Consider the following 57,671-nt stretch of genomic DNA (forward strand, 5'->3'; position numbering starts at 1 on the left):
TCGATTTGGACGACAGGCTATATTGTGAATAGCTATGTCGAAACGCTATTGAAGCAGTATAACCTGCCGCTGGAGGTGCAGCCGATGGCACTGTCGGGCGTGTGGGGCAAGCTTTGGGGCGCCGGACCGGCTGCTCCTGCCGGTCAAAAGCAGCCGGCGGACAGCGAGGCAATCGATGGCGGGAACGGAGGCAGCAAAGGCAAAGGCGATTCCCCTGTAGCCATTGATGCGTTCGGCAGGGAGGAGACAGAGCCCCCTCCGTTAACCGATATTGGCATCGGCGGAGGCAGTAAAGCAGAAGGCAGTACCGCAGGCGAAGGCGGCGCAGGGGGAATCAGCTCCGGTCAAACCGAAGGGAAAGTAGAAGCGGGCGAGGAACCGGTCGACGGAACCGAGACAGCCGTCACAACTGAGGATTTGAATCAGGTGAAGAATCAAATGAGCGATGCGGACAAGGATGAATTGTTCGGATTATTAATGAGCAAGCTGCCCCAGGATGCGTGGCAGACGATCTCCGGTTATATGGAGAATGGCCTTACGGAGCAAGAGCTGACGGCTGTTCAGCAGATTATGGCCCAGCATCTGGATACAGAACAATACGAACGAATGATGAATATTCTGAAAAAATATTAATCATTTACTCTAGCGAGAATCCTTGCCCGTGATAATAGGCTTATGTTAAAGTATTAGGCGAATGATCCGACAGGATTTTCGCCTTTTTTTTACTCTCAAATCTAGGAAGAAAGTGGCAGTACCACTCTCGAAAAGGAGACGATCATGAGCGAGTTTAGGCCTAAAGATCGAATCCGAAAGTCATGGAACGCAACCGTTCAATTCTTTCGGCAAGCTCGACCGCAACAAAAGCAAGGCATGATTCAGCAGCAATCGTCAAGCGAGACCGCGCCATGGTGGCGTACGAAGACGGCAATGATTACGGCAGGGATTGTCGTTATCGCCGCAGCGGCCGGCATCGGCGGAACTCAATATGTACAAGCCAACACCGTTGATTACTATAATGTATATAGAAATGGAACAGTCGTCGGATCGGTAAGCGATCCATCTGAAGTAGAGCAATTGATAGCGAAGCAAACCGAAGCGGTCGAGAACAGCAATCCGGAGCTGCGGATGGTTCTGGACGCAGGCACGATCACATATACCAGTGAAAGTGCTTTCAAGGCAGTGCCTGAGACAGAAGTAACGCTGGACAAGCTGGCAGGGATGTTTGGTTCCCATGCAGTAGGCGTGGAGTTGAAGATTGACGGCAAGACAGTCGGGATTGTGAAGGATCAGGCGACAGCCGATGCCATTCTGACCCGTGTGCAAAGCAAGTATGCGCCGCAGCTCGCAGCTGCGAAGAAGAAGTCTGGCGAGGTCACGACGCTTTCTTACAGCGGCGCGGCAGCGAAAGCAAGCGGTGAAGGCTCCGCTAAAAGTGGCGTTGAGCTCAAGGCCGTGCAGTTTGTAGAAGAAGTGAAGACAACAGACGTTTCTATTGATCCGAGCAAGATCGCGAATGCAGACGATCTGTATAAGCAGCTCATTCAAGGCAGTATTCAACCGACAAAGTATACGGTTCAGCAGGGTGACTGCATCGGCTGTATTGCGGAGAAGTTCGATATTTCCCCGCAAGTCATCTATGACAACAACCGGTGGATTGAGGAAGACAAGATTAAAGCCGGCGACGTGCTGGATTTGACCGTGCTGCAGCCGGAGATTACTGTTAAGACGATTGAGAATGTAGTGGAGACGGTCAAGATCGAGCCGCAGGTGGAAATTCAGAAGAATGCCAGTATGCGGGCGGGAGAAACGAAGACGATTCGCGAGGGTACAAGCGGACAGAAGCGCCTTACATACCGCGTTGTGAAGCAGAACGGTTATCTGGTCAGCGAGGAGCTGGTGGATAGCGAGGTGCTGGTAAAGGCTATTCCTTCTATTATCGTGAAGGGCACGAAGGTGATCCTTGGCGAAGGATCGGGCAAATTCGCTGTTCCGGTCAGCAATTGGTCGCTATCGAGCAAGTACGGCCAGCGTTGGGGCCGTTCGCACAAAGGCATTGATATAACCGGCAACAAAACGATTAAGGCAGCGGATAACGGCGTTGTTACGTTTGTTGGCACGAAGAACGGTTATGGCAATACGGTTATTATCGATCACAAAAACGGCTATGAAACGCTTTACGGGCATTTAAGCTCCTTCGATGTGAAGGTAGGCGACATTGTGGAGAAGGGCGATAAAATCGCCATTATGGGCAGCACTGGCCGTTCGACCGGCGTGCATCTGCACTTTGAGATTCACAAAAACGGAAGCGCACAAAACCCGTTGACGTACTTATAAATTGGATTATCCGGAATACCGCTTGGGCTGGCGCCTGAAGCGGTATTCTTTTTTATGCCAAATGCTGCAATGAAGGAACTTTAATTGTGAACGCGGGGCGTCCATATGGTAAGATAGAAGCATATTATGAGGACAAGCGACAGGCGGTGTGACGATGCACGGAAAAATTTTAGTGGTCGACGACGAACAGCCGATTGCAGATATATTGAAATTCAACTTGGAGAAGGAAGGCTATGAGGTTATTTGCGCATTCGACGGCGGCGAGGCGGTTCGTCTCGCGACGTTGGAGACGCCCGACCTGATGCTTCTCGACTTGATGCTGCCGGTAAAGGATGGCATGGATGTGTGCCGCGAGGTGCGCTCGAAGCAGCTGCAAATGCCGATTATTATGCTGACAGCCAAGGATACCGAGATCGACAAGGTGCTCGGTCTGGAGCTTGGCGCGGATGATTATGTGACGAAGCCGTTCAGTACGCGAGAGCTGCTTGCACGGGTGAAAGCGCATTTACGCCGTCAGCAGAAAGCGGCGGAATCGGCTGCGGCAACCGCAGAAGCGGGACAGTCAAGCGACGGTGCTGCTGCCCAGGCAGAACCGGAGAAGCAGGGCCTCAAGCTGTTCAACCTTTTTATCGATACAGATATGTATGTTGTCTACAAGGACGGAGAGCCGCTCGATCTGACCCATCGGGAATATGAGCTTGTCTACTATATGGCGCGCAACAGCGGCAAGGTGATGACGCGCGAGCATTTGCTGCAAGCGGTATGGGGCTTCGAGTATTTTGGCGATGTCCGTACAGTAGATGTGACGATCCGCCGGTTGAGAGAGAAGATCGAGGATGATCCGAGCCGTCCGGAGTATATTATGACGCGGCGCGGCCTCGGCTATATGATGCGCAATCCGAAGTCGGGAGGGTTCGGCTGATCATGAATGGCAAGCGGTTTTTTCGCACCATTCAGGTCAAGCTCGTCATCATCTATTTGCTGCTGATTCTGGTTGCGATGCAATTGATCGGCGTCTATTTCATCAGCACGATGAAGACGTCGCTGACGGATAATTTCACGAACAACTTGAAGGAGCAGGCCGATATTCTCTCCAAGCTGGCAGCCCGCAATTTGGCGATGAAGCCGAGCAGCGACAGTGAAGCCAGCAGCGAGAGTGCAGAGGACCTTAGTCTTGTCGTGCGCAATCTGTTCAGTATCAGCGGCACAGAGGTGCAGGTGCTGGACGGCAACGGACGGGTTGTTGCGACTTCGCTGCAGGTGGCGGAATCCTATATCGGCAAGAAAAATACGTCGCTTGCGGTTAGCCGGGCGCTGCAGGGCATTTCGGACAACGAAGAAGAGGTCATCGACGAGAATGGCGTGCGGAAAAAAATTATCGCGCTGCCCGTCACTTACAACGACAATGAGCGTGTTGTAGGGGCCGTCTATATGGTTGCGTCCATGGACAGCTTGTATGATACGGTAAACCGGGTCAATCAGATCTTTTTCTCCGGCCTGCTTATCGCCTTGGGGTTAACCGGTTTACTGGGCATCCTGCTCGCGCATACGATTACGAGCCCTATTCAAGGATTGACGCGGCAAGCGTCTGCGGTAGCCGAAGGAAAGTTTGACCTGCAGGTGCCGGTGCTGGGTGATGATGAGATCGGCCGGCTTAGCATGGCCTTTAACGATATGACGAAACGGCTGAAAGAAGCGCTCTCTGTCAACGAAGAAGAGAATGAGAAGCTGGGCTCGATTCTGTCGAACATGAGTGATGGTGTGATCGCGGCTGATGAGCACGGGCAAGTGATCATCTGGAACCGGCGGTCGCTTGAGATGCTTGAGGTGCAGAGCTGCGAGGGCTGCAGCCTGTATGAATTGCTAGGCTTAACGGAGCCTATGCTTCGCGAGCTGCAGCAAGGCAAGCAGCAGACTGTTATTTTGTCGCGTGAACAGGAGACCGATGAGCCGGAGGGTGTTCTTCGCGCTACGTTCACGCCGATTCACAGGCGGGACAAGGGGATTACGGGTACGATTGCGGTTCTGCAGGATATTACCGAGCAAGAGAAGCTGGAGCAGTCGAGACGGCAATTTGTTGCCAATGTCTCGCATGAGCTGCGGACGCCGCTGACGACGATTAAGAGCTACGCAGAGGCGCTCGATGATGGCGCGCTGTCGGAGCGTGAGCTGTCGGAGCGGTTTGTAGGCGTTATTCGCAACGAGACGGAGCGGATGATCCGCCTCGTAACCGATCTGCTGCATTTGTCGCGGCTTGATTCCAATCAGGCGCCGCTCCGCAGAAGGCAGACGAATGTCCATGAAATGCTGGACGAGGTAGCGGACCGTTTCTCCTTCCAGCTGCGGCAGAAGTCGATTCGGGCTTCTATCCGGGTGGACAGGAGCTTGAAAACCGCTTGGCTGGACCGCGATCAGATTGACCAAGTCTTGGATAATCTGATGTCCAACGCGATTAAGTATACGCTTGATGGCGGCACCATCGAGCTGGGGGCGCAAAAGCCCGATCCGGCATCGATCGCAATTAGCGTCAAGGATACGGGTATCGGAATTCCGAAAAAGGATTTGTCGCGCATATTCGACCGTTTCTACCGGGTGGATAAAGCCAGATCACGCAATATGGGCGGTACAGGCCTTGGTCTGTCCATTGCCCGGGAAATTGTAAAAGCGCATGGCGGCACGATCTCGCTGAGCTCGGAGCTGAATGAAGGAACGACCGTGACTTTCACGCTTCCGGCGCTGCAGCAAGAGGATGGTGAATCCGCATGATTGAGAGAGCGAAGACGACGCTGCTGGTGCTGCTTGTGGGGCTTAGCCTGCTGCAATCCTATCTGCTGGCGTACAGCATGCCGGGTTTAGGCGCGACAGTAAAGACCGAGCAGGACTACATTAATGCGGAGCCGCTTGGCGAAGAAGCTTCTGTGGAGGATGTTGTGTTTCCAGAGGAGCTGGTTATTCACTTCGGCGGGGACAAGCACACCGTGCTTTACCCAGGCTCAACGTTCTATGACATGATTCTGAAGGAACGGATTCAGGGACGTGAATTTAAAGGGTTCCAGCGTAATCCGGTCAACGTCCTCAATTGGGATGATGTCCGGAGAAATGATATCGGCGTGGAGCTTCGCTTCCATAACGGCATTCCCGTCGATTTGCTGAAAAAGCTGTTGAAGGTGCAGGGCGATCTGCTGTTTCTTAACGAGACAATCGACCGGATCTGGATTTTCAAGACGAAGGATACCGAGGATGTACGAACCTTCTTCTTCACCGCTGACGGCGAGAAGGTGTATGAATCGGCGCAAGCCGATTTGACGGTACGAGACGTACAGGACTATGTCGGCTTTGGTGAGTATCAGACGAAGTATATGGTGACAGCCGATGGCATCTACTTGCCGGATAAGCCGATGCAATCCGTTGAGATGGTGTTTCCTTACGAGGTTTATTCGCCGGATTTGATGCAGCGCAACCTGTTCTTCGATCCCGGCACGACGAAGGCGCTGGAGGACCGGAACGGCTCGCAGATTTTCACCGACGGCAAACGGGGACTCCAAGTGGAGCAGAACGGGAAGTGGATTACGTATACCAACCCGGCAGCATCGCAAAGCAAGGATAATCTGCTTGGTGACAATGTGTATGCATCCGTCGAGTTCGTCAATGAGCATGGCGGGTGGGATGGTGTACACCGCTTCGTGAATGCCAGTCCGGATAAGGACGGCAAAGCAGCCAAAACGATTATGTTCCAACAGTATTTAAACAATTATCCGGTTATTGAAACGCGGAATTTCCAATACGGGACGATCCGGCTGACCTTGCAGCAAGGCACAGTGACGGATTATACCCGTTCCTTGATTACACTGGCGGACAAGGCAAAGTCCAGGCAGGCAAGATGGCTGCCGGGCGGCGAAGACTTGCTCAAAGCGTTCGAGCATTATGAACGCCGTTCGGAAGCAGTCCGGGTCTTCCCGGCACTGCAAGCACAGCCGATGGAGGATAACGAGCTGCGGTTCGTTCCTGTATGGGGCGTACTGCTGAAGGATGGCACGAATGATGTGCTGTTGCAAGCTTATCCCGTAGGCTACACACCGCCTAAGACGGAAGATGAAACGACGGCCCCGCCGGCTGGGAAAACGGGAACCGACGGTAAAGCAGCAGATGGTAAGGGCGGAAAAGAATCAGCCGATGCTTCGGGTGATGATGTGAAAGGGAATGCCGCAACAGGCAAGGCAGTGGTCGGCGGCGGCAAAACGGCGAGTACGACTGGTGAGGGTACCAGTGACGGGGCTGCTGCGGGAACCGCTGCTGGCTTGAAGGCGAGTACGATGAAAATCAAGCTTGGCAGCAATGCGGGGCTGCCGCGTTAAGCGGCAAGCAAGCGAAGCAATTGAAGCGGATGCGGAGGTGTTGACCGTTGGATTGGGGCAGAGCGAAGAGCGTACTTATTATATCGTTTCTGCTGCTGAATATATTGCTGGGCTATCAGCTCTGGGGCGATATTCGGGAGCAGCTGAACGCAAATAAAAATACGGCGGAGCTGCCGCCGGAGACGGTCACAATCATGAAGCAGAAGCGGATTGAGCTCGATGCGACGCTGCCGCCGGAAACGCCCAAGCTGCGAGACTTGACCTATTCCTTAACGAACGGCGGCCCGGAGGCACAGAAAGAAGTGAAGCTGGCGCAGCCGGTGGACAGCAAAATTATTTTCTCGCCGTCGGAATTGCAAAAGACGCTCGGCCATATTATTCCCGATCTCGATCAGTACCGGTTCGACATTACGATGAGTACGGACAAGGTATGGATGCTTTACCGGGTGGCGGATAACCGGCCAATGTTCGATGTGAAGCTGGAGCTGTTCTACAGCAATCAGAAGATAACGAGCTACAAGCAGGTGCGCGTCGATGTACTGGGTCCTGGCGAGTCCAAGGAGCAGACGGTGCTTCCGGCATCGAAGGCTGTTGCGCCGTTCATCGAGCGTAATCTGCCGGACGGCTCGATTATCCGGGATATTCAGCTTGGTTATCACGGCCAGACATTTGATACAGAGACGCAAGTATCGGCGCCTTATTGGCGGGTGCTGATGGATGATGGCGTTGTCTATTATATTCATGCGATCAGCGGGGAAGTCGCGCAGGACAAAGAGCAGCAGCAGCTAGAGAAGTAGAGTAGTGGGTAGGGATTGGCTTGTCATGGGGCCGATTCTGATGCAGGGCAGGGGAGAAAGGACAAGAAGGCAAAGATGGGACTTTCGTTTACAGTGTTGGGGAGCGGCTCGACAGGCAATGCGACTGTCGTTAGCAGCGGGGATAAGATGGTATTGGTTGATGCAGGACTAAGTATGAAAAAAATGGACGAGCTGATGCGCGGGCAAGGCGTATCCGGCCATCAGATTGATGCGTTGTTCGTGACGCATGAGCATTCCGACCATATTAAGGGACTTGGCGCTTTCGCGCGCAAATATGAGCTCTCGATCTACGCCAATGAGGCGACATGGGGCGGAATGGAACGCCATATCGGGACGATTGCGCCGGAGAAGCGGGTCATCATGGAGACGGGCGAGAGCTTCACCTTCGGCTCGATGAAGGTACAGTCCTATCCGATCTCGCATGACGCGGCAGAGCCCGTCGGCTATACGTTCGAGTGTGATGGCGAGAAGCTGAGTCTGGCGACGGACCTTGGCTATATGAGCGATAAAGTGAAGCGGGAAATTATAGATTCTGACGTACTCGTGTTGGAATCGAATCACGATACCGAAATGCTGCGGATGGGGCGGTATCCTTGGAATATTAAGCGCCGCATTTTAAGCGATGTTGGCCATCTATCGAATGTAGCAGCCGGAGAAGCGCTTTGCGAGCTGATCACGGACCGGACGAAGCGGGTGTACCTGGCCCACCTCAGTCTGGATCATAATATGATGGATCTCGCGATGCTGACGGTGAACTCCATTCTGGAGAATAACGGCATGTTTTATAAAAAAGAAGAGCATCCGCTCCGCCCAACGTATCATGACCGGCCTACGGCATGGGATGAAGTGAGGCGGAAATAAGCGAATCCAGCTCAGCGTCGAGCTGTTCGGCTTTCAGAGCAAGCTCTTCGCGGGTCAGCAATCCTTTGTCTATAAGCAACTCCAGCATGGCGCTGAGGGTAAGAACAGTACGGTAGTGCTCGTCCTTCAGATCGGCAACTTTGGCAGCTAACTGCACTTGCTCCCAAGCGGATGGCGAGGCAGATTTGGAACCGGATTTCGTTATTTTCATAGTGAGAAGATGCTCCTTTCATAGTGAGGAAATAATTGCATAATAAAGTGATGGAATCTATTATTATTTTAGTCATATGTTCCGAAAATATTCCTAGAAAGAAAGATTCATATTCGCTTGCGGGAAACGTTTCAAAGCAGTCTATATTCGGGTAAGAGTAAGAGAAGGATTGTTGCTCTGAAATGCGGCAGACCCGCATAGGTTTAAAGTAGTTAAGGGAAGGTGCGGGGCTTATGTTTTTGTCCGGCAGCCTGACGGTTACGGTTACATACTAGATTGATGGAAACATTATCGGGTTGCCAGCTTGAAGTCTTTTCGTTAAGTTGAGAGTAACTGACCAATAACATAGCATGAGCGAAAGAAGTCGTCATATTGGCTTATTAGAGATATACAAATAATCTTGATGCCTCGTCCGGCGTCGAGAGGAGCGATCAAATGGGATTATTCGATGACGATTTCTATTCCACGAAAGTATCAAGACGCGCGCGTTCTTCCCATCGGAAGGACGACCGGCTTTTTTCCAATAGACGCGGCGGCCGTAACTGGTCGAATGTCCGCATAGCATTTATTTCTTCTTTTACAAGCGCGGTTGCTGCAGTGCTGCTGTTTTCCGTCTTTTTCGGCGGCGGCCATAACGGCGGCGGTGTTGGTAAAAGCGCAACTGCTGCTGCTACGGTAGCGGCCAGCGATTCGCTGGAGCAGCGGACGATCCAAGCATCGGCAAAGGTGAGGCCGGCGGTTGTCAGCATCGTCAATGAGCAGCGTTTCCCTTATGGATTTGGCTCGGTGCCTGAAGATGGCGATAGTGGCGGTGGCGATAGTGCCGCAGATGATTCCAAAGGGAGTAAGGATTCAGGCAGTGCTTCCGAAGGAACGCTTCAGGAGGCGGGCGTAGGCTCTGGCGTTATTTTCAAAAAGCAGGACGGCAAAGCTTATATTATTACGAACTATCACGTCGTCGTCGGTGCGGAGTCGGTGAAGGCGATTCTCGTGAATGGTGAGCGCCGGGAAGCCCGTGTAGTTGGCGAGGACCAGATCACAGATCTCGCTGTGCTGGAGATCAATGCGAAGGGAATCGACGCGGTTGCGGAGATTGGCGATTCATCCAGCCTGCATGCTGGGGAGTTTGTCATCGCGATTGGCAATCCGCTTGGACTTGGCGATTCGCTGTCGATGGGCATCGTGAGCAAGACGCGGCAAATCGTGCCGGTGTCCTTGAATCAGGATGGCGTCTACGACTGGGAACAGGAAGTTATCCAAGTGGATGCTTCCATTAATCAGGGCAATAGCGGCGGACCGCTGATCGATTTGAACGGACGTGTTGTCGGCATTAACAGCATGAAGATCGCAGATATCGGCGTAGAAGGGCTTGGCTTCGCTATACCGATCAACAATGCGATGCCGGTCATCGACAGCCTGATGGCTAAAGGCTATGTGCCTCGTCCGTATTTGGGCGTATATACAATGGATTTGGAGCAATACTTTGCTCAGCAGGGGAAAGCAGGCTCTGAGGGCGGTTCCGGCGATGCCGAAGGCGGATCGGATGCAGTGGCGCCGGCGCTGAAGCTGCCGGATGAGATTTTATCGGGCGTGATTGTGCTGGAAGCAGTAGGCCCCGCCAAGGATGCTGGACTGAAGTTCAACGACGTCATTACGAAGCTGGATAAGCAGAGCATCGGTAGCACGATGGAGCTGCGTAAATATTTGTACGGTAAGAAGAAGATCGGCGATGATATTGAAATTACGTATTATCGCGACGGCAAGCTGAAAACCGCGAAGTTCAAGCTGAGCGAGAAGACGAATGAAGATGATTAAGGGTTGAAGCGGGCAGGCTAGTTGTAGAGAAGTCACAAGGTCAAGCCGGGAAGGAAGAACGTATGAACGCGATAGAGAAAAGAATTGAGGAGCTGTACCGCTATAACCCGGATTTGACGCCGCCGGTGGATCTGGATGCGTTCTGGCAGCAGACTTTCCAAGAGGCGGCGATGCGTCCGCTTCACGGGACGAGAGTGTTGACGGAGACCCCTTTTCCGGCGGTTGATGTCTATTATGTTACTTATGAAGGTTATGACGATACCCCGCTGAAAGGCTGGTATATCGTGCCGAGGTTTATGGATGGCATGGGGCCATTGTCATGTGTTGTGGTTTTCCACGGCTATACGGACGGCAAAGGTTATCCTGAGGCGTATGCCGACTGGGCGCTGCTCGGTATGGCGGTGTTCGCTGTCGATGTCCGCGGCCAAGGCGGCGAGACCGGCAACCGAATGGACAGCGAGTATGGGATGACTAAAGGCTGGCTGACGCAGGGAATTTTGGACAAGGACCAGTTCTACTACAAAGCGATTACGGTGGATGCACTGAAGGCGCTGGAATGGGTAGCAGAGCAGCCTGAGATTGATCCGTCGCGGATCGCCGTATATGGCGACAGCCAAGGCGGAGGTCTCAGCCTGATGATGGCGGCTCTAAGTAATGTGCCGGCCGCCGTCGTGGCGAACATTCCGAACATGTGCCATATGGATTTTGGGATTTTGAACTCGACCAGCTCCTTGCAGGAAGCGGCTGAATTCGTTCACCGTTCCCCCGAGCATTTGAACGCGGTGCTGAATACGCTCAGCTATTTCGACATGGTGCATCTCGCCGAGATGATCGAGGTGCCGGTGATGGTATCGGTTGGCTTGAAGGATACCGTCTGCATGCCGGAGACTATATTTGCGGCGTACAACCGCATCCCGTCGGAGAAGGTGCTTAACATTTACCCGTTCACGGGTCATAGTGTGAGCAGTTATCAGAAGCGGCAAGCGATGGAGTTTTTGAAGAAGCATTTGTGAGGACAGTTGCTTGCGAGCAGCTGTGTGAGCAGTTGCGGGAGCAACTGTGAGAGTAACTGTGAGAGAAACTGCAAAAGCAACTGCAAAAGCAACTACAAGAGCAACTGCAAAAGCAGCAACTGAGAGAGCAAATGTGTGGGGCGCGTCCTGGGGGACGCGCTTTTTTGTTGGTTGTTGGCTGGTGGGCGATGTGATGCAGAAGTGGTATGGATGCGGGATGTAGTAATGACGGGAGACGTGGGCAGGGTTACAAGTAGATAAGAGGGGTGGAGATGGAGCAAAATGTAAAAGTACATTTTGTTCGAGGTGAAATGGGCTGTAATGGGGTTCAAAATGCAAAAGTGCATTTTGAATGGCGGATTTAGCGGGGAATGGGCTATATTTGGCCGTTTCACCTGCACTTTTACATTTAGAGCAGCAAAATCGGCGGTTTTAGGTCGATTAAAATGTATTTTTGCATTTTGAGGCTGGCGAATGGTGGAGTTGGCGGGCAGAAATACCGGGAATGGGGTAGTGGAAGTCTTTTTCCCTTCACAGGCATGTGGAAATTCTGCTATGCTTGGGGTAGATTAATAAACCACGGCTAAGAAAGAGGAATCGACATCTTATGTATTGTGTATGCAAACAACATGTAGAGCTGGCTATTGATAAATTTGTGGACGAGTATGAGGATGCGCCTGATATCGTTGACTTGGAAAAAACCGAATTTGCGGACTGGGACCCTCCGCGCAGTTGTGATCTGTGCGAGCAAGGCGCCGAGTTCCTGGTGGTGTAGCTGGGATGCATATTCAGATTGCGGCGGTCGGGAAGCTGAAGGAGAAGTATCTTGTGCTTGGCATCGCGGAATATGCCAAGCGTCTCGGGCCTTACGTGAAGCTCACGCTCACGGAAGTGCCCGATGAGAAGGCGCCGGAGACGATGAGTCCGGCGGAGGAAGCAATTGTGCGCGAGCGAGAGGGAGAGCGGCTTCTAGCGCAGCTGAAGCCGGACGCCCATGTTGTCGCGCTCGCGCTGGATGGCGAGCTCTGGTCAAGCGAGGACCTCGCGACCCAGCTCGATAAGTTAGCCACGTATGGGCGCAGCCACGTGGCTTTTGTTATTGGCGGGAGCACGGGACTGGCTCCCGCCGTGCTTCAGCGCGCCCAGCAGAAGCTCAGCTTCGGGCGCATGACACTGCCGCACCAGCTAATGCGGCTGGTGCTAGTGGAGCAGGTGTATCGGGCAGTGAAGATTAATCGGGGGGAACCGTATCATAAGTAAGGCGAAATTTTAGTTTGTTTAATGTGAGAGCTGAAAACTCATTAACTTTTAAGGGGTACTTAGCAATTTATTTCCTGACAGATGATTGTTTGAGAATTATAATTATTATGAGATGTCCTGAGTATATCAGAGGCAGTTACAGATGAGAATTATTTTGTATCCGAATTTATGTTGGTTTTCAAGCATTAGATCCTAATATTTCATTTTTCCGGGGTTGAAAAGCTTTCTTATTTGACAACCACCAGATAGGAGAACCGATGAAGTCTGAAGCAGAAACACGAAAAGAACTAATTGATGCAAAACTTTATGCTGCCGGCTGGGATGTTGACGATTATTCTCAAGTTACAAAAGAGTTCGACATTTCCATACCTTTAGGTGAAGGCATAGCAGAGGCGCGAACGCCTTATGAAGGACATCAATTTAGTGATTATGTTCTGTTGGGGAGAGACGGGAAACCGCTGGCAGTTGTTGAAGCTAAGAAGACTTCCAAAGATGCTGCGATCGGTCGGGAACAGGCGAAACAGTATTGTTACAACATTCAAAAACAATACGGCGGCAAACTCCCATTCTGTTTTTATACGAACGGTCTTGAGGTTCATTTCTGGGACTTGGAGAATTACCCACCTAGAAAAGTAGTTGGGTTTCCAAGCCGAGATGATTTAGAGCGATTCCAATATATTCGGGAAAATAGAAAACGACTTGCTGATGAGCTAATAAACACTGAAATTGCCGGAAGGGATTATCAGATTCGTGCGATTCGTGCAGTGATGGAAGGAATAGAGAAGAAACAACGGAGCTTTCTTCTAGTGATGGCCACGGGAACCGGGAAAACAAGAACCTGTATTGCCCTTGTGGATGCTCTAATGCGTGCAGGCCATGCTGAACGGGTGTTATTTCTGGTGGATAGAATAGCTTTAAGGGAGCAGGGACTAACTGCTTTCAAGGAACACTTGCCCAATGAACCCCGTTGGCCTAAGGTTGGTGAGAAGTTAATTGCGAAAGATCGCCGTATTTATATTTCAACCTATCCTACAATGCTTAATATTATAAGGGAAGAAGGCAATACCCTCTCACCACACTTTTTCGATTTGATTGTAATTGATGAAAGTCATCGCTCCATATATAACACATACGGAGAAGTGCTCGATTATTTCAAGGCGATCAATCTTGGATTAACGGCTACTCCAACAGATATCATTGACCATAACACTTTCAAGCTATTCAACTGTGACGATGGTCTTCCAACATTCGCTTACACGTATGAGGAGGCAGTTAATCACATTCCGCCTTACTTGTGCAATTTTCAAGTGATGAAGATACATACTAAGTTTCAGGATGAAGGTATTAGCAAACGGACGATCTCCTTGGAAGACCAAAAGCGATTAATCCTTGAGGGTAAAGAGGTTGAAGAGATCAATTTCGAAGGCACTGAGTTGGAGAAGACGGTTATCAATAAAGGTACCAATGCGCTCATTGTGAGAGAGTTCATGGAGGAATCAATCAAAGATACAAACGGTGTCTTGCCTGGGAAAACGATATTCTTCTGTTCTTCCAAGTCTCATGCCCGGCGGATCGAGCAAATATTTGACTCACTTTACCCGGAATACGCAGGTGAATTGGCTAAGGTGCTTGTCTCGGATGATCCACGTGTTTCTGGGAAGGGCGGACTCCTGGATCAGTTCACCAATAACGATATGCCTCGCATTGCACTTAGTGTTGATATGCTGGATACAGGAATTGATATTAGAGAACTGGTTAACCTTGTTTTCGCTAAGCCAGTTTATTCTTACACCAAGTTCTGGCAGATGATTGGTCGGGGTACTCGGCTATTAGAATCACATAAAATAAAGCCCTGGTGTACTGAAAAAGACCGGTTCCTTATTCTGGATTGCTGGGACAACTTTGAATATTTCAAGCTCAACCCCAAGGGCAAAGAACCTACTGCTCAAATTCCGCTCCCTGTGATTTTTGTTGGTATCAGGCTTGATAAGATTGAAAAGGCACTCGATTTGCACAACGATGACATTGCTGAGAAAGAGATTGATAAGCTTCGACAACAAATTCAGGAACTCCCGATAAACTCAGTGGTTATTCAGGAGTCAGCTACAGACTTACACAAGATAGAGGATGATAATTTCTGGACGAAATTAACGCATGACAAAATTGAATTCTTGCATGCTACCATAAAACCACTATTTCGAACGGTTTCACAAACGGATTTCAAGGCAATGCGATTCCAGAAAGATCTACTTGAAGCATCGTTGGCGATGTTGGCTAATGAACAAAGGAAACTCGAGACATTAAAGGATAACATTGTAGAATTGGTTAGCGAACTTCCGCTATCGGTTAATATTGTGGCCAAGGAAGAGGCTATTATTATGCTCGCTCAAACAAATAACTATTGGGCAAAGGCAACAGACGATACATTCGACGAGCTTGCTGTAAGGTTATCTGCTCTTATGAAATATCGGGATATTGATGTTAAACCTCTTGGACCTGCTCAGTATGACTTTATCGATTCACTGAAAATAAAAGAAATGGTGGAATTCGGTCCCGAACATTCAGCAGTCAGTATCTCTAAGTATCGTGAAATGGTGGAGAAGCTCATTATGGAGCTTACAGAGAGTAACCCCATTCTGCAAAAGATCAAAGAAGGAATAGAGATTTCCGAAGATGAAGCACAGGAGCTTGCCACACTATTGCATGATGAGCATCCGCATATCACCGAAGATTTACTTAAGAATGTGTATAAAAACCGAAAAGCAAAGTTCATGCAGTTCATTAGGCATATTATGGGACTTGAACTATTAGAAAGCTTTCCTGAAACAGTCACCAGGGCATTTGATCAATTCATACATAGCCATACGAATCTAAGCTCCCGGCAACTAGATTTCCTAATCCTGCTGAAGGAATTTATATTGGAGAAAGAGACCGTGCAAAGGCGGGATCTGATCGAATCTCCCTTTACGGTATTACATCCGCAAGGAATCCGAGGCTTATTTACCACTGCGGAAATCAACGAGATTATAGAACTTACAAAAAAGGTGGCAGCATAAATTGTTACAAAACAACTCGGTACTCAAAAGTAAAATTGATCAACTGTGGAATAAATTTTGGAGCGGCGGTATATCCAACCCTCTTACAGCCATTGAACAGATTACCTATCTGCTTTTTATGAAACGACTGGATGATCTTGATCTGAAACGGATATCTGATGCCGAATTTACAGGGGAAGAGTATACCTCTAAATTTGCTGGAGAATTTACGCTCCCTGGCACCGATCAGAAGGTAGATAAACAGACACTTCGCTGGAGCAATTTCAGAAGAATGTCGGCCGAAGATATGCTTAATCATGTGCAGTTGAGGGTGTTCCCTTTCTTGAAAATGTTGAACGGGGAAGAATCACCCTTTACCCATTACATGAAAAGTGCTGTCTTCATTATCCCAAAACCATCCTTATTAGTAGAAGCGATATCCACCATCGAAGAAATATACGCAGAGATTGAGAAAGATGCCGACGAAGGTGGCCAGGCTTTTCAGGACATTCAAGGGGATGTCTATGAAATGCTCCTTTCCGAAATTGCCTCAGCCGGTAAGAATGGACAGTTCAGGACACCACGACATATCATTAAGCTCATCGCCGAATTGGTTGAACCACAACTGGGGCACCGGATTGCTGACCCTGCCTGCGGAACTGGCGGTTTTCTTCTTGGGGCATATCAGTATATGGTGACTCAGCTTGATAAGAATAAGAAGAATATTCAGCCTGACGAAGACGGTTTTATTCGCAACTCAGTGAGTAGTCTACTGACAAATGAAGTGAGTGGGATTCTGAATGACAGCTTATTTGGTTACGATATAGATGTCACCATGGTTCGGTTGGGGTTGATGAACTTAATGATGCACGGTGTGGATACTCCTCATATTGATTACAAAGACACTTTGAGTAAAAGTTTTACCGAGTCCAATCAGTATCAGATTATTATGGCTAATCCGCCATTTACCGGTAGTATTGATAAAGGAGATATCAACGAATCACTCAAATTAGGAACCACCAAAACGGAACTCTTATTTATTGAGAATATTTATAATCTACTTAAAATGGGTGGAACTGCGGGTGTGATTGTGCCGCAAGGTGTTTTATTTGGTGGTGGTAAAGCGTTTATTGAAGCGCGAAAAATACTCGTTGAAGAATGTCAATTGAAAGCAGTTATCACCATGCCCAGCGGAGTGTTTAAACCTTATGCAGGGGTAAGTACCGCAATTTTAATCTTTACAAAGGGCGGCGAAACTGAAGATGTCTGGTTCTACGATATGAAAAGCGATGGCTACAGCCTAGACGATAGACGTACAAAACTTGACGGGTATGGCGACCTACAGGATATTGTAACGCAATATAAAATGCGTGACCGAAACAAAGATAGTGACCGCAAGCAGAAGTATTTTTTTGTGCCAAAAGTAGAAATTGTTGCAGGATTTTATGATCTATCCATTAGTAAGTACAAAGAAGATGTGTTTGAAGAGGTTGTTTATGAAAAACCGGTAGTGATTCTTACTAGGCTCAAGACTATGGAGAGCGAGATTGACAAAGAGTTGAATGAGCTTGAGGGGTTGTTGGGATGAAAAAGGTCAGACTAGCCGATATATGCGATATAGTTATTGGAAGGACCCCTTCGAGAAGTGTAAATGAATACTGGGGGAAGGGTTATAAATGGGCTTCTATTGCAGATATGAAGCAAGAGGTGATAATTTCAACGAAAGAAGAAATTACTGAAGAAGCAATAAGATCTATTCGTTGCAGAAAAATTCCTAAAGGATCACTTCTCTTAAGTTTTAAGTTGAGTGTTGGAAAACTTGCTTTTGCTGGAACTGATCTATATACAAATGAAGCAATTGCAGCATTGATTGTTAAAGATCATTTAATTCTTAACTCAAAATATATGTATTACGCATTGAAAACAATAAAGTTAGTAGGTGGAAATCAAGCGGCTAAAGGAGTAACACTTAATTCTAAATCTCTTGCGGAATTGAGAATCCCCCTTCCTATATTAGAAGATCAAATTCGCATTGCTACTATTCTATCAAGGGCAGAATTATTGATTGCGAAGCGCAAGGAGAGCATTAATGCGTTGGATGAACTATTAAAGAGTACTTTTATGGAGATGTTCGGGGACCCCGTGAGGAATGAGAGAGGATGGGGGATTGTCTCTCTCAAGGATGTATGTAAAAAAGTTATAGACTGTCCTCACAACACGCCACAATACTCCGATGCATTTACAAGTTTGTATTGTATTAGATCATCGGATATCCAAAATGGATACTTAGATCTTAATAACACTTTACAGGTTGATGTTGATACTTTCCACCAACGTAATTTGCGGCATATTCCATCTTATAATGATATTGTCTTTACAAGGGAAGGAGGTAGATTGGGGAATTGTGCCAGAGTGCCAAAAGAGGTGAATATTTGCTTGGGTCAAAGAGTTATGCTCTTTAGCGTTGATCATAACATTGCAACAAGTGAATTTCTCTGGGCCTCACTGAACACAAATTCACTACAACATTGCATCAATAATTTAGCAGGAGGGGGAGCGGCACCGAGAGTAAATATAAAGGATCTTATAAATATTAAACTTTATCTTCCACCCCTTCCACTCCAAAACCAATTCGTCGAAATCGTGAAAAAAGTCGAATCTCTCAAAGTGAAATACTCCCAAAGCCTCATTGAACTAGAAAACCTCTACGGTTCGCTCAGTCAACAGGCATTTAAGGGGATTTTGGATTTGAGCAACGTTCCGGTGGTTTACGAAACGGAAACAGAAGCAGGGGAGTTTAAACTGATTGGGAGTGCTAATGTGGAATTCAAACCCAAGTTGGAGTTTACCAATAAGGACTTAGTTGAGTTAATAGAAGGTAATTCAGGAAAGGTATTCAGTTTTGAAGAACTGTGGAAAGAAATTGAGTCATTAACAGATAAAAGAATTCCCTCAAGAACTGATATTCAAACTCAAATCATAAAGTTGCTAGAATCGGACAAGGCTAATCTTCACCAAGTATTTGATTTTCTAACATCTGAGGAAGCTAAAAATGATAAAAAGAAACAGATAGCATTCAGAGGTAATTATGAAAATTAAACGAATAAAAATATTAACTCCATTCAGAGGCTTACATGCTGGATATGAGGTAGTGTTTAATACAGATCAACCAAAGAGATTATTTGGCTTTAACCCGATTTGTTTTGTTGGCCTGAATGGTTCAGGTAAATCCAACCTTTTGGAATTTATAGTTGAAATTTTCTATTACATGGAAACCTATTATAAAGCACCTAAAGATAAGCTGAAAACATTTAGAACTGGTTTTGGGTTTGAAATTGAATACGAGTTGCCGAGAATATATGTCATGTCTTCTCGTACTTCTTGGGATGAGCTTAACTCTAATTTGAATGAATCTAAGTATAACCCCATTATCAAGATTACAAAACAAGTGAATCAATACCCTCAAATATTAGCTCAGATCAATGATAAATATTTAACTTTAAATAATACTAAAGATGAACGTATTCAGGGAATATTACCTGCACGTATTATTGCATATTCATCTGGAATGAATGAGTTATTGAGTAATTCATTTATAAAGATTGACTTTAATTACTACGACGAATTAAGAGCTAAATCAGGAATCGATTCTTTAAACATGAATCGTATGTTCTTCTTAAACTATGATTCTAACAGGTTTATAGCCGTCAGTAATTTTTTATTTGATGCGGATGATTATGACATGTCATCCTTTACAGAAGGAAACAAAGCAACTGACTTTGGTGGTATAGATTTAAGCATGATAAAAAGAGAATTGCGCATCAATGATCTTCAATCTTTCGTGATAAATCTTAAACTAAAAAAAGGTGTAGAGGATGATAGTTTTTTACATTCAGAGCTAAATATCGCATTAGATAATCTTAAAAAATGCGCTACATTTGTAAATGAGACTAGAAGAGAAACAAAAAGTGATGAGTTACTGGACATTGAGCTGGTATATTGGGTTAATAAATCTACAAAAGAAGCATTCCGTCATTACTTTAAGACAGCTTATGATTTATTTAGAGTATTTTACTTCTTTCAGTTACTTAATAATGAACTGATTAGTCAAGACACTAGAAGAGCTGTTGCATCTGCCAAAGCAGGGTCATACGAAAATCTTTCTGATGAATTACCGAAGCATGAAGCTGGTAATTTAGTATTCAGAATATCAGGCATTATTTTTACAAAACAGAATAATTCATGTATGCATTATCGAAAGTTGTCAGATGGAGAACATCAACTACTTCAAATATTTGGTAGTCTGTTATTAATGGACGCAACAGGTTCTTTGTTTCTCTTAGATGAGCCTGATACACATTTCAATCCTGACTGGCGCTCAAAATTTGTAAATATCGCCAATGAAACTATTGATAAAGAACGTGATCAAGAGATAATACTTACAACACATTCGCCATATATCGTTTCAGACTGTAGAAAAGAGAACGTCTACATATTCCAGAGAAATCCTGATGGAACAGTCAGGCAACCAAAGTCACCGGAAATCAACACTTTTGGTACGTCTATCAATGTTATTTCAGATATTGTATTCGGTAAGGATGATACTATATCGGAACTTTCAAAGAAAAAAATCAATGAGATACGTGAAATGCCTTTAGCGACCTTAGATAATATTCTAGCAGCAAAAGAAGCTTCTAGAGTACTAGGTGAATCTGTTGAAAAAGTCTTATTGTTTAAGGACCTCATTTCAAAAGAAAGTGAGCTTAAGAAAAGTGATTAGGGCATATAAATATATTGAAACAGTACATTCTAAGCTTCATGAATATGTCATCTCATTTTTTCTTAAAATCGAGACGGATACAAAAGGGTTTAGAGATGAATTGTTCGAAGTTGATTTTCTCCCAATTGTAAATCGTCATAGAAAAATACTTAAAAAGAGATTTAAGACGATATATGAATACGTTTCTAAATTGTCTGTAATTGATCGTCAATCATTCTGTCAAAGAATCATCGAAAGCAATCAAATTGAAAAGATTTGTCGTGGAGAATATAGACCGGCAGCTTTTGTTGGTAAGTCAACTGGAATTGAACACACTCTAAAAGGATTATTTCTTGATCTATATATTCAAGTGCTTGATGGCGAGCCTTTTCGAGAAAAAGCTAAAACTCTACTACGACATCATTTTGATCAGTTTTGTAATACCAATGAGGATATTACTCGTTGCCCTATCTGCGGAATTGGGGAGCTAAAAAAAGCCCATGATACAACTCGAGACCAATACGACCACTATCTGCCAAAATCTTTATACCCCTTATCTTCAATAAATTTTTATAATCTAGTTCCTTGTTGTAAGGATTGCAACTCATTCGAGGCTAAAGGTGACAAGGATACAATTGCACTCTCAACTGGGAAGCTTTTTTTTCCATATGACAGTAACCATAAAGGTATTTCATTAAATGTGAATGTTAAAAATGATAATCCTGAGATTGAGGATATATTATGGGAATTGATTTTCAGTAGTCCTGATAATAAGACTAATGAGATTGAGTCATGGAAGACAATTTACTCAATCGAAAGCCGATATCAAGGTTATATAAGGGCTCGAATTAAGAAATTGTATAATTACTATTTTCAATTTATTAGAAGTCCAAAAGTGGCTCATCTAGACATTTCTGACAGAAAAAAATTATGCATATTGTCATTTGAACTAAATGAAAGTCTTGGTCTCGATTTTATTTTTAAACCTACATTAGATGGTTTGCTCTCTGGTTCAAATATTGTACAAGCTGAAGTTGAGGCTTTGGAATATGTATAAGGAGAGATAATTTCGTATTAGAAAAGGAGCATGAGAGGTGCGAAAATATACTCTTAGAGAGTAGTTCCTATATTAAAATGGGCATCCAATAGGGTGCCCTTAAATTTATCTTTGAGACAGTGGGGCATATAAGAAATAGAGCGTAACTATATGCGTCGCGGCTACTAAAATTTCGCCTTAGAGATGATACGGAGAACCGTATCATAAGCAACTGGAAGTCCCTTTTGGAATCAGCTTACGATATTATATCCAGCAAACCAGATGTAATCAAAGATGGGAACTACAGAGAAAGATGGATTCCTTTTGCTGAAGATGGTGGAGGCTCATATTTGGCAATTGAATTAGACCCAGGGAAAAAGGGAGTTTATGGGCAAATCATAACGATAGATCATAATTCTGATTTTTCATATGTTATTGCGGAAAGTTTGGGGCATTTCTTTGAGTTTATCGATTCGAGCCTCAGAAATAGTAGTATTGGTATTAGTGAAGAGGATGATGTAATCATATTATCCCGTGAAAGTGGAAGTTTGTTGGATGATATTTTGGTTTTGACTAAAATGGATACCAAAGAGAACAATCTTATCCCTGTAAGCGGATTTTGGGAAGAGTATTTTAAAGACGATGTTGAAAATGGATTTGTATCTTCAAAAACATTGGCAAAAGAGAGAATGGTATTTATTAGAGCTGATCAAGCTCAAAAATACGGGTCATTATCTTTGGATATTTTAACCCATATGGTTAATCTTTAAGAACTTATTATACATGCGGATGGGATTACCAATTTCGATGTACTTAAACGGTTGCCTTCTTTAGCAGAACTTGTGATAGGATCGAAAGCTTTTAAAGAGTCAGATTTGGAGTACTTAGTTTCTTTAGATGGGTTAAGGCAGCTAACATTAATAGGACTTCCATTAAAAGATATACATAAACTGAAAGATATAAAGAAATTAAAGAGTTTGAGATTATGTAGAATGAACTCCATTGATAGCGGATTAATAGGAACTTTAAAGAATTTGAAGGAACTAAGTTTAGAAGAAATGGAGGTTGGCGACCTGCTTTATATTTCAAACCTTAGTAAGTTAATAAAACTAAAGCTCGAAAAAGTGACAATACCAAATTTATCATTCCTTAAAGGGTTAAAGAATTTAACGTTTTTTGAGACGGATCGCTGTGCAATAGATGAATCACAAATGGAGGTTATAGGAGAATTGAAGAAATTAAAGCAATTCACTTATCCGGTCGGTGATTTAACAATATTCAAAAATTGTATGAGTCTAAAGCAGATTGGTGTAGATGCATCAAGATTTAAAGGGTTGGAGGAAATTTCAGACTGTAATATAGTCGACTTAACTATATTTTATGCAACATCGGAGGAAAATGCAGAATCCGTAGTTGCTGAGTTTCAAAAATTCTTTAAACTTCAGTCATACGGATGGCAGGTAACATGGAAGGATTAATGGAATTCACTCGCCGGTTGCCATAATACAATCAAAAGGAGTTGCTACAGCATGCTCCTTTTGTAAGTTTCGCCGATAGCCCCGTTAAGCTGAACCGTATCATAAATAGGGCGAAATTTAATTAGCAGTACATCTTTAGAAGGATTACAGTCTCTTGGGGTTCGAACTATAATGATTTGAACACAAAGGAGAGTTGAACAATGAAAAGTGGAGGAGTGCTTGTGTTAGTTATCACTTTGCTAAGTTCTACAATTCTCTCAGGAATTGATCTTTAATAGGCTACTTGACGCAGTAGCAGTAACGATAGAATAAACTGTAAACCATTGAGAGAGGAAATGAGAAGAACAATGGATTGGGGACATACGGAGAATAAGAAAGTAGTTTACGGTCGGACGACGTCTTGGATGGTCCGCCTTTTGCTGGCATTAATACTTACGCTTGTGCCGATACTTGCCGCGCTGCCTGCAGCGGCAGCGGCTATCGATGCGCTTGACCAAACATCCGGAGCAGGGGATCCGGGGAGCACGTATCGGGCGAACGGACTTGCTCAAAGCTTTACGGCAGGTAAGTCCGGCTATTTGAATCAAATTGACTTGTATATGGCGGATTACGGGAGCTCGGGAATTGTGTTTACGCTCAGTATCTATGCAGGACAAAGCGTGTCCGGAACGATGCTTGCTTCAGCGACTTTTGGCAGCAGAGGAGAGAGGCAGAGAAATAGTTAACAGAGGATGCTCACGTCAGGGATTCGGCTCTCAGTTCGCCCGAAGTTGATCGAAGAAGCGGTTTCAGGCAGACAACCCTGCGATGGCTAATTGCAGTCGCGACCGGGGGCAAACTACCTTAAGGTTCTCTGGTTCGAGAGCACAAGAACCTTATTAGAAATCAAATGTAAATGACTGGAAAATATGGAACCAATAATTACTGAAGATGATTTTAAAGAATTTGATCGAATAGCGGATGATTTCGATGGAAAGTATAAGAAGTTCAGTGCGGATACTATCGGGCGATTAGAGGTAATCGGGGGAACTGTACCACAAGTGACGGCGAGAAATGTTGCTGTTTTTCTGGAAAGTATTTTTAATAGACCCGTGGGATTCAGTGTGTTTGGATCGGTCGGGAGGACTTTCTGGCGATTGCGAGTGCGATGCTGATCAATGAGCAGATATAAAACTTCTTTTTAAATAGTCGGAAGAGACTGCGAGCTTTACGCAGTCTCTTTTTTTGCATCTCTTAATCTACTCTTAAACTGAAGCTGATACTATTCGCATAGTGCCCCTATTATGTCTGACGGGTACATTATGATTGTGGAGGACGAAAGCATCAGATCTATTTAAATATTTGAAGTATATTAATTGTTATTTTCTATTTTATATAACAAAGGAGAGATAGGATTGCATAATATTTTGGGAATGGTAAAACAGAAAAAGATATTCACGGTCGTCCTCGCTTTGGCAGTATTCATCAACGTTTACTCGGGCGTCACTAAAGCTCAGGGTACGGCCACATTGAAGATTTCAGCAAATTCCATGGATTCAACTTATGGGGAGGATGTAACCTTTAACGTCACTGCACTCGATCCGGTAATCGGTGGAATGACCCCCAGCGGGACAATCACCTTCAGGGATGGTAATCAGGACCTTACGACAGTTGGATTAACTACGGCTGAACCAGTGATTACGACAACGAACTGTGGCTCTGCTTGTCCCGTTATTCAATGGGGGGCATACACCTACCGGGCTTACAGTTTTGGGGATAATCGCATTGCGATGAACATTGTTACTTACGACGCTTCCGGCAATATTGTTAACCAACTGGAAAAGGCAGGAGCGCGTTATTTATCGAACATTACGATGGATGCTGTTGCTCAGACTTTCACCTTCTGGGGTCAAGATGACATGACGATTACAGTGGGATGGGGAGAGCTCCTAAGCGCCTCGTCCAGCGCCAGTTTTAAGACATCCGCTCTGGGGATCGGTATGCACGCCATTACCGCTGCCTTTCCAGGGGACGACGCTCATGCCGCAAGCGAAGCGACCACTACGTTTACCGTACACCCTAGGTATACCGTGGTGTATAACGGCAACAGCAGCAATGGAGGAGAGGTGCCCGCTAACAGCGGCTCATATAAGGGCATTAAGGTGTCGATTTCTGGCAACAACGGAAATCTGGTGAAGACAGGCTACACTTTCGCAGGCTGGAACACGCAGGCGGATGGACATGGAGTGGATTATAAAGCAGACGCTGAAGGCGTGATCACGTCCGATGTGACGCTGTACGCGAAATGGAGGAAGACTTTAGACGTTGGAACAGGTACTGCGAGTGATCCTTACCAGATTGCAACTGGTGAGGAGTTGGATACGGTCAGGAATTATTTGGGTTCGGATCTGTATTTCAAGCTGGCGGCAGATATTGATTTGAGCAGCTATGGCCAAGGATGGTTACCGATTGGGGGTTCTAGCGGCCGATTTCAGGGGCATATGGACGGCAATGGACACAAGATCACAGGCTTGACGATTAATAGACCTAATGATAATTTTTCAGGGTTGTTTGGTTATATAGACTATGATGCAAGTGTTTCCAATATGATTCTGGAAAATGTAAATGTTACAGGCAAACAATATGTAGGCGGCTTGGTAGGCCGTATCGATGGCGGTGAGATAAGCAACAGCTATGTATCAGGAAGTGTAACAGGAACAAGCGCCAGTGTAGGCGGTTTGATTGGCTACAATTACTATGGAACGGTTAATAACAGCTTCGCAAAAGCAAATGTAACAGGAAGCAGTACCAATGTAGGCGGATTGGTTGGAGCCAATTTCGGAGAGATCAGCTACGGCTATGCAGCAGGAAACGTAACAGGAACCGGCACCAATGTAGGTGGCTTGATTGGCACCAACAACGGAGAGATCAGCTACAGCTATGCAGCAGGAAGTGTAACGGGAAGCGGCGCCAAAGTAGGCGGTTTGATTGGCAACAATAGTAGTGGAACGATCAGCTACAGCTTCTACGACTCGGGTACAACAGGTCAATCGGATACAGGCAAAGGCGTTGGCCAATCGACCACGGAGATGAAGACGCAAAGCACTTATGCAGATTCAAACTGGGACTTCACAAGCATTTGGGGGATAAGTCCATCGCGCAATAACGGATATCCCTATTTGCAGGCAATACAAAAGTTTGTGACTTATGACGGGAACGGAAACACAGGCGGGAGTGTGCAGACTGACAGCAAGTCGTATTCGCAAGGCGAGACAGTCAACGTTTATAGCAATACGGCAACTTTACTCAAGACTCACTATACGTTTGCAGGTTGGAATACGCAGGCGAATGGAACCGGAACAGATTATGCTGCAGGCGCTTCATTCAGAATGGGCTTGTCCGATGTGACGTTATATGCAAAATGGATATTGACCCCTACATTCAAAGTGACATATAACGGCAACGGCAGTACAGGAGGAAGCGTACCGACGGACAGTGGCTCGTATGAGCAGGGCGATACGGTGTCGGTATCCGGTTACAACGGAAATCTGGTGAAGACTCACTATACGTTTGCAGGCTGGAATATGCAGGCGGATGGAACCGGAACAGATTATGCTGCAGGCGCTTCGTTCAGCATGGGCTCGTCCGATGTGACGCTATATGCAAAATGGATTTTGAACCCTACATTCACGGTGACATATAGCGGCAACGGCAGTACGGGAGGAAGCGTACCGACCGACAGCGGCTCGTATGAGCAGGGCGTTTCGGTATCGGTATCCGGCAACAACGGGAATCTGGTAAAGACGGAATATACGTTTGCAGGTTGGAATACAGCGGCAGACGGCAGCGGCATTAGCTATGCCAGTGGGGCGAATTTCTTTATAGGCACTCAGAATGTTACCTTGTATGCACAATGGCTATCAGCGAACACATTATTGTCCGGCCTGTCACTGGATCATGGAACAATCCATTTTTCACCATCGCAGACGAATTATGCTGTACAAGTTGAGAATTCGGTTTCTACTCTTAACCTTTTTCTGAGTAAAGGGGATCCTAACCAATCTCTAACGGTTACGGGGGCGAATTACAATACGGTAACGGGAAATGTATATGGCTACAGTGCATCAAGCTTGTTCGTCGGACATAACCCTATTCGGATTACCGTGACGGCGCAAGACGGCTCAAATACGACATACGTGGTCACAATTGTCCGTGAAGGTATCATAGGAGAGCCGATGCAATTAGACCCTTCGGTTCGTACGCTTACGTACCCGGGCGGGCTCGTAATTAAGCTGCCTGACGGACTGGTGATTCCCGAAGGGGCAATATTGACGGTACAAGATTCGAACGCCACGCCCTCCGGGGAGGTTAAACTCGCTAGAGCAGGACAAGTTATCGAATTCCAACTTGAAGGCATGACCATTACTCAACCTGTACAGATTACACTCGGGTATGACATTAGTTTAGATAGGAGTAAGCTCGCTGTTTATTATTACAACGTGTCTACTGGCAAGTGGGAATATAATCCTTCCCAAGTAACGGACAACGGCATCGAGACGACAATCAGCCATTTCTCCACATACGGAGTGCTGGCGGATACGACCGCACCGGACCAGGTAACAATCACATCGGGCGCAAAAACGACAAACTCGATTACACTTCATCTTGCTGCGAACGATGATTCGGGTGTGGCCAAATATATGATTTACCGTGACGGGACGCTCATTGTGGAAACGGCTGAAAGTACGTATGTCGATACCGGACTTTCTGCTTCGAAGCAGTATATTTATACGGCTAAGGCTGTTGATATGTTGGGAAACATTTCCGATGCCAGCGAAAGCATGTCGGTTGCAACGAACGGTAATGGCGGCTCCTACACGCCAACTCCGCCAACAAGTGACCCCAAGGTCACCTCTACAGATGGTCATTTAACGCTTCCCGCAGGCAAAGCGGGAGAGGTTAGCAAAGGTGATGAGATCAAGATCGTCATTCCTGCTAACGCTACAGGCAAAGAGTTAAAATTAACGATCGATAAAGTCTCGGATGTACAGACGTTGATTACAAATAAGGATACTCTGCTTAGCCCGATATTCGAAATTCTAAAAAGCTTCGTGGAGAACTTCGACAAATCTGTCACGCTCTCTTTCAAATTTGATCTAAATAGCTTGAAGGGCAATGAGAAGGCGGTCGTCTTCTATTATGACGAAGTGAAGAAGGAATGGGTGAAGGTCGGCGGTACTGTGAGCGGTAATTACATTACCGTAGAGGTTGATCACTTTACCAAATACGCTGTATTTGCGGTAGCCAATGCTGCCCCTCCGACGAAAGTGAGCTTCAGCGATATTGCCGCACATTGGGCGGAAGCCAGTATTAAGCAAGCGGTAAGCGCGGGCATCGTTAAGGGCTATCCGGACAATACGTTCAAGCCGGGTCGCACTGTGACGCGCGCGGAATTTGCGGTCATGCTGATGAATGCGCTCAAACCGCAAGGAGATGGAGCGGCGCTGACATTTACCGACAAGGAGAAGATTGGCTCCTGGGCGCAGAAATCCATCGCGCAGGCAGTGTACGCGGGTATTATTAGTGGTTATGAGGACGGCTTCTTCCGCCCGAATGCGGAAATCACTCGTGCAGAAATGGCTGCGATGATTGCAAAGGCCTTGGGCCTGACTGGCGGAACAACTGAGACACCTGGCTTTGCAGATGATAAAGACATTCCGGACTGGGCGAAAGGCGCTGTGGCCACTATGAAAAATCTGGGTATTATTGAAGGCAAAGGCGCGAACCAATTCGTTCCTGGAGATAAAATGACAAGAGCAGAGGCGGTAACGGTGCTCATAAAAATGCTGGAACAAAAAAGCAAGTAAAGAATCTAGACCAGGGCTGTTTTGAAGTCAAATTCAAAGCAGCCTTGTTTTATAGAACCGATAACCCGGATTCCCCGCTCCTGAGCTTCAAGCTCTGATGACCATTCAATTGCAAAATCCATTCTCCAACTGTATCAATATGATCATAATGAACCTCCCAGCTATGTGGATTTGAATGCAGAGACAGGTTAAACTGAGGACAACAAGCCTAGGATGTGCCAAAGGAGACAAGATCAATATTGTGAGCCAATCGAATAGATTACACATTATAAGGCTTATCCTTGTGCTGCTTACCGCTGGCCTCATTCTTCAAGTTAACCCGGTGCAGGCAAGCTCGCATGAGGATCAAAATCAGGCATCTAGGATCACTTGGGAAGCCTACTATTTCGGAAATATGACGAAGGGACAGTTGCCTTCCGAATGGCATCCATTCTCCCAGATGGATTCGGATCGGAATGGCGCTCATCCAGGCAACGAACTTTGGCTAAAAGCTAATCTTTCAAAAAAAGGGATTTCACCGGGGCAGCTTCTGGTTTATTCCTATCTAGTTAAGGATTTTGAGATTGCCTTATTTCTGGACGGCCAGCCTGTCTTCAAGTCAGAGAAGCTTCTACCATCGGGATTTATTTCTTGGAGAATCATTTCGTATGAGAATATAACGGGTCATGAAGATCAAGTACTGGTGGCTCGCATTTCCCCTCATCAAAATTTGGAAGGTTTCGAGGTATGGTCGGGAACCTCATCGTCTTTAGCGCTTAAGCTGCTGCGAACGGAAGCGCCGATGTGGGCTGGGGCAATTGTGCTATCGCTGTTAAGCGCGGTATCTTTACTATTGTATTTTTTTAATCGCAGCCAAACGCTTTTTATTTATTTTGCCGTTTTTTTGGCGAGTTTTGCTATAGATTTAACTGTTATGTGGGGAGGCTGGCAGTTTGCTTTTCGATCAGAAGCTCTATGGGTCTGGGGATCGCTCATTCACTTTAATTGGTATATCGGATATGCCAGCGGGATTTTGATCACGTATGCGATTGTTGGTGGTAAAGGCAGCAAGTGGATTCGTAATCTTGGTTACGCGGTGTTAGTCTATGCCTTTGTTGCGGTTGCGGGTTGGCTGTTGTTCGGTGAACAAGCGCAGCTGCTATTTTATCGGCTTTTTTACGATTATGTTTCGACATGTCTGTTACTTGCATTAATAGTTGTCCTTTTTCTTGCTCTTAAACGGCGAAGAAATCCGGAAATCATGGTATTTGCAATCGGAAATGCCTTTTTTGTTGGAGGGCTTGTACTTGGTCGGTCGGTGAGCGGGCAATTCGGACTCTTTCCTACGACGCGGATCTTGTTGACGTCGCATCACGCGCTTGCCCAGATCAGCTGGACCTTTCTTGGCTTCGGCGGGGTAGTCATCTGTTTCGGGATAATCGTGGGCATGCGGCTTATGCGTATGGCACAGTTACGTTCAACGAACAAAGAGCTGGCGAAGGTAAATGGCGAGCTTATAATAGCCAATGAAAAGCTATCCCACATCGATCAGATTCGCAGCAATATGTATTCCGAAGTGAGTCATGAGCTCAACACGCCGATTACAGCAATTAAAGGGTATGTCCAGTTAATGCTGAATGGTACGATTCCACCGGGAGAAACCCGCTATCTTCAGGTCATTCATGATAAATCGCTGGTGATGGAGCGGATGATCGACGATATGCTGGAAATCGTCCGGCTTGAAAATAAACATATTCAGTTCGAATACGAGCTTGTCCCGTTTGGGGCTTTATTCGCAAGGCTTTGTTCGAAGGTGCAGATGGACATGCTGGAGCAGGGCTTTACCTTCTCCTGGGTTCCGATGCCAGAGCCTTATTGGCCTGATCGATTTACGGCCATTTACGCCGATCCGATGCGCGTGGAGCAAGTGTTTGCTAACTTGCTGTCGAATGCGCGGAAGTTTACAGCTCCGGGAGGTACGATTCGCGTCGAGGCGACAATGGAGGAACTCGGGGCTCAGCCTTCAGCCATTACCATTCGGATAATCGACAGTGGGTGCGGGATAGAAGAGAGGGAGCGGGAGTCTATTTTCGAGCGCTATTACCGGGGGAAAGGCGCTAAGACAGGAGCGATTACGGGAACGGGGCTGGGACTGCCGATATGTCGAGAAATTATGAACGCTCATGGCGGCGAGGTCGGACTTGAACGTTCATCTACTCAAGGAAGCACGTTTTATATCCGTTTTCCGTTGCGTTATGCACATGTAAGGGAGATGGAGCCGGAGGAGACCGCGTAAGGGCCGGAGCCTCCTTTTTATTTTCTTAACCTACTATTAAACTGGTGTAACGAGGATGTAAATTGTGCTGCGTCATTTTCAGAGGGAATACCACAATAAAAGTCGGATGAAGTCGATATCGGAATGAAAGGTAGGTACTTAAAATGTCTGACGGGCACATCATGATCGTTGAGGATGAACGGGATATTCGGGAGCTGCTGCGGTTGTGTGTGGAGAGCAGCGGATTTCGCGTGACGACAGCTGGAAGCGTGAGAGAAGCACAAGCTTTACTGGGCAATGAATTGCCCAATTTGGCTCTGCTGGATATTAACCTTCCGGACGGAGACGGGATGAGCCTGTGCGCTGAAATTCGAAACCGTTCGGATATTCCCGTCATTCTAATTACTTGCAGGAAGGAAGGCGGCGATATCGTAGCCGGCTTGGAGGGTGGAGCGAACGATTATATCGTGAAGCCATTCGATGTCGATGTCGTAATCGCACGTATTCGGACACAGTTGCGCAGCTACGCTTATTGGAAGCAGTCAAATAATAAAAATAGATTGCGTAATCAGGAATTGAGCATCGATCTGGATAGCTGCGAAGTGATGGTTGGCGGAAAGACGGTAGGACTATCGGCTAAGGAACGGCAGCTTCTCTTATTTTTGGCCGATCACCCAAATCAAGTGTTCAGCGCAAGCTTGCTATACGACAGAATTTGGGGGCTGGAAGGAACAAGCGAGGAGAACACGGTAAGCGTTCATATTCGCTATTTACGTAAAAAAATCGAGGTCAATCCTTCGGAACCGAAATATATTCAAACGGTTCGCGGCTTTGGCTACAAGTTTTGTTGGGTGGAAGATTACTAATCTGGAGGCAGAGCAGTGAAAAAGCTTATTTATACGAATTCGCGTACGCAAGACGAGGAGATCCGGAGGTGCCGTACCCTGTTATGAAAGTGATTTTACAGCAGGCTGTGTCACCGCAAGATGTACATCCAAATGCCATGTCTGCTAAAGTCAGAGGGGTTGAGGGTTTATGGGAAGACCCTGATTACCCGTGGGATACTTTTATCCATGTGCCATGGGATGATGTGAGGCTTATCGTTGAAGAAGTGCGAGCCAAAGGCGGTACAATAGGGATGGAACCAATCGAAAGCTTTAATGATGGGTGGGTCATTCTCGAGGAGCAGAGATAGGGCCTGATCGAAAAAATATCCTTGCTCCACACGTTAATTCTTTAGACTTTGTTTCTGTTCGTGAAAAAAGTGCAATTCCTTTTGTGAAAACGATGAAAAATGGTAAGGTTCCATTTTTGGTTTTCCCGGTATCTGATCATCCACAAGACCCAAAATCAATGGATTCAAGATTGATAGCTCTGCTGGATACGTTTGGCTTATCTTCTTGCTATGTTTATGATCCAGCCAATATTCCAAATATTGATGATGTTACTTTTCATCATATAGACGAATCAAAAACAAGTGCATTTCATCATCATTCACTTCAATTTCTTAAAAATGCTTTGGAATCTTAAAATAAACCAAAGCATTTGTGCGATAAGCGATGACATTTTACAAATGCGGATTATTTGACGAGTTTTGACCTTGATATTCAAAAGACAATGGTTAGTGGCCGTGACAGCGGAGCAGAACATGTATAACAAGGATATTAATACCTCTCGGTAAGGAATTCGGTAAGTTATTGAGTTCAGGTGTTTGATGTTCATTAGATGTACTAGAAGGGCCATCCCTACTAGGGATGGCCTAAAAAACTTACCGTTACAGACAGCGCGGAGAGCCTTATCACAAGTAGTGGTAAAGCGAAAGTGGAACTAAAGGTGGACGTTGCGACGCTAAATCTAGAGAAGGAAGATCGCTTAACTAAAGGAGGTATTGCCGGTTCTGATTTTGGTTTTCAGCCCAAAACATATTAAAAAGATTGACATCACGTACAATTGCCCCGTATAATTCCAACTAATCGGGTTCGATTTATATGCATTACTTTGTTGACCAGACCACTGGAGACACTTATTCGTTTATGCGAATAGTGTCTCTTTTTCGTTTACTGGTAATTACCAGATTACCACTTGATCGAGAGAGAGACCAAAAGGGGGAATAGTCTTGGAACTGTTGCAAGAGGTGGTACCGTTGTATCACCAGCTCAAAACGTATATCAAACAACAAATCGAAAGCGGCCAATGGCAGCCAGGTATCGCAATTCCAAGCGAGCGGGAACTGGAGAAACTGTTGGGATTGAGCCGTACGCCCATCCGTCAGGCCCTTGGAGAACTTGTAGCGGAGGGGTGGCTTGAACGCAAACATGGAAAAGGCACTTTTGTTGCGCAGCGCACTTCCGCCGCCGTCACGACGAAGCTGGTCGGACTTGTCGAGCAGCTTCGCAGCCAAGGACTGTATCCGACCATTGAAATCGCGGAATTCGGACACTGCGAAGCGCCGGCTGCCGTATCACAGGCACTCGGCATTCCGGCATCTACGCAGATGATCCGTACGGTTAGACGAATTGCGGTATCCAGCGGTCATGTGATAGTCGATGAAAACTATTTCAACATCAATTTATCCGGAGTCATAACGGAAGAGCGGCTTGGACGCTCAACGGTCTTCGATCTGCTGGAACAGAGCGGAGTGAATGTCAAGAAAGGCTCGCAAAGCTACTCAGCAGTCAATGCCGACACCCGCATAGCCAGACTGCTCGAAGTTCCCGAAGGCACCGCATTGCTAGTCATACAGACGCTGTTGTTCAACAACCGCGATCAGCCTTTGCAATATTCCTTGTCTTATTGCAATCCAGAACGCTACAACCATGAGATATTGCTCAGCCGTTAACAAATTCAAAGGAGATGGAATGTCATGAAATTATGGAAAATAGCAACTTTATCTCTCGCCGCCGCAATACTAGCCACCGTTACCGCCTGCTCGGGCAGCAGTAATAACGGCGCAAAGCCGGTCAACCAGGCAGGCAACGTTTCAAAAGATAATCAACAACAACCAGCCTCATCAGAAGAAAATATCGAACTAACGTTTGCTAACTGGATTTCAACGGAGGATGCGACGAAGGATGCCTACAACCAGTTAGTAGAAGGTTTTGAAAACGCCCATCCGAACATCAAGATCAAGTCACTCGGCATCCCGTTCAACGAATACAAAGATCAGGTACTCATTGCCTCTACCGGAGGCAATACGCCGGATGTGCTGATGGCAAACCAGAGCTTCACGCCGGCATTCGGCAGTGCAAACATCGTACAGCCGTTAGAAACGCTGCTTGGCAGTGACATCATCGACGATATTTTGCCTTCGAGCAAAGCAGGAGTCACCTTTAACGGCAAAGTGATCGCCATGCCGTGGGCGCCGCATCCCAATGCGCTGTTCTGGAACAAGACGCTGTTTGCCAAAGCGGGTCTCGACCCAAATACGCCGCCAAAGACGTGGGACGAGCTTCTGAAATATGCGGAGGCGGTCGCAGCGCTTAAACAAGACGATAAAGGCAACCCGATCTACGGTATCGGCGAAGCAAATAAAACCGGCGCTTACACCGGCCAAATGCTGCTCCGTATAACACTCTCTCATGGCGGTAAGTTCGTTGATGATCAGGGCAAGCTGATCGTCGACCAAGGCTCGGCGCTCGTAGAATCGCTGCAATACCTCCGCGACATCGCCAATCAGAATGTTGCCCCGGTCGGCGCCGAGATCAAAGATTTGCGTGCCATGTTCGGGACGGGTTCGCTAGGCATGCTCGTCGACGGCGACTTCGGCCGAAACACATTCCGAACCACTAGCGGCAAAGGGGAAGCTTTCGATAAGGAGTGGGGCGTAACAACCGTGCCTGTCGGCGCGACCGGACGTTCCGAGACCGTCTTCACCGAGCATCAATTGCTTATCTCATCGTCGACCAAACATGCCGAAGCAGCTGCTGAGTTCGTGAAGTATCTGGTATCTAAGGATGCTATGATTTTGTACCACAAACTCAACGGAGTCATGTCCTCCCGCGCCTCAGTTGCATCGCTGCCCGAGCTGAACGAGGATGATTACGCCAAGGTGTTCAATGAGCAGATGAAAACGGCCAGCCCATTCCCGACGGGCAACCCTGCGTTCGAACAGGCTATGAAAGAAACGTCCAACTTGACCGTGCTGGCGACAACGACATCCGAGGATATTCCGGCTATTATCGCCAAGATACTGCCGAAGCTTCAAGAACTGTATGCTGCAAAGTAGGCAATGGCAAACCTTTATTTTAAACATTTATAAGCTAAGGGGGGAGGCAAGCTATGTCAATCAAATGGTCTCGCACCCTTAAAAATCAGGCGTTCGGCATGCTGCTTGTCGCGCCCGCGACCCTGCTGTTGTCTGTGACGATTCTAATCCCGTTGGCTCGTTCCATTTCGACGAGCTTCCGGGGCGCTTCGTTGCTGTCGGCTGAACAGCCCTTTGTCGGTCTGGCCAATTATAAGGCGTTGCTGTCGGGACAAGAATTTTATCATGCGCTCTCCATTACGCTTCGGTATGTTGCATGCACTGTCGGCATTGTGATTGTTCTTGGACTCGCGAGCGCTTTGCTGCTGAACAGCCGTATCCGATTTCGGGCGTTCTTCCGCAGCATTTTGCTCATCCCGTGGGCGATCCCAACGCTTGTCGCAGCGCTTGTCTTCCTACTGATTTATCAGGCTGATTATGGAGTTTTGAATGGCCTGCTTATCCAGAGCGGATTAACGGACAAAAAGCTGAACGTTCTGAATGATTTAAACTTGGCGCTGTATGGCATTATGGGCGTTGCGATTTGGCGCCAGACGCCGCTGGCTGCCGTCATGACGCTTGCCGGGCTGCAGGGCGTTCCGCGCGACTGGTACGAAGCTGCAACAATTGACGGTGCAAGCAAATTGAAAACATTTTTGTATATTACTCTTCCCGCTTTGAAACCTGTACTCGCTAATGTGACGCTGTTGATGGTCGTTGCTAACTTTCAAATGTTCACGTTATTTTATGCTCTTACCGGAGGCGGACCGGCGGACGCGACTCAATCATTGGCCATTTACACGTACGAAACGGCGTTCCAGTCCTACGATCTAGGTAAGGGCTCGGCAATCGGGGTAATATGGATGCTGTTGCTGCTGCTCATCGCTGTTCCACTTAACCGTGTGGCGAATCGGAGTATGTCATGAAGGGCGCATATCGGCTTCCCGCTGTTCGACGTCATCCGCTGCACCGGAGCAATATCGGTGTTTATGTCCTGCTTGCGGTTATTCTCTCGTTGTTTCTATTTCCGGTTTACTGGCTGGTATCGGTCTCACTGCAAACGAACGGCGATCTGTTTCAGTTTCCACCCCAATGGGTACCGTTCAAGCTGACGATGCAAAGCTATAAGGATGTCCTGCTCTCGGCGAACTTTCTTACTTTTTACAAAAACACCGCGATTGTCGCGGCCGGATCAACAGCGCTTTCAATTGCCGTTTCGATTCTCGCCGGATACGGCCTCTCGCGCTTCCGGTTCCGGGGCAGCCGTCTACTTCTCGTTTTTTTTCTATCGTCGCAAATGTTCCCCGCCGTGACGTTATTGATCGGGCTGTACACGCTTTACAGCAAGCTTCATTTACTCAACACACTGCTTGCGTTGATGTTAGCCGCAACAACGACAGCGCTGCCTTTCTCTATTATGATGATGAAAACTTTCATGGACGGAATCGCCGGCGAACTGGAAGAGGCCGCGGAGGTCGACGGCGCGACACGCGTAAAGGCGCTTATCCATATCGTTTTGCCATTGACCAAGCCAGGGATCATGGCGGTAACAATCTATTGTTTTCTCGTCGCGTGGGACGATTTTCTGTTTGGCATGACGCTTGTTCGTGATCTCAATATGCGGACTCTCAGTCCGGGGTTGTCTCTTACCTTCCTTGGCGAATTAAGCACCAACTGGTCCGGGGCGGCTGCAGCAGCTGTCACGGCTACAGCCCCGCTGCTCGTATTGTTTCTATTTTTGCAACGGTATATGGTGGAAGGTTTAACCGCAGGAGGAGTTAAGGAATAAGCAAAAGGCATGAAAGGAGAAGAAGTATGACAACCGTCAGCAAACCGAATGTCCTCGTTTTTTTCACCGATCAACAACGCTGGGACACCACGGGCATTCATGGCAATCCACTGGGGCTGACGCCTAATTTCGACCGAATGGCTGCATACGGTACGCATTTGGAGCATTCCTTCACTTGCCAGCCCGTATGCGGTCCAGCGCGCTCCAGCCTGCAAACCGGAGTTTACGGCACTACATCAGGCTGCTACAAAAACGGTATTCCATTGCCGGAGCATTTAGGGACGCTCGGACAATATTTCGGGCAGGCTGGTTATCAGACCGGCTATATTGGGAAATGGCATCTGGCAGACGAGGAGCCGGTGCCTGCGGCCAAACGTGGTGGCTATGATTATTGGCTTGCCTCGAATGTGCTCGAGTTTTCGTCAGACAGCTACCGAACGGTTATGTACGATAATGACAGCAATCCGGTGCGGCTGCCGGGATACCGGGTTGATGCGCTTACCGATGCTGCGATCCGATACATCGACAACCATCGGGAAAATCCATTCTTTCTGTTTGTATCGTATTTGGAGCCTCATCATCAGAATCATATTGACGACTATCCGGCTCCAGTTGGCTACCGCGAGCAATATGGCGGCCGCTGGATTCCGCCCGACCTCGCCGCACTAGGAGGCACCGTCCATCAGCATATCGGCGGTTACTATGGCATGGTTAAACGGCTGGACGAAGCGCTCGGCCGGGTGCTCGACGCTCTTAAAAGCTTGGAGCTGGACGAGCAAACAATTGTACTGTTTACCTCTGATCACGGCAATCATTTCAAGACGCGGAACGAGGAATACAAACGTTCTTGCCATGACAGCTCGATTCGCGTGCCTACAGCTTTTAGCGGCCCTGGATTTAGCGAAGGCCGCAAGCTGAGGCAGCTTGTCAGTCTGATCGACCTGCCGCCTACACTGCTGGATGCCGCAGGAATAAAGGTGCCTGCCCAAATGCAAGGGAACTCGATAATGCCGCTCTTGAACGGCGCCGACTCTTCTCAGCCTTGGCAGGAGGAGGTATTCGTGCAAATCAGCGAAAGCAGCATCGCTCGAGCGATCCGCACGCGAAAATGGAAATATTGTATTGTCGCCGAGGGCAAGGATGGCAGCACTCAGGCCGGCTCGGAGGAATATATCGAGGCTTATTTGTACGACCTTGATGCTGATCCGTATGAACTAACGAACCTGGTTGGTCTGGACTCTCATCGAGAGGCTGCGGATATCCTGCAAGCCCGTCTGCAGCACCGCATGGCGGCTGCAGGGGAGAGCGTGCCGATCATCCGGCCGGCGCCGGCCGTGCCGGGAGGCCAGCGTCATGTTTCGTTGCAGGAAGCGAGGAGCTGACAACGGAAAGGGCCGCTGCCTTTCTTGCCGGATCGCTTCTCACATCGCTTGATCTTGATTACCAGTACTGGTCTCCTTCCGTGACGGGCGCGACTTCCGCTACCTGCCGGTGAAGCCCGCAGCTGCGGTACAATTCCCTTGCTTTTCTTGCCAGAGGGCGCAGTGCGATTAAACCTACACTGAACGAAGGAGCTGTTTCCAAAATGATTCGTCAACTAGTCCGATTGCTAGTTCTATTAGCGTTGTTAATTCCCGTCTTTGGCCCGATAGAGCGCGTACCTTCCGTTTTCGCGGCGGGCATTTCCTATTATGTGGATTGTGCCGCTGAGAAAGCCGGCGCGGGAACGGAGGCCGCTCCATTTCACAATTTGGCCGCAATTAACGCGGTTCAGCTAACCCCCGGTGATTCCGTTCTGTTCAAACGCGGGTCGATCTGCTCCGGCACTTTTGCGCCGGTAGGAAGCGGGAGTTTCGCCGCACCTGTCACGATTGCCGCCTACGGTTCGGGCTTGGCAAGACCCGTTATTAACGCGAATGGTCAGACCGACGCTGTTTTGCTGCGTAATTTGCAATATATAGAGTTAAGCGACCTCGAACTGACAGCTTCCGGCGATAACAAGACGGCTAGACGGGGGGTACACGTTCTTGGCGAAAACGCAGGCGACTTGTACGGCATTACGTTGCGAAACTTATATATTCACGACGTCCGCGGCTACATGCCTTCAACAGTAAGCGGCAACTATCACGGTACAGGCAAATACGCGAACGCTTCAGGCGGCATCGTTATTGAGGTGCTTGGCACAGCGGTGCCGACCGCTTTTCATCAGTTGCAAGTGTTGAACAATCAGATTGCAAGCGTAGACCGTCAAGGGATATACGTTTGGTCTAATTATTGCCAACGACCGGGACTGGTAGAGTTTTGGGGGAGTTTGTGCAACGGGTCGTGGAAGCCGATGACCGACCTCTACATAAGCGGCAATACGCTCTCGGATATCGGCGGAGACGGAATTGCACCAATGACGGTTGACGGGGCGCTGGTCGAATCCAACACCTTAACCGGTTTCAATATGCGATCCGACTCGCCGAACGCAGGCATGTGGACGGCGAACGCAAACAATGTCACCTTTCAATTCAACGACACGTCCGGCGGCAAAACGACTAAGGATGGTATGGCATACGACGTCGATCATTCTACAAGCAACGTCACATTCCAATACAACTATTCCCATGGAAACGAAGGCGGATTTTTTCTGATTTGCGCCCAGGGAAACAGTAAGGCGGTCAACTTCGTGATCCGATACAATATTTCGGTCAACGACGGGGCGCGTATGTTCCAAAGCTGCGGCGGCGAGGTGGTTTCAAGCCATATTTACAATAATACAATGTATATAGGTTCCGGCCTTGCGCCCGTTATTTATCAAGAGACGACGAATCAGCGGCAGGCGATTCAGTTCCGGAACAACCTCATTTACAAAGAGGGTGGCGGTCAGGTTACATGGACACTGGACGATTTGAATTTCGTAATCGACAATAACGCGTTTTTCGGCGTGCCGGTTCCAGCATGGGCGACTAATACGGTAACCGCTGACCCTTGGCTGAACGGCCCCGGCAGTCTCGACCAGGCAGGTTACAAGCTGGGGGCCGGCTCTGCGGCACTGAATGCAGGGGCTGTGATCCCTGCAAACGGAGGCCGAGATTATTTTGGTAATGCTGTTTCTTCTGCGACAGCGCCGAATATCGGAGCTTATCAAGGGCCAGGCCTTGCGCCTGCAATCGCTAGTCCGCTTGCTCATTTCAAGCTCGATGACGGAACAGGAGTCACGGCCGCTGATGCAGCAGGTACGAATAACGGCTGTTTGATAGGCAACCCGGTCTGGAACAACAACGGCAAAATCGGCGGTTCGCTCAAGCTGAACGGCAGTGGCGATTACGTGAGCGTACCGGCCGTACTGAATCCGGGCTCAGGCAATTTTACCGTTGCGGGATGGGTCAAGCTGGATACTGCGGCTGGTGTTAACCAAGTTATTTTTCAACAGGAGGGCGTTTTGGGGCGCTCATTACTATACCGAGTAACTTCGACCGGCCAACTCGGTACTTTTCTTGGCGGAAGCTCATTGCTCTCATCTGAGACGATTCCTACAGGAGAATGGACGCATGTAGCGGTTGTAAATCGGGGCGGAGCCGTCACGCTTTATGTGAATGGACAACCGGTCGGATCGGCAACACGCACCATCGAATCGCATACGTCCCCGTTCCGCATCGGGGCCCATAAATCGCCTACCGATGCCAACGACTATTGGAACGGCAGCGTAGATGATTTCCAGCTATACAATACTGCGCTGAACAGCGCCCAAGTGTATTTGCTATACAACAGTTAAGTTTAAGCTCCCTGTCCGTTAGTACGGCCAGGGAACTTTTGCATATTTGAATACTGCGACAGGAGAGATAAAGATGAACCGTCCAATTCCCAAAGCATGCTGCTCGGTGAGCAGACAGCATACGAATGATAAACTTATACAAGCAGCAGAACCGGTTGCGACTCCATGCACTCTCGGTGCTCCGTCTAGTCTTCGATTTGACTGGGTAAGTTTAACAGGCGGTGCGTTCGAGATGGGAACGAATGACTCGGAAGGCTTTCTGGACGATGGGGAAGGGCCAGCTCGAAAGATTGAGATTAATCCGTATTACATTTCGGCTTATACAGTCACAAATGCGCAATATAAAGCTTTTGTTGAGGCTACGGGTTACATAACGGAAGCGGAGAAATTCGGTTGGTCTTATGTATTTCATCTTCTGGTGCCCGAAGAGACAAGGAGCAAAGTGAAGGGTTCCTCGCAACAGGCGCCCTGGTGGTTGGCGGTAGAAGGAGCAAATTGGAGAAGGCCGGAAGGAATAGAGAGTGGCATCACCGATCGAATAGATCATCCGGTCGTTCATGTCACTTGGAATGATGCAATAGCGTTCTGCAAATGGTCAGGGACAAGGCTGCCAAGCGAAGCGGAGTGGGAATACGCAGCACGTGGTGGACTGAAAGGGAAAAGATACCCGTGGGGAGACAAGCTGAAGCTTGACGACCAGCACATGTGCAACATTTGGCAAGGAATGTTTCCTGTTAAAAACCATGCAAGCGACGGTTATATCGACACGGCTCCGGTTCATACATTCGAACCGAATGGCTATGGTTTATATCAGATGGCAGGAAACGTATGGGAGTGGTGCGCAGACTGGTTCAGCCCGGTTTATCACCAACAGACGCAAAATGTGAATCCGATATTTAACATCGATACAGGACATAAATCGATGAGAGGAGGATCTTACCTTTGTCATCGTTCCTACTGTAATCGCTACAGGGTTGCTGCTCGAAGTTCGAATACACCGGACAGCTCAAGCGGTCATTGTGGCTTTCGCGTCGCAATGGATGCATAAAAGTTCCAAGGAACTACCGAAAATTATGATTTGGAAATTTCGATCTATTTGGGAAGATCACTTATTGAACGCAAAAAGCTTTCCGAAATGGACCAGCAACGTGGCTCGTCTTGAAAAGCTTTTTGCGTTAGCTGGATCTAGCCGAAAATATGACGAAGCTCGTCCGGCACCGGACGGCTTTTTCGCGTCGCCGGGTCCGTTGCTGCACTCGTTACTAACGATTCGGAACATAGTTCGCCCTGGTCGTACATATAAGCTGCTCCAGCTCTAAGCTTAAATCCGTGCACAGGAGACAAACCTGGGGGGACTCGAAGCGGCATCTATTGGATTTGCCTCTTAACAATCGGCTGAGCCCAGTATGGCAATAGAGTTGTCAGACTAACAAACTGCATTTCGTTATCCAGTGCGTTAATAATCGCCCTTAACCTCGTGGGGTGCGGAAATGTCATCTTTGAAAAAATGAAACTATACGTTCGCTATATCTGCAATAAGCTTCACAGCCGGCAGCTAGGTCAGTTCCTTGTTCCCAACCCATCCATTCTCCCCTGAAATCCCTCCATAACTTCTTTCGGAATTTCCCTGACCTTGATATCTCCACCTAAGAAAAGCAGCCAATTTGTAATTTCGTTCAATTCATCGGAATGATGAACATTGATAAACGTCTTTAGAATAGCCGTTGTTTGATAAGGATTCGTATATGAAATTGTAATCTTTAAAGGATGGTACTTTTTGAACTGAGCAATTGCCTTGGGACCAAGTTCGAGGACCAGGTTGATTGCTTCTTCCTGTTTCTTTAGTTGTTCTGCAATCTTCTTCTTACTTATTCTTTTTTTCCCCGAGTATGGTCTGACATCGGTGAGATTGTTGACAGGGATAATCCGCCGTTTCTCTTCCTCTAGGCTGAAGCCTTCAATTTGCCAAGAGCTTTTTTCACGATATAGGCGCATGAGATAGAAGGGATAGGTCTTTATTTCTCTTCCTTCTTCGACAGAAACCACTAAGTAGCAGTCTTCAAGAAGGATCTGAATGAGTTGTTCTAACATCGGATGGGGCAGATCGGATAGATCCAGCAAGTCAGGATTGTGGGGGTTGGTACCTTCGAAGAGCAGGATTTGATTTAACAGAACAAGATCATCTTGCTGGTTTTGAGAGATGAGACCGAGCAATTTTTCCGCTAAAGAGTGGCGGCTCTTGAGGTAAGGGAGCTGCAGATTGCGTGTGGCCATGAAGGCGATAAAAAGAGCTTTAAGCTCATTATCGGTAAAGCGGACCGTGGGCAGGACAGAGTTGTTCATCACAAAGTAGCCCCCGTCCCTCCCGACTTCGGCGACCAGAGGCATTCCCATTGCTTCAATTTCCCTAATGTCCCGAATCGCTGTCGAACGGGAGATGTTAAACTCATGCATGATTTCCGAAATGGTAAAATGGGCGCGGTTGTTAATGTACCGCATGATGATGTTAATCCGTTCTACTTTTTTCATCGGGACCTCTAAACAGTATCATATTTTGACATGATTTATCGTTATTATAAACCCATCAAGTGAAAACACAAGATCAAATCAATAAAGGAGCTGGGAAGATGGCAGCGTCAGAACAGAAGCATCGGTACCGGAAGCACATAGGGAGATCAAAGGAGGAATTGGAATGAGTATAGTTACCGATAATGAAAAAATCGTGAAGGTTGAATCCCGTCCTATCGGAAGGACGGCAGCTTATTGGATCGTCACCAGCATTCTCGCATTCTCTATTGCATTAAGCGGGATCGGGCAATTGATGCGATATGGCGGCAATGTCGATCTGGTGACCGATATTGGATTCCCTTTATATATCACGAACATTCTCGGGACTTGGAAATTGCTTGGAGTCATTGCGATCGTCATGCCAGGCTTCCCTCGGCTTAAGGAATGGGCTTATAGCGGTATCTTTTTTCTAATGACAGGTGCAGCCTTATCTCATGTGTTCGCTCATGATTATGGGGATGGCGGATTCCATGTTATTCTTCCGCTTTTCTATGCTGCGCTTGGCATCGCCTCCTGGGCGCTCCGCCCGAAAAGCCGCAGACTCTAATGGAAGTGACATCAACGCAAGTCCATCCTGAATCCGATAGACTTTCCCTGTCAAAGACACTACTATTTAGGTAGGGAGCTGTAGGAGTGAATAATTGGCTGAATGTTAAACAGTATCATATTTTGACATGATTGAGGCTTATGATAAACCTATCAAGTGGATAAACAAATTAATGAATACATTCAAAAAAGGAGCTGGAATTATGGCAACGTATACCTTTGAGGAAAAAGAAAGCTTTATCGTTCTGGGTATTGGAACTGAGCTGAAAAGCGATTACACGGATTATGCTGGCATCAATAAGGAGAAGGAAAGCTTTTGGCGGTCAGTTGAACAGGATGGAAGGCTTGAAGCGTTAAAAGCGATTGCTGCGAACGATTATATTTTTGCCGTGAATGAAGCCGTCAACCACAAGATGATGTATTACGCTGGCGTGATGACAGATTCTTCGGTACCGGAAGAACACAGAGTGATCCAATTTCCTAAGGGACAATACCTCGTTGTTAAAGGCGAGGGGAAGTCGGCTGATGAGCTCAGCAGCATGCTTACTGGCATTGCCTTTGGTCAAGTGTTGCCAGCAGCCGATAATTACGCCTATGTTGGCGGGCCCAATGCAACGGTTGAGATGGGGCAGCGGGATAGCCTCGTATACGGGGAAATGTGGATTCCAGTTGTAGAGAAGTAAACGAAATCAGTAGGAGGAATGAGGAAATGTCCACGATCGTTGACTTTAAAAATGTTTCTGTGGCTGGTCTGGAATCTTCGCCGGTAGCAGAAGCGCTGGCTGGTCTTCGCGCGAACGAAGCCCGTTACTTCATGAACAAATACAAGCATGAATTTACGACCGTGCCAGCCGGCGAAAGCCAGGAGACGCTTGATTATGTGAGACGGGTGTTGAAAGAAGAACGTGGTATTGAGTTTGCAGCTCGACCGCTGGAAACATCTCTTTTTCAAGTGGAGAATATCAAATGGGCCTTCGTCTTTTATGATGATGGTCTAGCGGTCAACGTCTTATATACGGTGGATGATCCTAAGAAGCGGGCCGTAGGGTTTAAGCTATCTGAGGGGATGGAGGTACCTAAGGAGCTGGAAGAGAAATTCAAATTCGCAAGACAGAAGTCCAAGCTGGCAGGGACCATCCGAGGCTCGTTCTTTGTGATTAAAGGGGAGTATTGATGCAAGCCCCAAGCCACCGAGACAAAGAATCGGCTTGCAGCAAGTAAAATATAATAATAACGCTTGGCGGCCATTGGGCCGCCATTTTTTTCGCCAATAGATTTTGTTAAGGGGAGTCTTATCACAAGTGACGTTAAGAATCTAGTTGTGGGTATGGATTGAGAGTATTGGTGTTTTAAAACTTGAGAATTGTAGAGTCTTTGAGACCTTGATTTCAGAGGATGTAATTCCTTTTGATTAGCAAAGGTTGGGTTGCACTCTTAAGTTATAAACTTTGTCCATAGAGTATGTTGTAGTGAAAATTAACCAGTAATAAGTTAGAGTATGAATTAAGGTGACAACTAACAATAATTGTAGCTTTCGTTTTAATACAGTCTAATTACTATTAAATTTTTTAATAAACTACAACACTTTCAATGAAGAAGCATGCTTTAGTACGAATACATGTTACTACAGACGACAGACCATCTAAAAGAAATTAGGATTGGAATCATAAAACCTAACTTACAGATATGATTTTAATAACCTATATATACATGTTAAGGAGTATAAGGATTAATCATAGTTCTTAAATCGGAATAATAAAAAAATGTAATAATGCAGGACAACCTCCTATTAAAGTAGTATTATTATATAATATCACCACTTTAGTAGGAGGTTGATTTATATGAGTAATGTTGAAACTCATTATACTGAGATTAGAGAAAATAAATTTAGTATTTATTTTGCTATTAGTCAATTACTCAAAAATTCTCTATATGATTCAAGTTATATACCGAGTGATACTTTTTTAGATGCAATTACTCTAACATCATTAGGGGAAAAATATTTAAAAGAGTTATCTAACGGCAAAGGATTCTCTCCTGTAGAGATTAAAATAGCGTTAATGTTAAAATTAGTGACAGATAGTGGAGTGCTAATCGATGTGGAAAAAATCGACTATAAATTGTTAATTTCAATAATTAGTGAGGAAATCCAAAAGGGAATTGTCCGATATCCATGGATTTATGAAAGAACGCTTTACGATATTTTTTTCGAGAAGTTTACAATTGAGCCTTCTAGATTGAATGTGCCAGAGACAAAAGAACTACTCAAATATACTCCAATGGGAGTTTTTCAAGTGAAGGACTGTATTATAGGTCCATTTGGAGTAATTATGTCTAAATGCAAGAGATTCCTTCCACCTGTATTAAAAGCTCCATTATGGCACTGTTCTAATCCCTCTTGTTTAAAAGTACACTATGTAAATTTTACGAGTGATATAACAAATATACAAAAAGCCTATTACCGTATCTATACATCAAGAAATCATAACGATAAATTTTTAGAAATAGAAAAATACGTTGCTACAGAACATTTAGGTCAGTATGACTGGTTCGATGACATGCAATTAGCTGAGCTTCCAATGTTGTTGGTTAATGCTTTTAGTGTAGTAGAGCTTCAAATTCTGTTAGCTAATTTAATAAACAAGAATAAAAGTATACGTGAAGTATTATCTGCGATAAATGTTAATAAAGGAACAGGCCAACAAATAAGTGAAGGCTTTCAGTTAAATCAAATTCTACAATTATTAATGTACTTCTCTAACGAGGAGATCGTAGAAGAACTCGAAAGGCTCATTAGTGATTCTCAAATAGTTATTCCAGCAACAGAAATAAGAGAACCGAGGTTTACGTATTATACAAGACGGAACGCATATAATGTTTACAATCAATGTTCTTTTTTGGGTGTTAGAGCATATTCACCTCACAATAGCAAGTTAGCTACGATCAGATTAAGAAATTTGATCTTTTATTTATATCAGGATGAAGATGAGCTAAACTGGAAGATAAGGCATATTCAAGGCGATAGTATTAAAGATAGGGTGGATAAGTATGTAATTAATTATAATCCGATAGAAATAATCAAAAACCTTATTTTAGCTAGTCCAAGCTACATTAAGAAAACTGTTGAGTTTCTTAAATTTGGTCATTTTGATTTAGATCCAGAAAAAGAGAATCAACTAATACATAAAATTTTATGGAAAATTGGTTTTGATATAAATATACCACCAAAGGTAAGTTCTTTTTTTTGGAGTAGGTTATCTAATTTTATTGAAGTATCTAAAATAAACGCAAAACAAACTGAAGTTGAGAATGAGAGGGTAAGAAGCTCGGCAGTAAATTTTTTTGTTTCTCTGGAGCAAACGTTGGATCTTAGTTTGACTTTTATTACTTGGGTTTTAATGTCTGACCATTACGGGGATACAAAATTTCTATTTAATTCTGTAGATGCAAGGAAAACTATGGCTAATCTACTAAATGGACATCAAGAAAAGATTTCGTATGATCCAGATGGGAAGAATACCCTATACCCACTAACATCAGGTTTTAGAATATTATCTGAAATTTGCTCTGAGGTACTCAACAACATTAATGATTTCAAGCGAGAGTCAAATCGTTTACCGGATTACTATAAAAAATCTAATATTAATGTTTTTCCTTTTGAACATACGCGCCTCATAGCTGATTTAGATAAACATGATTTGTCATTAATTCTAGAATTTTTAATAGAAATAACAAGTGATTTTGATCGATATAAAGTATGTAATGTAAGAAATAGACTTGAGCATCGAAGAAGTGATTTTCCAACAATTGATGAGATCCAGTACGCATGTAACGGAATTGAGAAAATTGTAAAAAAAATGGAACATTACGGAATAATACCAACAGTATATTCGGTGTATCAAAAGAACAGTGATAGTTTTGGCAGAGAAGTATTTAAATACAGGTCACATGATGATAATGAAATAAGCCTTAACTTCCAAACTCAACTTTCAAGGGAACTCCCGTTTTCTAATTCTTCTTTGATAATTATGACACAATTGCATCTTCATAACTCTAATGAAATGCTCAGGTTCTTGCTTAAGGAGCCATCTGAGTATGAGTATATTTGGAGTAATTATCCTAAAAAAAGAATAAGAAATATAGAAGGGTCGTTTGACATCGAGCCAATTATACACAGTATGGAAGAAGCTGCAGTTGGAACTGAATAATTAAAATACTTTGATCTAATAGGAAATGAACGTTGGAACTGTAGCGTATGACTAATGAAAATCATGTAAATAATTCACCGTTAAAGTGATTTGCAGAACAATATTATAAGTAACAGCGAACTTTCCTATCTTTCCTATAATTAAAGAAAACCGTGTGTTTTTATCAACGTCTAAGGCCCTTACTAATATGATGCCGTATCGCGTAAGCCTAAATACTCTCTTTATAAGAAGTTAAATAAAAGAAGTCATAGAAAACGTAGCTTCTAAAAAAGAAGTACGAGGTCTGTAAAGACTTCGTACTTCTTTCAGGTTTATCTGAAATAGAACGCTTCCGAGCTGAAACTTTATTTTAAAAACTGAATGGACCCAATCAATCCATCTAATTCTGACTCTAATTGCAATTGAATTTTCTCCACGACCGAAAAATCCGTGGCCGCAACATAATAGGCCTTAATCTGAGAATCGATAGCTTCGGCTTCCGCTAGATAGGAGGTGGCCTCCTTCATCTTTGCAGAATAGCGTGCTTCAATACCAGCTATTTCAGCAGCATGAGCTTCATCTGTTCCAGGAGCTATAGCCAGTTCATACATATCCAGGATCTCATCCCCGTCCCGCTCTGGAAAATATTCATGCGGGGCGGTACTGTCGAAGATAGCTGTCCCCAGCTTCGGGAATATCAGCATATCAAGACTGTTCAGATCAAAGCCGCAATGAAACACTTGAGCTTCGATTCCGTTCTGTTCGGCAGCGGAGGCAAGCTTTTTCAGCAGAGTCGATTTGCCCGATCCCGCCCTGCCTTTGATAAAAATTCATCTTTCCAGCTCAGCGGTCAAGCTTTGAATAAAATCAAAGGCTCCCCTCGGAGTCGCAGCTCCGAAAAACAAGTGACGCGAAGCGACTGGCGTATCGCTTTCATGACCAGAGTATAGTTCTTGAATTAATTCCTGCGCAATCTGGTCGGCCTTCGAGAAATCATGTTCTCGACCGGAACATATCATAACGATAGAAGATCTTAGATGCAAGCTCGAGAGCGCCTATTCAAAAACGTATAAGACGTTCGCAACAAAAAGAAGACTGTTATCAAACTCTTCCTTGAAGTCGATATAGAAGATTTCACCGGCCCCGCTATCCGAAATCCCCGTACAGACCCGCCCATCGATAATGCCAACCTTCAATTCCGTTAAAGTGATACCATGCAGTTCGTCGGGACGGAGTGGAAGTATTGCACATGAACGTCTTTATCTAGCAGGTTGTCCGCCAAGCTTTGAATGACCGTCGATTTCCCCGTACCTTGGGGCCCAGTAAGGACAAATATCTTGTTCACCCCGTCAAAAGCGGAGGTATACTTCCACATGATTTTCTCCGTATTTTGAACCGCTACAAGATAATTTCGTCATTGTTTTCATTCCTTTCTTCTCGATCTCTATTTACTCAATCATCTTGTTCCAAAGGCAGCAGAACGGTGATTTTTGTGCCCAATCCAGCTTGACTATGAATGGTTACACCGTAGTTCTGTCCGTAAGCAAGCTGCACACGTTCATGAACATTTTTGATCCCATACCCTGCTTTGGATTCTGAGGACAACAGTGTTTCTACTTGCTTGGAAGACATTCCGCAGCCGTCATCTACGACTTCAAGTATGAGCGCTGGAGAACCAACGTGAACGGATTGGTAAACACGGATGGTGATATTCAGACAGGTATGATTGTCATAAATAGCGTGATTAATGGCATTTTCCACAAAAGGCTGCAGCAATAATTTTAACGTTTCATGGGTTAACAAGCTTTCGTCAACTTCCCAGTGCTCCATGAAGCTATCGTCAAAGCGCATATGCTGGATGGCAAAATAGTGTTTGGTCAGGGTGATTTCTTTCTCCAGCGTAATATATTGACGTCCCATATTCAGTGATGTTTGATAGAATCTTGCGAGACGGTTCACAATTTCGCTTACTTCAACATTGCCTTTTTGGATGGCCAGAGAGGAAATGCCCGATAGCGTATTATACAGAAAATGCGGATTGATCTGGCTTTGCCATGCATAAAGCTCCGCATCGCGCTTGGCTATCTCTTTTACATACAGCTTATCAATCAAATCCTTGAGCCGTGTGCTCATCTGGTTGAAAGCGGTGCTTAATTGACCAATTTCATCTCTGCTGGGATCAGCGGGCAAGAGGGTGAAATTTCCTAGCTCGACTTGCGCTGCCTGACGGTTTAATTTACGCAGACGGAGCGACAGATATTTGGCAATGACAATAATCATTAAGATGGATAAGACAAGACTGAATATCGCGATCACAACAATTTGCATAGCGGTTTGACGAGATGAACGCATGATTTCGTCAATTGGGGTGAGAGAAACGGTTTTCCAGCCATAATACATGGTATTGTACACCAGCAAATTGGATTCTCCGTTTATGGTGACAACCTCTTTATCGGCGGACAAGTCGGGACCGATGGCTTCGCTGAAGGACAGATTTAAAAGCGATTTATCAGTTGCTGAAATGATTTGATTTTTTTCATTGAGTAAGTAGACGCTTTTGTTTTGCTCTTCCTTTTCAATTAACCTGTAGAGCAATTCTTCATAGATACCAATCGTCACCATGCCGTAAGGCTGGTTTTGTGTATTAAAGTTGAGCGTACGCCCCAGATAAATAATGTTTTTCCCTTTTTTGTCCTGAAGGACGTTGCTGAACATATTGTTCCCGTAGGTTTGCTGTAATTGAGACAGATACTGAAGCGGCAAATTTTCATGGGTGATATGTTTGAGAAACAGACCATCCTCGGGGAGTGTTGTATTGTGCACATAAAGGGTAATGCTGGCCAGGCTGTTGTTCGCAGTCATCAAGCTGTATAGAAGTCCATCGATATAACGGTAGGCTTCGAAAACAGAATAGTCATTTGTGTACGTTTGCGTAAGGTAAGCTTGTAAGGTTTCATCTGTATAAATCATAGATGAAATTTGGTTAAGATTATCCAGATGAGCTTTTACATTGCTGCTGATTTGCTGGTTGCTGCTATACATATTTTCATAGGTCAATTCCAGCAACCGCTGCTCCGTTCGGTCATAGAAGAAAACCGTAATGAAGATAAGAGGGGTGATCGTTACGGTAAGAAACATGATCAATAATTTCTGCAGCAAAGACGAATTGTTGAACAACCTTTTCAATGTCTTCATGCTCGTGATCCCTTTTTCGCGTGTGTACGGTATTGGTTAGGGGTGAGCCCCGTACGTTTGAAAAAGACAGCGCCAAAGTAGGAGGGGCTGTCATAGCCGACTCGCTTGGCAATCTCCTGAACTCTAATATTGGTTTCCTGCAGCATGAGGCAAGCATTATCCATACGGATCTCAGTCACATACTCAAGTAATGTTTTTCCGGTAACATCTTTGAATATCGTCCGGAGATAGTTGGGTGACAGAAAGATAAGTTCAGCCAGCATATCAATCGAAATAACCTGTTCATAGTTTTTTTGGATGATCGTACATACTTCGTTGACAATCTCGATATGCCGATCGACAGGTGATGCCTCCAACTCGTCCATTATAAGGCTCAGAATTTGCCGCATATGTGTTTTCATAGATTGCATGCTTTCCATCAGGGAAAGGCGTCCGAAAAACTTGGAATCTTTATTCATTATGTCTTGCAAATGACGGTTATTAGCCGCAAGTGCAGATCGTACTGCATCAAAAATGGAAACGCTTTCTACGAAAGCTTGACTGATATTTCCGGGCGGCAGACCGCCATCGTAAAAGTCATGGAGCCATTCTTCAACTTGGTCTCTGCGGTTTTGTTGTACGGCGGCAATCAAGTGCTCTGTTTTGGGAAAAGGTTCCTTACGCAATGCGGGGTGTATGTTTTCCCAGTTGTCGTGGATCAGTCCTGTGCCGTGAATCGCAACCAGTTGGTTGTGTGCTTGCAGGAGCTTTGGCCATTTTTCTGTAAAGGAGAGCAAGGATTGCGGGTGGTCTGTCAGGAACAGAGATAGCCAGCGTTGCGCACTCGCAGACTGATTCCGCCAATTCGTAAACACGGTACGGTCTGATTCCTTGGTGGCGAAAATCCATTGGCCATCGCGCAATTTGGTCAGTACACCGCGGGAGTAACTGGGCAGCCCGGCGATGAAAAATTCTAATCGTTCTACCGTAGAAAAATCACCGGAAGGCGCATCGAATGCAAGAGGGTGCTCTGCCAGCAGAGTATATTCGTTTATGCTGATAAATATAAAGTAAAATGTTTTGTTATCCGCAGGAAGATGCAAATGGTGGTTGTATACCGCAGTAACCTCGTCCGCTAAGCCAGAGAGCAGATTACCCCCGATTTGAAGAAGTTCACGCAGGTATTCCCCCGACGTTAATAAGGTGGAGTGGAGTCGGTTTTTCTGCTCTTCACACCGTTGACGAACCGTCCTCATAGTGGCAGCCAGCTCTTCATGGTCAATTGGCTTCAGCAAATAGCCGCAGGCACCATGCTGCAGTGCAGCACAAGCATAATCAAATTCATTGTATCCGCTTAGAAAAACAATTTGAATTTTAGGGAATCGAGTATGAACTTGCTTACAGAGTTCAATGCCGTCCATGACAGGCATTTTAACGTCAGTAATGAGAATATCCGGTTGCAGGGATTCCACTTGTTGCAAGGCATCCCGTCCGTTGCTGGCAGTGGCAATGACTCGGCAGGACATTTTCTCCCAATCTATATAATTAGCAAGAGTGACTAAAGTGAGCCGTTCGTCATCGACTAAAATTATAGTGTACATAGACCCTCCGCGCATGCTATTGTCCTTTTCTTATAGGTAAGCGCTTACTTAGAACAGAGTATAAGTTTGAATGCGGGTAATGTCAATTGCAAGGAATGGATGATCGGATGGCGTCCATCTACGTTCAATTCTTATATTTTTTAACCAAAACCCTTGGTATTTTGCAAGTTCGTTTTTTTGTTATAGAAATCGGAAAATCGTGATATAGCCATACCATTCAAGATTCCCTATGATGAATTCATGATCATAAATCGGACATGAGGAGGCGGGAGAATGGAATATGAGGTGGATAGAAGCAACGAGAAAGCGCCCTTTCTTAAAAATTCGATAATAAAAAAAATGGTTCGACAGCGATATTTTTATTTGCTTCTAATTCCGGGAGTTGTATGGGCTGTATTGTTTGCTTACGCTCCAATGGTTGGCTTGTACATGGCATTTGTAGACTATAAGCCGACTTTAGGGGACTTCTGGGGCTCGCTTTTTAAAGCGGACTTTGTAGGATTTCAGTGGTTTGAATATTTCTTTTCAGGACAAGATTTTTGGCAAGTGATGCGCAATACTTTGGTTTCCAGTGTGTTGACACTGTCGATAGGGTTTGTCCTTCCTATTTTTATTGCAATAACGCTGAATGAAGTAAGAATCAACTGGTTTAAGCGGACGGTACAAACAGCCTCCTATTTACCATTTTTCATTTCATGGGTAGTAGCTGCAAGTATCGTTGTTACATTGTTGTCCGCTGAAGGACCTGTAAATCAGCTGCTGATGAAAATCGGAATTGTAGAGCAAGGTGTTTTGTTTATGCAGGAAGGCAAGATGTTCTGGATCATTATAGCCCTTTCGAATGCTTGGAAGGATATGGGCTACAATTCCATCATGTATCTGGCCGCCATTGCCGCCATTCCAACGGAGTTATTTGAGGCTGCGAAAGTGGACGGCGCTAATCGTTTGAAGCAAATCTGGCATGTTTTGCTGCCGATGCTGCGGCCTACCATTATCATTCTATTGATACTGAACATCGGCAACTTGATGAATACCGGGTTTGATCAATATTTTTTACTGGGCAATTCATTGAACCGATCCTATTCTGATGTAATTGATACCTATGCGTTCCGTTATGGCATTCAGAATGGCATGTTCTCTTATGCAGCTGCTGTAAGTATGTTCAAATCCGTAATAGCGTTTATTCTGGTCATAACTGTAAACAATATTTCTAAAAAAATGGGCCAAACCCATCTGTTCTAAAAGTTATGGCATGCGGCTGAGGGGAGGAGTAAGAAATGGACAATGAAGTTGCACGGTATAACAAGACAGACACTAGAAGCAAGTGGTCACAGCGTTATACGCTGGCAACCATTACGGGAAATACGATCGTTTACGGATTTTTATTGCTATTGTTCATCGTTACCTTTTTTCCGTTCTGGCATATTTTCATCTTGTCCCTGAATGATGCGTCAGACCCGGCTTATGGACAATTCATGCTGTGGCCATATGATTTCAGCTTGGACAGTTACAAAACCGTGTTGAAGGATGCAGAAATTCTGAATTCCATCGTCGTGACGGTTGGCCGAACCGTGATAGGGGTACCTCTTACACTGGCTTGCGTTTCAATGCTGGCTTATGCACTCAGCAAAAGAGAGCTTGTAGGCTGGCGCGGAATTAATTTGTTTTTCGTATTCACGATGTATTTCAGCGGCGGATTGATTCCCACTTACATGGTCGTGCGCAGCTTGAATCTGATCGATAATTTCTGGGTTTTTATCTTCCCCGGACTTATGAGTATATTTTGGATGATATTAGTTCGCACCTACATGGAGGGTTTGCCAAAGGAAATGGAGGAAGCGGCACAGATAGAAGGCGCAAATGATATTCAGATTTTTCTGAAAGTAATTATCCCTGTGTGTACTCCGGTACTGGCTACGATCACTTTATTCTCAGCCATTGGTCATTGGAATGCTTGGTATGATTCGTACATTTACACCTATAATCCTGATTTGAAAACATTATCTGCTGTTCTGGTGAAAATTCTGAATCAGTTTCAGACCAATGACATGTTAAATGCGGCACAGCAGCTTGCCAATGAACAGCGCAAGATGCCGGTATCCAGCGAGAGTATCCGTATGACCGTTACGATGATCGCTACACTGCCGATTATTCTTATGTATCCATTGCTGCAAAAGTACTTTCTGAAAGGAATGCTTATTGGGGCAGTAAAAGGTTAAGCGATAGCGATCAACCGTGGCTTCGCTCCTATCCCGAATCTGGCATCCGGTTCAGGATAGGATTGAAATATAATCTGCTTGCATAAGCAGGAGGGAAGCAAGCTGGATGGTTCAGGAATTTCATTTATAGGAGGGGTCCGAATGCGAAAAAGAATGATCATGGCAACGGTACTTGCATGCACGATGCTTTTGAGCGCATGCAGCGGCGGAAACAAAGACGTGAATGAAAGCGCATCCAAAGGGGGCGAAGAAAACAGTACAACGAAGAAGCCTATCACCTTAACTTTGTTTGACAAGAATGTGGGTGATCCGTTTACTAACCCTGTTGCGAAAGAAATTACAGAACGTACAGGTGTCTTTATTGAGGTTCAGCAGCCTACCGGTAATCCGGATGAGAAACTGAATTTGATGCTGGTCAGCGGGGATTTGCCTGATATTGCTCTCATTGACAGACGTGAAGCAACCTTGAACAAATACATTGCTGGCGGAGCATTGATTCCGCTGAATGATTTGATTGAGGAGCATGCTCCGAATATCAAGGCGCGTTATGGTGACGTGCTTTCCAAGAGTGTATATGAGGATGGAAAAAATTATTATTTGAACAACTGGTACGGCTTGGATCCAGATCCAAACTGGGCAATCAATATGCGTATGGATATCCTGGAAGAGTTCGGATATGGCGAGCGCGCATTGAACGGAGATTCCTTTACACAGGATGAATTTCTGGATTTGCTGAGAAAATTTAAAGCCAAATATCCATCTGTAGACGGAAATCCCTCGATACCCATGACAGTGAACGCAGATCACATGCCTACTATTATTGGATCATTCAAGGCGATGTATGGGATGAAAACCTATTATGAGCATGACGGCCGTCTCGAGTTTATAGTAAGAGATCCGCGTTACTTGGAAATGATCAAATTCATTAACACTCTTTATATAGAAGGCTTGCTTGACCGTGAATGGGGCATCAATAAAGCCCAAAATTATGAGCAGAAAACAGCCAGCGGACGTGTGTTTGCCACGGCGGGCGGTATCGTGAATGAGGCCAACAGTGCATTCCGCGCCAAACATGGCGAGGATACAAATAAACTGTTCTACGGGTTTAAAGTAACGGCTCCAGGCGTTGATCCGGAGAAAACAACGTTTGGCCCTCGCAGTTCCTTGGGCTGGGACGGTGTTGGTATTACAGTAGCGAATGAGCATCCGGTAGAAACGATCAAATTTTTGGACTTCCTGGCAAGTGAAGAAGGTCAGTATTTGCTGATGTGGGGTAAAGAAGGCATGAACTGGAATATGGAAAACGGTGTTCATGTACCGACGCAAGAAGCGTTAGATGCAATTACTGCTGATTGGGCGGAATTCTCGAAAACAACAGGCGCGCGCAAATGGACATGGATGATTCGTAATGGATTGGGCGAAGACGGCACGCCTTATGATTTAATGTTCCGTTATAACAGAGACAATGTGAGTCAACATGCACTGAAATCAATGGCAGGCTCCACTTGGGATACTGCGCTTTATGATGATCTCGGTCCAAAGGGAGGCTCGCCTGACGCATTGAGTGAGCAAAAAATCAAGGATATTATTGACAATAGTTTCTCCACTATGGTGTATGCAAAGTCACAGAATGAAATTGACGGTATGTATGCAAAAATGCTTGCGGAGTTAGAAGCAAATCAAGCAGGGAAGATTGAAGATATTTATACAGCAAATTACAAGGTTCGTATGGAATTGTACAATACAGCCGAAAAAAATTAAGCATGCAGCAATCCAAGGACGTATCGCTATTACGGGGCAGTGTGGACAAGATGCAGCCTGCCCCATTTATTTTATTGAGTAACAAATATCTAAAGATGGACAGGAGATTGCATCTATGTGGAAACTGTATTCGCCTAATAATGCTGTTAGTCTCACAGTATTTGAGAATCCCGAGAAGGAATTATCGTACGCTGTTGAGCGTAATGGCAAAGCGGTAATCGAGCAAAGCAAGCTTGGCTTTGAAAGTGATCTGGAGAATTTCACAAGAGGCTTTCGTTTTGTAAAGGAAGCTCGTGCGGTTGTGGACGAGACCTATTCAATACCAGCGGGTAAAAAAGCAGTTTATGAGAATCATGCGAATGAGATGACGTTGGAGTTTGAGTGTGGCGCGTATACGTTTGTACTGTGTGCGCGTGCTTATGATGATGGTGCTGCCTTCCGCTATCAAGTACTGTCTAATGAAGAAAAACCGATGAAAGTATTACGTGAAGCAACAAACTTTACTTTGTCAGAGGCCTATAATGATTTGTGGCTGCAGCATTGGGTAAGCAGCTATGAGGGTACTTATGACCGTACCGGCTGGGAAGACAAAGAAGGCAGAGATTACGGGATGCCAAGCTTGTTCCATGCTGACAATGGCGGCTGGGTCATGCTAACAGAAGCAGAGGTATATAACACGGATGGCAGCTATTGCTCTTGTCATTTGCGCGGAGCCGGAAACCGAACCATGTCTTTGGAATTCGCTCCC

46 protein-coding genes (2 of these 46 cut by a window edge) are annotated in these 57,671 nt (G+C 45.8%); 39 read left to right on the plus strand and 7 right to left on the minus strand.

Annotation, left to right across the window (positions count from 1 at the left end):
• The 7 genes from ACFVVF_RS16530 to ACFVVF_RS16560 all read left to right on the plus strand — a co-directional run.
• Nucleotides 1-633: the 3' portion of a hypothetical protein gene (locus tag ACFVVF_RS16530; RefSeq protein WP_387811672.1), read on the plus strand. Its footprint begins 72 nt before the window's first position; the window shows 633 of its 705 coding nt (coding positions 73-705); its start codon lies off the left edge, out of view; it ends in the stop codon at nt 631-633.
• Nucleotides 634-870: 237 nt separating this feature from the next.
• Nucleotides 871-2,334 (plus strand): peptidoglycan DD-metalloendopeptidase family protein, encoded by a 1,464-nt coding sequence (locus ACFVVF_RS16535; protein WP_387811675.1) that lies wholly within the window; start codon nt 871-873, stop codon nt 2,332-2,334.
• 154 nt (nt 2,335-2,488) lie between these two features.
• Nucleotides 2,489-3,256, plus strand: a complete 768-nt coding sequence (gene yycF, locus ACFVVF_RS16540; RefSeq protein WP_387811678.1) for a response regulator YycF — start codon at nt 2,489-2,491, stop codon at nt 3,254-3,256.
• Nucleotides 3,257-3,258: 2 nt separating this feature from the next.
• The gene (gene walK, locus ACFVVF_RS16545; RefSeq protein WP_387811681.1) at nt 3,259-5,100 is read left to right on the plus strand and encodes a cell wall metabolism sensor histidine kinase WalK; all 1,842 of its coding nucleotides are present in this window, start codon (nt 3,259-3,261) and stop codon (nt 5,098-5,100) included.
• Complete coding sequence (locus tag ACFVVF_RS16550; protein ID WP_387811684.1) at nt 5,097-6,689, plus strand: YycH family regulatory protein; 1,593 nt, start codon at nt 5,097-5,099, stop codon at nt 6,687-6,689. The genes walK and ACFVVF_RS16550 overlap by 4 nt, the downstream gene beginning before the upstream one ends.
• A 47-nt stretch (nt 6,690-6,736) precedes the next feature.
• Nucleotides 6,737-7,486, plus strand: coding sequence for a two-component system regulatory protein YycI (gene yycI, locus ACFVVF_RS16555; RefSeq protein ID WP_387811687.1), 750 nt, complete (start codon nt 6,737-6,739; stop codon nt 7,484-7,486).
• A 75-nt stretch (nt 7,487-7,561) separates the two neighbouring features.
• Nucleotides 7,562-8,368, plus strand: coding sequence for an MBL fold metallo-hydrolase (locus ACFVVF_RS16560; protein WP_387813099.1), 807 nt, complete (start codon nt 7,562-7,564; stop codon nt 8,366-8,368).
• Here the strand turns inward: ACFVVF_RS16560 and ACFVVF_RS16565 are convergent.
• Nucleotides 8,337-8,579, minus strand: coding sequence for a hypothetical protein (locus tag ACFVVF_RS16565; protein WP_387811690.1), 243 nt, complete (start codon nt 8,577-8,579; stop codon nt 8,337-8,339). The genes ACFVVF_RS16560 and ACFVVF_RS16565 overlap by 32 nt on opposite strands.
• A gap of 435 nt (nt 8,580-9,014) precedes the next feature.
• On the opposite strand from ACFVVF_RS16565, the gene ACFVVF_RS16570 reads away from it, so the two are divergent.
• The 24 genes from ACFVVF_RS16570 to ACFVVF_RS16685 all read left to right on the plus strand — a co-directional run bounded on the left by ACFVVF_RS16570 (nt 9,015) and on the right by ACFVVF_RS16685 (nt 41,915).
• Nucleotides 9,015-10,394 carry a S1C family serine protease gene (locus tag ACFVVF_RS16570; RefSeq protein ID WP_387811692.1) on the plus strand — a complete coding sequence of 460 codons (1,380 nt, stop codon included), beginning with the start codon at nt 9,015-9,017 and terminating at the stop codon, nt 10,392-10,394.
• Between the two features lie 62 nt (nt 10,395-10,456).
• A complete protein-coding gene (locus ACFVVF_RS16575; protein ID WP_387811695.1) occupies nt 10,457-11,407 on the plus strand; it encodes an acetylxylan esterase in 951 nt (316 codons plus the stop codon).
• Between the two features lie 607 nt (nt 11,408-12,014).
• Nucleotides 12,015-12,182 (plus strand): CxxH/CxxC protein, encoded by a 168-nt coding sequence (locus ACFVVF_RS16580; protein ID WP_188889925.1) that lies wholly within the window; start codon nt 12,015-12,017, stop codon nt 12,180-12,182.
• Between the two features lie 5 nt (nt 12,183-12,187).
• The gene (gene rlmH, locus ACFVVF_RS16585; RefSeq protein ID WP_387813102.1) at nt 12,188-12,667 is read left to right on the plus strand and encodes a 23S rRNA (pseudouridine(1915)-N(3))-methyltransferase RlmH; all 480 of its coding nucleotides are present in this window, start codon (nt 12,188-12,190) and stop codon (nt 12,665-12,667) included.
• Nucleotides 12,668-12,924: 257 nt separating this feature from the next.
• Nucleotides 12,925-15,723: a type I restriction endonuclease subunit R gene (locus tag ACFVVF_RS16590; RefSeq protein WP_387811700.1), complete on the plus strand. Its 2,799-nt coding sequence runs from the start codon at nt 12,925-12,927 to the stop codon at nt 15,721-15,723.
• A gap of 1 nt (nt 15,724) precedes the next feature.
• Nucleotides 15,725-17,290: a type I restriction-modification system subunit M gene (locus ACFVVF_RS16595; RefSeq protein ID WP_387811702.1), complete on the plus strand. Its 1,566-nt coding sequence runs from the start codon at nt 15,725-15,727 to the stop codon at nt 17,288-17,290.
• Complete coding sequence (locus tag ACFVVF_RS16600; RefSeq protein WP_387811705.1) at nt 17,287-18,801, plus strand: restriction endonuclease subunit S; 1,515 nt, start codon at nt 17,287-17,289, stop codon at nt 18,799-18,801. Before ACFVVF_RS16595 ends, ACFVVF_RS16600 begins: the two co-directional genes overlap by 4 nt.
• Entirely contained in the window at nt 18,791-20,482 is a 1,692-nt protein-coding gene (locus tag ACFVVF_RS16605; protein WP_387811708.1) for a restriction system-associated AAA family ATPase, read from the plus strand. Before ACFVVF_RS16600 ends, ACFVVF_RS16605 begins: the two co-directional genes overlap by 11 nt.
• A complete protein-coding gene (locus ACFVVF_RS16610; protein WP_387811711.1) occupies nt 20,460-21,518 on the plus strand; it encodes an HNH endonuclease in 1,059 nt (352 codons plus the stop codon). Before ACFVVF_RS16605 ends, ACFVVF_RS16610 begins: the two co-directional genes overlap by 23 nt.
• A gap of 224 nt (nt 21,519-21,742) precedes the next feature.
• Complete coding sequence (locus ACFVVF_RS16615) at nt 21,743-22,267, plus strand: SMI1/KNR4 family protein (RefSeq protein ID WP_387811714.1); 525 nt, start codon at nt 21,743-21,745, stop codon at nt 22,265-22,267.
• 72 nt (nt 22,268-22,339) lie between these two features.
• Nucleotides 22,340-22,975, plus strand: a complete 636-nt coding sequence (locus ACFVVF_RS16620) for a leucine-rich repeat domain-containing protein (protein WP_387811716.1) — start codon at nt 22,340-22,342, stop codon at nt 22,973-22,975.
• Between the two features lie 335 nt (nt 22,976-23,310).
• Complete coding sequence (locus ACFVVF_RS16625) at nt 23,311-23,700, plus strand: hypothetical protein (RefSeq protein ID WP_387811718.1); 390 nt, start codon at nt 23,311-23,313, stop codon at nt 23,698-23,700.
• A gap of 687 nt (nt 23,701-24,387) precedes the next feature.
• Entirely contained in the window at nt 24,388-28,821 is a 4,434-nt protein-coding gene (locus ACFVVF_RS16630; RefSeq protein ID WP_387811720.1) for an InlB B-repeat-containing protein, read from the plus strand.
• Between the two features lie 241 nt (nt 28,822-29,062).
• Nucleotides 29,063-31,096, plus strand: coding sequence for a sensor histidine kinase (locus tag ACFVVF_RS16635; protein ID WP_387811723.1), 2,034 nt, complete (start codon nt 29,063-29,065; stop codon nt 31,094-31,096).
• A gap of 143 nt (nt 31,097-31,239) precedes the next feature.
• Nucleotides 31,240-31,941 (plus strand): response regulator transcription factor, encoded by a 702-nt coding sequence (locus ACFVVF_RS16640; protein ID WP_387811726.1) that lies wholly within the window; start codon nt 31,240-31,242, stop codon nt 31,939-31,941.
• An 83-nt stretch (nt 31,942-32,024) separates the two neighbouring features.
• Nucleotides 32,025-32,270, plus strand: coding sequence for a VOC family protein (locus tag ACFVVF_RS16645; RefSeq protein ID WP_387811728.1), 246 nt, complete (start codon nt 32,025-32,027; stop codon nt 32,268-32,270).
• Nucleotides 32,243-32,605, plus strand: a complete 363-nt coding sequence (locus tag ACFVVF_RS16650) for a hypothetical protein (RefSeq protein WP_387811730.1) — start codon at nt 32,243-32,245, stop codon at nt 32,603-32,605. The genes ACFVVF_RS16645 and ACFVVF_RS16650 overlap by 28 nt, the downstream gene beginning before the upstream one ends.
• Before the next feature lie 586 nt (nt 32,606-33,191).
• Nucleotides 33,192-33,914: a GntR family transcriptional regulator gene (locus tag ACFVVF_RS16655; RefSeq protein ID WP_387811733.1), complete on the plus strand. Its 723-nt coding sequence runs from the start codon at nt 33,192-33,194 to the stop codon at nt 33,912-33,914.
• Between the two features lie 24 nt (nt 33,915-33,938).
• Complete coding sequence (locus ACFVVF_RS16660; RefSeq protein WP_387811736.1) at nt 33,939-35,300, plus strand: ABC transporter substrate-binding protein; 1,362 nt, start codon at nt 33,939-33,941, stop codon at nt 35,298-35,300.
• A gap of 53 nt (nt 35,301-35,353) precedes the next feature.
• The gene (locus ACFVVF_RS16665) at nt 35,354-36,244 is read left to right on the plus strand and encodes a carbohydrate ABC transporter permease (protein ID WP_387811739.1); all 891 of its coding nucleotides are present in this window, start codon (nt 35,354-35,356) and stop codon (nt 36,242-36,244) included.
• The gene (locus ACFVVF_RS16670; protein ID WP_387811742.1) at nt 36,241-37,107 is read left to right on the plus strand and encodes a carbohydrate ABC transporter permease; all 867 of its coding nucleotides are present in this window, start codon (nt 36,241-36,243) and stop codon (nt 37,105-37,107) included. Before ACFVVF_RS16665 ends, ACFVVF_RS16670 begins: the two co-directional genes overlap by 4 nt.
• A 26-nt stretch (nt 37,108-37,133) precedes the next feature.
• Nucleotides 37,134-38,489 (plus strand): sulfatase family protein, encoded by a 1,356-nt coding sequence (locus tag ACFVVF_RS16675; RefSeq protein ID WP_387811745.1) that lies wholly within the window; start codon nt 37,134-37,136, stop codon nt 38,487-38,489.
• 203 nt (nt 38,490-38,692) lie between these two features.
• Nucleotides 38,693-40,867, plus strand: a complete 2,175-nt coding sequence (locus ACFVVF_RS16680; RefSeq protein ID WP_387811748.1) for a LamG domain-containing protein — start codon at nt 38,693-38,695, stop codon at nt 40,865-40,867.
• 73 nt (nt 40,868-40,940) lie between these two features.
• The gene (locus ACFVVF_RS16685; protein ID WP_387811751.1) at nt 40,941-41,915 is read left to right on the plus strand and encodes a formylglycine-generating enzyme family protein; all 975 of its coding nucleotides are present in this window, start codon (nt 40,941-40,943) and stop codon (nt 41,913-41,915) included.
• Between the two features lie 137 nt (nt 41,916-42,052).
• Here ACFVVF_RS16685 and ACFVVF_RS16690 read toward each other — a convergent pair whose 3' ends face one another.
• Nucleotides 42,053-42,202: an acyl-CoA thioesterase family protein gene (locus tag ACFVVF_RS16690; RefSeq protein ID WP_387811754.1), complete on the minus strand. Its 150-nt coding sequence runs from the start codon at nt 42,200-42,202 to the stop codon at nt 42,053-42,055.
• A gap of 225 nt (nt 42,203-42,427) precedes the next feature.
• The gene (locus tag ACFVVF_RS16695) at nt 42,428-43,396 is read right to left on the minus strand and encodes a helix-turn-helix transcriptional regulator (protein ID WP_387811757.1); all 969 of its coding nucleotides are present in this window, start codon (nt 43,394-43,396) and stop codon (nt 42,428-42,430) included.
• A gap of 163 nt (nt 43,397-43,559) precedes the next feature.
• Here ACFVVF_RS16695 and ACFVVF_RS16700 point away from each other — a divergent pair, with 163 nt between their 5' ends.
• The 4 genes from ACFVVF_RS16700 to ACFVVF_RS16715 all read left to right on the plus strand — a co-directional run bounded on the left by ACFVVF_RS16700 (nt 43,560) and on the right by ACFVVF_RS16715 (nt 48,189).
• Entirely contained in the window at nt 43,560-43,982 is a 423-nt protein-coding gene (locus ACFVVF_RS16700; protein ID WP_387811760.1) for a DoxX family protein, read from the plus strand.
• A 202-nt stretch (nt 43,983-44,184) separates the two neighbouring features.
• Nucleotides 44,185-44,664 (plus strand): GyrI-like domain-containing protein, encoded by a 480-nt coding sequence (locus ACFVVF_RS16705; protein ID WP_387811763.1) that lies wholly within the window; start codon nt 44,185-44,187, stop codon nt 44,662-44,664.
• 26 nt (nt 44,665-44,690) lie between these two features.
• Nucleotides 44,691-45,155, plus strand: a complete 465-nt coding sequence (locus ACFVVF_RS16710) for a phage tail protein (protein WP_387811766.1) — start codon at nt 44,691-44,693, stop codon at nt 45,153-45,155.
• A 667-nt stretch (nt 45,156-45,822) separates the two neighbouring features.
• Nucleotides 45,823-48,189: a hypothetical protein gene (locus ACFVVF_RS16715; protein WP_387811769.1), complete on the plus strand. Its 2,367-nt coding sequence runs from the start codon at nt 45,823-45,825 to the stop codon at nt 48,187-48,189.
• A 344-nt stretch (nt 48,190-48,533) separates the two neighbouring features.
• On the opposite strand, the gene ACFVVF_RS16720 is transcribed toward ACFVVF_RS16715, so the two are convergent.
• The 4 genes from ACFVVF_RS16720 to ACFVVF_RS16735 form a co-directional block, all read right to left on the minus strand.
• Complete coding sequence (locus ACFVVF_RS16720; protein WP_387811772.1) at nt 48,534-48,908, minus strand: hypothetical protein; 375 nt, start codon at nt 48,906-48,908, stop codon at nt 48,534-48,536.
• 461 nt (nt 48,909-49,369) lie between these two features.
• Nucleotides 49,370-49,513, minus strand: a complete 144-nt coding sequence (locus ACFVVF_RS16725; protein WP_387811775.1) for a hypothetical protein — start codon at nt 49,511-49,513, stop codon at nt 49,370-49,372.
• Between the two features lie 107 nt (nt 49,514-49,620).
• Nucleotides 49,621-51,363 carry a sensor histidine kinase gene (locus ACFVVF_RS16730; RefSeq protein WP_387811778.1) on the minus strand — a complete coding sequence of 581 codons (1,743 nt, stop codon included), beginning with the start codon at nt 51,361-51,363 and terminating at the stop codon, nt 49,621-49,623.
• Nucleotides 51,360-52,943: a response regulator gene (locus tag ACFVVF_RS16735; protein ID WP_387811781.1), complete on the minus strand. Its 1,584-nt coding sequence runs from the start codon at nt 52,941-52,943 to the stop codon at nt 51,360-51,362. The genes ACFVVF_RS16730 and ACFVVF_RS16735 overlap by 4 nt, the downstream gene beginning before the upstream one ends.
• Nucleotides 52,944-53,282: 339 nt before the next feature.
• Between ACFVVF_RS16735 and ACFVVF_RS16740 the strand changes: the two genes are divergently transcribed.
• From ACFVVF_RS16740 to ACFVVF_RS16755, 4 genes are all read left to right on the plus strand, one after another.
• Nucleotides 53,283-54,185, plus strand: coding sequence for an ABC transporter permease (locus ACFVVF_RS16740; protein ID WP_387811784.1), 903 nt, complete (start codon nt 53,283-53,285; stop codon nt 54,183-54,185).
• Between the two features lie 35 nt (nt 54,186-54,220).
• Entirely contained in the window at nt 54,221-55,162 is a 942-nt protein-coding gene (locus ACFVVF_RS16745; protein WP_387811787.1) for a carbohydrate ABC transporter permease, read from the plus strand.
• A 141-nt stretch (nt 55,163-55,303) separates the two neighbouring features.
• Nucleotides 55,304-56,923 carry an extracellular solute-binding protein gene (locus ACFVVF_RS16750; protein ID WP_387811790.1) on the plus strand — a complete coding sequence of 540 codons (1,620 nt, stop codon included), beginning with the start codon at nt 55,304-55,306 and terminating at the stop codon, nt 56,921-56,923.
• A 115-nt stretch (nt 56,924-57,038) separates the two neighbouring features.
• Nucleotides 57,039-57,671, plus strand: the 5' portion of a protein-coding gene (locus ACFVVF_RS16755) for a glycoside hydrolase family 97 N-terminal domain-containing protein (RefSeq protein WP_387811793.1). The gene runs 1,920 nt beyond the window's last position; the window shows 633 of its 2,553 coding nt (coding positions 1-633); it begins with the start codon at nt 57,039-57,041; its stop codon lies off the right edge, out of view.

Source organism: Paenibacillus sp. NPDC058174 (assembly GCF_042883865.1).
GTDB lineage: Bacteria > Bacillota > Bacilli > Paenibacillales > Paenibacillaceae > Pristimantibacillus.

Excerpts from the sequence above, each read along its gene's own strand:
- ACFVVF_RS16685 (WP_387811751.1), top strand. The coding sequence starts at position 40,941 with ATGAACCGTCCAATTCCCAAAGCATGCTGCTCGGTGAGCAGACAGCAT.
- ACFVVF_RS16575 (WP_387811695.1), top strand. The coding sequence starts at position 10,457 with ATGAACGCGATAGAGAAAAGAATTGAGGAGCTGTACCGCTATAACCCG.
- ACFVVF_RS16740 (WP_387811784.1), top strand. The coding sequence starts at position 53,283 with ATGGTTCGACAGCGATATTTTTATTTGCTTCTAATTCCGGGAGTTGTA.
- ACFVVF_RS16715 (WP_387811769.1), top strand. The coding sequence starts at position 45,823 with ATGAGTAATGTTGAAACTCATTATACTGAGATTAGAGAAAATAAATTT.
- ACFVVF_RS16675 (WP_387811745.1), top strand. The coding sequence starts at position 37,134 with ATGACAACCGTCAGCAAACCGAATGTCCTCGTTTTTTTCACCGATCAA.
- rlmH (WP_387813102.1), top strand. The coding sequence starts at position 12,188 with ATGCATATTCAGATTGCGGCGGTCGGGAAGCTGAAGGAGAAGTATCTT.
- ACFVVF_RS16605 (WP_387811708.1), top strand. The coding sequence starts at position 18,791 with ATGAAAATTAAACGAATAAAAATATTAACTCCATTCAGAGGCTTACAT.
- ACFVVF_RS16730 (WP_387811778.1), bottom strand. The coding sequence starts at position 51,363 with ATGAAGACATTGAAAAGGTTGTTCAACAATTCGTCTTTGCTGCAGAAA.
- ACFVVF_RS16695 (WP_387811757.1), bottom strand. The coding sequence starts at position 43,396 with ATGAAAAAAGTAGAACGGATTAACATCATCATGCGGTACATTAACAAC.
- ACFVVF_RS16745 (WP_387811787.1), top strand. The coding sequence starts at position 54,221 with ATGGACAATGAAGTTGCACGGTATAACAAGACAGACACTAGAAGCAAG.
- ACFVVF_RS16700 (WP_387811760.1), top strand. The coding sequence starts at position 43,560 with ATGAGTATAGTTACCGATAATGAAAAAATCGTGAAGGTTGAATCCCGT.
- ACFVVF_RS16630 (WP_387811720.1), top strand. The coding sequence starts at position 24,388 with ATGGTAAAACAGAAAAAGATATTCACGGTCGTCCTCGCTTTGGCAGTA.
- ACFVVF_RS16535 (WP_387811675.1), top strand. The coding sequence starts at position 871 with ATGATTCAGCAGCAATCGTCAAGCGAGACCGCGCCATGGTGGCGTACG.
- walK (WP_387811681.1), top strand. The coding sequence starts at position 3,259 with ATGAATGGCAAGCGGTTTTTTCGCACCATTCAGGTCAAGCTCGTCATC.
- ACFVVF_RS16750 (WP_387811790.1), top strand. The coding sequence starts at position 55,304 with ATGCGAAAAAGAATGATCATGGCAACGGTACTTGCATGCACGATGCTT.
- ACFVVF_RS16640 (WP_387811726.1), top strand. The coding sequence starts at position 31,240 with ATGTCTGACGGGCACATCATGATCGTTGAGGATGAACGGGATATTCGG.
- ACFVVF_RS16670 (WP_387811742.1), top strand. The coding sequence starts at position 36,241 with ATGAAGGGCGCATATCGGCTTCCCGCTGTTCGACGTCATCCGCTGCAC.
- yycF (WP_387811678.1), top strand. The coding sequence starts at position 2,489 with ATGCACGGAAAAATTTTAGTGGTCGACGACGAACAGCCGATTGCAGAT.
- ACFVVF_RS16565 (WP_387811690.1), bottom strand. The coding sequence starts at position 8,579 with ATGAAAATAACGAAATCCGGTTCCAAATCTGCCTCGCCATCCGCTTGG.
- ACFVVF_RS16665 (WP_387811739.1), top strand. The coding sequence starts at position 35,354 with ATGTCAATCAAATGGTCTCGCACCCTTAAAAATCAGGCGTTCGGCATG.
- ACFVVF_RS16710 (WP_387811766.1), top strand. The coding sequence starts at position 44,691 with ATGTCCACGATCGTTGACTTTAAAAATGTTTCTGTGGCTGGTCTGGAA.
- ACFVVF_RS16645 (WP_387811728.1), top strand. The coding sequence starts at position 32,025 with ATGAAAGTGATTTTACAGCAGGCTGTGTCACCGCAAGATGTACATCCA.
- ACFVVF_RS16590 (WP_387811700.1), top strand. The coding sequence starts at position 12,925 with ATGAAGTCTGAAGCAGAAACACGAAAAGAACTAATTGATGCAAAACTT.
- ACFVVF_RS16600 (WP_387811705.1), top strand. The coding sequence starts at position 17,287 with ATGAAAAAGGTCAGACTAGCCGATATATGCGATATAGTTATTGGAAGG.
- ACFVVF_RS16580 (WP_188889925.1), top strand. The coding sequence starts at position 12,015 with ATGTATTGTGTATGCAAACAACATGTAGAGCTGGCTATTGATAAATTT.
- ACFVVF_RS16625 (WP_387811718.1), top strand. The coding sequence starts at position 23,311 with ATGAGAAGAACAATGGATTGGGGACATACGGAGAATAAGAAAGTAGTT.
- ACFVVF_RS16550 (WP_387811684.1), top strand. The coding sequence starts at position 5,097 with ATGATTGAGAGAGCGAAGACGACGCTGCTGGTGCTGCTTGTGGGGCTT.
- ACFVVF_RS16735 (WP_387811781.1), bottom strand. The coding sequence starts at position 52,943 with ATGTACACTATAATTTTAGTCGATGACGAACGGCTCACTTTAGTCACT.
- ACFVVF_RS16560 (WP_387813099.1), top strand. The coding sequence starts at position 7,562 with ATGGGACTTTCGTTTACAGTGTTGGGGAGCGGCTCGACAGGCAATGCG.
- ACFVVF_RS16680 (WP_387811748.1), top strand. The coding sequence starts at position 38,693 with ATGATTCGTCAACTAGTCCGATTGCTAGTTCTATTAGCGTTGTTAATT.
- ACFVVF_RS16660 (WP_387811736.1), top strand. The coding sequence starts at position 33,939 with ATGAAATTATGGAAAATAGCAACTTTATCTCTCGCCGCCGCAATACTA.
- ACFVVF_RS16705 (WP_387811763.1), top strand. The coding sequence starts at position 44,185 with ATGGCAACGTATACCTTTGAGGAAAAAGAAAGCTTTATCGTTCTGGGT.
- ACFVVF_RS16570 (WP_387811692.1), top strand. The coding sequence starts at position 9,015 with ATGGGATTATTCGATGACGATTTCTATTCCACGAAAGTATCAAGACGC.